This is a genomic window from Endozoicomonas sp. ALB115, from assembly GCF_049310245.1.
Lineage (GTDB): Bacteria > Pseudomonadota > Gammaproteobacteria > Pseudomonadales > Endozoicomonadaceae > Endozoicomonas.
In genome coordinates, this window is sequence record NZ_JBLYZG010000012.1 from 57,672 (window position 1) to 115,342 (window position 57,671).

47 protein-coding genes (2 of these 47 cut by a window edge) are annotated in these 57,671 nt (G+C 49.6%); 31 read left to right on the forward strand and 16 right to left on the reverse strand.

All coding sequences use genetic code 11. The features are described from left to right. The 3 genes from ACO6VE_RS07930 to ACO6VE_RS07940 form a co-directional block, all read right to left on the reverse strand. On the reverse strand, positions 1 to 678 hold the 5' end (the start) of the coding sequence (locus ACO6VE_RS07930; RefSeq protein WP_422446029.1) for a hypothetical protein. Its footprint begins 828 nt before the window's first position; only the first 678 of its 1,506 coding nucleotides appear in the window; its start codon is at positions 676 to 678; its stop codon lies beyond the left edge, outside the window. A gap of 122 nt (positions 679 to 800) precedes the next feature. Then, the gene (locus ACO6VE_RS07935) at positions 801 to 1,511 is read right to left on the reverse strand and encodes a hypothetical protein (RefSeq protein ID WP_422446027.1); all 711 of its coding nucleotides are present in this window, start codon (positions 1,509 to 1,511) and stop codon (positions 801 to 803) included. 237 nt (positions 1,512 to 1,748) lie between these two features. Then, a complete protein-coding gene (locus ACO6VE_RS07940) occupies positions 1,749 to 2,882 on the reverse strand; it encodes a glycerate kinase (RefSeq protein ID WP_422446025.1) in 1,134 nt (377 codons plus the stop codon). Positions 2,883 to 3,159: 277 nt separating this feature from the next. Here ACO6VE_RS07940 and ACO6VE_RS07945 point away from each other — a divergent pair, with 277 nt between their 5' ends. Continuing rightward, positions 3,160 to 3,909 (forward strand): SDR family NAD(P)-dependent oxidoreductase, encoded by a 750-nt coding sequence (locus ACO6VE_RS07945; protein WP_422446023.1) that lies wholly within the window; start codon positions 3,160 to 3,162, stop codon positions 3,907 to 3,909. Between the two features lie 24 nt (positions 3,910 to 3,933). Then, entirely contained in the window at positions 3,934 to 5,418 is a 1,485-nt protein-coding gene (locus ACO6VE_RS07950) for a cryptochrome/photolyase family protein (protein ID WP_422446021.1), read from the forward strand. Positions 5,419 to 6,521: 1,103 nt separating this feature from the next. Here the strand turns inward: ACO6VE_RS07950 and ACO6VE_RS07955 are convergent. Together ACO6VE_RS07955 and ACO6VE_RS07960 are read right to left on the reverse strand one after the other, a co-directional pair. Further along, a complete protein-coding gene (locus ACO6VE_RS07955; RefSeq protein WP_422460718.1) occupies positions 6,522 to 7,364 on the reverse strand; it encodes a hypothetical protein in 843 nt (280 codons plus the stop codon). A 137-nt stretch (positions 7,365 to 7,501) separates the two neighbouring features. Continuing rightward, complete coding sequence (locus ACO6VE_RS07960; RefSeq protein ID WP_422460720.1) at positions 7,502 to 7,729, reverse strand: hypothetical protein; 228 nt, start codon at positions 7,727 to 7,729, stop codon at positions 7,502 to 7,504. Positions 7,730 to 7,873: 144 nt separating this feature from the next. Between ACO6VE_RS07960 and ACO6VE_RS07965 the strand changes: the two genes are divergently transcribed. Beyond that, entirely contained in the window at positions 7,874 to 9,352 is a 1,479-nt protein-coding gene (locus ACO6VE_RS07965) for an ankyrin repeat domain-containing protein (protein ID WP_422446012.1), read from the forward strand. Between the two features lie 124 nt (positions 9,353 to 9,476). On the opposite strand, the gene ACO6VE_RS07970 is transcribed toward ACO6VE_RS07965, so the two are convergent. The 3 genes from ACO6VE_RS07970 to ACO6VE_RS07980 form a co-directional block, all read right to left on the reverse strand. Next, on the reverse strand, positions 9,477 to 11,873 hold the full coding sequence (locus tag ACO6VE_RS07970; protein ID WP_422446010.1) for a hypothetical protein: 2,397 nt from the start codon (positions 11,871 to 11,873) through the stop codon (positions 9,477 to 9,479). A 158-nt stretch (positions 11,874 to 12,031) separates the two neighbouring features. Beyond that, positions 12,032 to 13,366, reverse strand: coding sequence for an RNA ligase (ATP) (locus ACO6VE_RS07975; protein WP_422446008.1), 1,335 nt, complete (start codon positions 13,364 to 13,366; stop codon positions 12,032 to 12,034). Positions 13,367 to 13,476: 110 nt separating this feature from the next. After that, on the reverse strand, positions 13,477 to 14,550 hold the full coding sequence (locus ACO6VE_RS07980; RefSeq protein ID WP_422446006.1) for a DUF3080 family protein: 1,074 nt from the start codon (positions 14,548 to 14,550) through the stop codon (positions 13,477 to 13,479). Positions 14,551 to 14,679: 129 nt separating this feature from the next. Here ACO6VE_RS07980 and pdxB point away from each other — a divergent pair, with 129 nt between their 5' ends. Next, positions 14,680 to 15,840, forward strand: a complete 1,161-nt coding sequence (pdxB, locus tag ACO6VE_RS07985) for a 4-phosphoerythronate dehydrogenase PdxB (protein WP_422446004.1) — start codon at positions 14,680 to 14,682, stop codon at positions 15,838 to 15,840. Positions 15,841 to 16,024: 184 nt separating this feature from the next. On the opposite strand, the gene ACO6VE_RS07990 is transcribed toward pdxB, so the two are convergent. Beyond that, positions 16,025 to 16,390 (reverse strand): YacL family protein, encoded by a 366-nt coding sequence (locus tag ACO6VE_RS07990; RefSeq protein ID WP_422460722.1) that lies wholly within the window; start codon positions 16,388 to 16,390, stop codon positions 16,025 to 16,027. Between the two features lie 431 nt (positions 16,391 to 16,821). Here ACO6VE_RS07990 and nirB point away from each other — a divergent pair, with 431 nt between their 5' ends. The 6 genes from nirB (at position 16,822) to ACO6VE_RS08020 (ending at position 25,257) form a co-directional block, all read left to right on the forward strand. Continuing rightward, the gene (nirB, locus tag ACO6VE_RS07995) at positions 16,822 to 19,359 is read left to right on the forward strand and encodes a nitrite reductase large subunit NirB (protein WP_422446000.1); all 2,538 of its coding nucleotides are present in this window, start codon (positions 16,822 to 16,824) and stop codon (positions 19,357 to 19,359) included. Next, complete coding sequence (gene nirD, locus ACO6VE_RS08000) at positions 19,359 to 19,715, forward strand: nitrite reductase small subunit NirD (RefSeq protein ID WP_422445998.1); 357 nt, start codon at positions 19,359 to 19,361, stop codon at positions 19,713 to 19,715. Before nirB ends, nirD begins: the two co-directional genes overlap by 1 nt. Beyond that, positions 19,715 to 20,971 (forward strand): NAD(P)/FAD-dependent oxidoreductase, encoded by a 1,257-nt coding sequence (locus ACO6VE_RS08005; RefSeq protein ID WP_422460724.1) that lies wholly within the window; start codon positions 19,715 to 19,717, stop codon positions 20,969 to 20,971. Before nirD ends, ACO6VE_RS08005 begins: the two co-directional genes overlap by 1 nt. Before the next feature lie 23 nt (positions 20,972 to 20,994). Beyond that, positions 20,995 to 23,697 carry a molybdopterin-dependent oxidoreductase gene (locus tag ACO6VE_RS08010; protein ID WP_422460726.1) on the forward strand — a complete coding sequence of 901 codons (2,703 nt, stop codon included), beginning with the start codon at positions 20,995 to 20,997 and terminating at the stop codon, positions 23,695 to 23,697. A gap of 145 nt (positions 23,698 to 23,842) precedes the next feature. Beyond that, the gene (locus tag ACO6VE_RS08015; RefSeq protein ID WP_422445992.1) at positions 23,843 to 24,346 is read left to right on the forward strand and encodes a hypothetical protein; all 504 of its coding nucleotides are present in this window, start codon (positions 23,843 to 23,845) and stop codon (positions 24,344 to 24,346) included. Positions 24,347 to 24,540: 194 nt separating this feature from the next. Beyond that, positions 24,541 to 25,257 (forward strand): hypothetical protein, encoded by a 717-nt coding sequence (locus tag ACO6VE_RS08020; protein ID WP_422445990.1) that lies wholly within the window; start codon positions 24,541 to 24,543, stop codon positions 25,255 to 25,257. On the opposite strand, the gene ACO6VE_RS08025 is transcribed toward ACO6VE_RS08020, so the two are convergent. Both ACO6VE_RS08025 and ddpX (ACO6VE_RS08030) read right to left on the reverse strand, forming a co-directional pair. Then, entirely contained in the window at positions 25,254 to 26,150 is an 897-nt protein-coding gene (locus ACO6VE_RS08025) for a cation transporter (protein ID WP_422445988.1), read from the reverse strand. The two genes, ACO6VE_RS08020 and ACO6VE_RS08025, sit on opposite strands and share 4 nt — an antisense overlap. Positions 26,151 to 26,378: 228 nt before the next feature. Continuing rightward, positions 26,379 to 26,954: a D-alanyl-D-alanine dipeptidase gene (gene ddpX, locus ACO6VE_RS08030; protein WP_422445986.1), complete on the reverse strand. Its 576-nt coding sequence runs from the start codon at positions 26,952 to 26,954 to the stop codon at positions 26,379 to 26,381. Positions 26,955 to 27,171: 217 nt separating this feature from the next. Here ddpX (ACO6VE_RS08030) and ACO6VE_RS08035 point away from each other — a divergent pair, with 217 nt between their 5' ends. Both ACO6VE_RS08035 and ACO6VE_RS08040 read left to right on the forward strand, forming a co-directional pair. After that, positions 27,172 to 28,116, forward strand: coding sequence for a hypothetical protein (locus tag ACO6VE_RS08035; RefSeq protein ID WP_422445984.1), 945 nt, complete (start codon positions 27,172 to 27,174; stop codon positions 28,114 to 28,116). Between the two features lie 128 nt (positions 28,117 to 28,244). Beyond that, complete coding sequence (locus ACO6VE_RS08040) at positions 28,245 to 29,552, forward strand: protein kinase domain-containing protein (protein ID WP_422445982.1); 1,308 nt, start codon at positions 28,245 to 28,247, stop codon at positions 29,550 to 29,552. Positions 29,553 to 29,599: 47 nt separating this feature from the next. Here ACO6VE_RS08040 and ddpX (ACO6VE_RS08045) read toward each other — a convergent pair whose 3' ends face one another. Both ddpX (ACO6VE_RS08045) and gltA read right to left on the reverse strand, forming a co-directional pair. Then, on the reverse strand, positions 29,600 to 30,166 hold the full coding sequence (ddpX, locus tag ACO6VE_RS08045; RefSeq protein ID WP_422445980.1) for a D-alanyl-D-alanine dipeptidase: 567 nt from the start codon (positions 30,164 to 30,166) through the stop codon (positions 29,600 to 29,602). Positions 30,167 to 30,362: 196 nt separating this feature from the next. After that, the gene (gltA, locus tag ACO6VE_RS08050; RefSeq protein WP_269674837.1) at positions 30,363 to 31,655 is read right to left on the reverse strand and encodes a citrate synthase; all 1,293 of its coding nucleotides are present in this window, start codon (positions 31,653 to 31,655) and stop codon (positions 30,363 to 30,365) included. Between the two features lie 464 nt (positions 31,656 to 32,119). Here gltA and sdhC point away from each other — a divergent pair, with 464 nt between their 5' ends. The 9 genes from sdhC (at position 32,120) to sucD (ending at position 43,647) form a co-directional block, all read left to right on the forward strand. After that, complete coding sequence (gene sdhC, locus ACO6VE_RS08055) at positions 32,120 to 32,494, forward strand: succinate dehydrogenase, cytochrome b556 subunit (RefSeq protein ID WP_422460728.1); 375 nt, start codon at positions 32,120 to 32,122, stop codon at positions 32,492 to 32,494. Next, positions 32,488 to 32,856 carry a succinate dehydrogenase, hydrophobic membrane anchor protein gene (gene sdhD / locus ACO6VE_RS08060; RefSeq protein WP_269674836.1) on the forward strand — a complete coding sequence of 123 codons (369 nt, stop codon included), beginning with the start codon at positions 32,488 to 32,490 and terminating at the stop codon, positions 32,854 to 32,856. The genes sdhC and sdhD overlap by 7 nt, the downstream gene beginning before the upstream one ends. Before the next feature lie 3 nt (positions 32,857 to 32,859). Continuing rightward, entirely contained in the window at positions 32,860 to 34,632 is a 1,773-nt protein-coding gene (gene sdhA, locus ACO6VE_RS08065) for a succinate dehydrogenase flavoprotein subunit (RefSeq protein WP_101746868.1), read from the forward strand. 13 nt (positions 34,633 to 34,645) lie between these two features. Then, positions 34,646 to 35,350 carry a succinate dehydrogenase iron-sulfur subunit gene (locus tag ACO6VE_RS08070; protein WP_101746869.1) on the forward strand — a complete coding sequence of 235 codons (705 nt, stop codon included), beginning with the start codon at positions 34,646 to 34,648 and terminating at the stop codon, positions 35,348 to 35,350. Between the two features lie 376 nt (positions 35,351 to 35,726). Next, positions 35,727 to 38,561, forward strand: a complete 2,835-nt coding sequence (locus ACO6VE_RS08075) for a 2-oxoglutarate dehydrogenase E1 component (RefSeq protein ID WP_422445975.1) — start codon at positions 35,727 to 35,729, stop codon at positions 38,559 to 38,561. A 138-nt stretch (positions 38,562 to 38,699) separates the two neighbouring features. Next, positions 38,700 to 39,944, forward strand: a complete 1,245-nt coding sequence (odhB, locus tag ACO6VE_RS08080) for a 2-oxoglutarate dehydrogenase complex dihydrolipoyllysine-residue succinyltransferase (protein WP_422460730.1) — start codon at positions 38,700 to 38,702, stop codon at positions 39,942 to 39,944. A gap of 103 nt (positions 39,945 to 40,047) precedes the next feature. Continuing rightward, positions 40,048 to 41,487, forward strand: coding sequence for a dihydrolipoyl dehydrogenase (gene lpdA / locus ACO6VE_RS08085; protein WP_422445971.1), 1,440 nt, complete (start codon positions 40,048 to 40,050; stop codon positions 41,485 to 41,487). A 121-nt stretch (positions 41,488 to 41,608) separates the two neighbouring features. Continuing rightward, a complete protein-coding gene (gene sucC / locus ACO6VE_RS08090; RefSeq protein WP_163370820.1) occupies positions 41,609 to 42,775 on the forward strand; it encodes an ADP-forming succinate--CoA ligase subunit beta in 1,167 nt (388 codons plus the stop codon). Continuing rightward, positions 42,775 to 43,647, forward strand: coding sequence for a succinate--CoA ligase subunit alpha (gene sucD / locus ACO6VE_RS08095; protein WP_422445969.1), 873 nt, complete (start codon positions 42,775 to 42,777; stop codon positions 43,645 to 43,647). The genes sucC and sucD overlap by 1 nt, the downstream gene beginning before the upstream one ends. A 79-nt stretch (positions 43,648 to 43,726) precedes the next feature. On the opposite strand, the gene ACO6VE_RS08100 is transcribed toward sucD, so the two are convergent. Continuing rightward, the gene (locus ACO6VE_RS08100; RefSeq protein ID WP_422460732.1) at positions 43,727 to 44,890 is read right to left on the reverse strand and encodes an iron-containing alcohol dehydrogenase; all 1,164 of its coding nucleotides are present in this window, start codon (positions 44,888 to 44,890) and stop codon (positions 43,727 to 43,729) included. Positions 44,891 to 45,055: 165 nt separating this feature from the next. On the opposite strand from ACO6VE_RS08100, the gene ACO6VE_RS08105 reads away from it, so the two are divergent. Both ACO6VE_RS08105 and ACO6VE_RS08110 read left to right on the forward strand, forming a co-directional pair. Further along, positions 45,056 to 45,931: an AraC family transcriptional regulator N-terminal domain-containing protein gene (locus ACO6VE_RS08105; protein ID WP_422445965.1), complete on the forward strand. Its 876-nt coding sequence runs from the start codon at positions 45,056 to 45,058 to the stop codon at positions 45,929 to 45,931. Positions 45,932 to 46,234: 303 nt separating this feature from the next. Further along, entirely contained in the window at positions 46,235 to 47,113 is an 879-nt protein-coding gene (locus ACO6VE_RS08110) for a prenyltransferase (RefSeq protein ID WP_422445963.1), read from the forward strand. A gap of 102 nt (positions 47,114 to 47,215) precedes the next feature. On the opposite strand, the gene gspD is transcribed toward ACO6VE_RS08110, so the two are convergent. Both gspD and ACO6VE_RS08120 read right to left on the reverse strand, forming a co-directional pair. Continuing rightward, a complete protein-coding gene (gene gspD, locus ACO6VE_RS08115) occupies positions 47,216 to 49,312 on the reverse strand; it encodes a type II secretion system secretin GspD (protein WP_422460734.1) in 2,097 nt (698 codons plus the stop codon). A gap of 38 nt (positions 49,313 to 49,350) precedes the next feature. After that, entirely contained in the window at positions 49,351 to 49,998 is a 648-nt protein-coding gene (locus tag ACO6VE_RS08120; protein WP_422460736.1) for a type II secretion system protein N, read from the reverse strand. 144 nt (positions 49,999 to 50,142) lie between these two features. On the opposite strand from ACO6VE_RS08120, the gene gspE reads away from it, so the two are divergent. The 8 genes from gspE to gspL form a co-directional block, all read left to right on the forward strand. Further along, complete coding sequence (gspE, locus tag ACO6VE_RS08125) at positions 50,143 to 51,678, forward strand: type II secretion system ATPase GspE (protein WP_422460738.1); 1,536 nt, start codon at positions 50,143 to 50,145, stop codon at positions 51,676 to 51,678. Between the two features lie 31 nt (positions 51,679 to 51,709). Then, positions 51,710 to 52,930 carry a type II secretion system inner membrane protein GspF gene (gene gspF, locus ACO6VE_RS08130; protein WP_422445957.1) on the forward strand — a complete coding sequence of 407 codons (1,221 nt, stop codon included), beginning with the start codon at positions 51,710 to 51,712 and terminating at the stop codon, positions 52,928 to 52,930. A gap of 81 nt (positions 52,931 to 53,011) precedes the next feature. Next, on the forward strand, positions 53,012 to 53,482 hold the full coding sequence (gene gspG, locus ACO6VE_RS08135) for a type II secretion system major pseudopilin GspG (RefSeq protein ID WP_422445955.1): 471 nt from the start codon (positions 53,012 to 53,014) through the stop codon (positions 53,480 to 53,482). A gap of 190 nt (positions 53,483 to 53,672) precedes the next feature. Further along, a complete protein-coding gene (gspH, locus tag ACO6VE_RS08140) occupies positions 53,673 to 54,176 on the forward strand; it encodes a type II secretion system minor pseudopilin GspH (RefSeq protein WP_422445953.1) in 504 nt (167 codons plus the stop codon). A gap of 11 nt (positions 54,177 to 54,187) precedes the next feature. Next, positions 54,188 to 54,622, forward strand: a complete 435-nt coding sequence (gene gspI / locus ACO6VE_RS08145; RefSeq protein ID WP_422445951.1) for a type II secretion system minor pseudopilin GspI — start codon at positions 54,188 to 54,190, stop codon at positions 54,620 to 54,622. Beyond that, positions 54,622 to 55,404, forward strand: coding sequence for a type II secretion system minor pseudopilin GspJ (gspJ, locus tag ACO6VE_RS08150; protein ID WP_422445949.1), 783 nt, complete (start codon positions 54,622 to 54,624; stop codon positions 55,402 to 55,404). The genes gspI and gspJ overlap by 1 nt, the downstream gene beginning before the upstream one ends. Then, on the forward strand, positions 55,394 to 56,488 hold the full coding sequence (gspK, locus tag ACO6VE_RS08155; RefSeq protein WP_422445947.1) for a type II secretion system minor pseudopilin GspK: 1,095 nt from the start codon (positions 55,394 to 55,396) through the stop codon (positions 56,486 to 56,488). The genes gspJ and gspK overlap by 11 nt, the downstream gene beginning before the upstream one ends. Continuing rightward, on the forward strand, positions 56,485 to 57,671 hold the 5' portion of the coding sequence (gene gspL, locus ACO6VE_RS08160) for a type II secretion system protein GspL (protein WP_422445946.1). 220 nt of this gene lie beyond the right edge of the window; only the first 1,187 of its 1,407 coding nucleotides appear in the window; it begins with the start codon at positions 56,485 to 56,487; its stop codon lies off the right edge, out of view. Before gspK ends, gspL begins: the two co-directional genes overlap by 4 nt.

Below are 57,671 nucleotides of genomic sequence, written 5' to 3' on the forward strand. Positions count from 1 at the left end.
GAGTATTTCAGGAATTGGTTTTCGTTTATGTCTTTCAGGTCGACATTTTACAACGGCAAAATCTCTCCATTTGAACAGATCTTTTCTATGAAAGTCCGGAGACATTGCATTTGATAACTCAACCCAAAGCGCCAAAAGGTAATAGCCATTGCGATCAGCTGAAATATTTGGTCCGTCTTTCATTCCCAGGGAAATATCTCGTAGAAACTTGAAGTGATCTCCGTCACTGTTCCTTTTTAAAAAATCCAGGAGTTTTTCTTTCTTTGGCCTGAATTTCCAGGCGCTTTCCTCAATGAAATCGTGATACTTAAACGCTTTTCCAATCATTTCATAGGCAGCTTCCACCCTGGTATTATCAGACTGACATATTTTCCTCAGAATGGGAGGAGTGAAAAATTTTTTGACCAGCCTGGGGGTTCTCTGATCCACGGTATTTTTTGTTAAACCAGTAAAACAGAAACGCTTGCCATCAAGAATGTAAATGGTTTGGTCATCATCTTCACACGGAGGAATTTTTTTGGAGCCAAAGTGGACATCAACATCCCGAAAGCCAAAGCTCCTGGCCTTTTTCAGTACGTCCTCAGCACTGGAGGTAGTCTTGGTAACAAAGTCCTCAAAAGTTCTGGGTTTGGAATATGTGTGATCAGTAGCAAATGCTTTGTCAGCACTCAGATCCATAATTTTATTCTCTTTAAATAGTCCGGAAAATCTAGCTCTCGACTTTGTGGTTGACAAGGAATCAGAAATGGTTGGAAAGTGGTTTCGCAGTGTGCAGGTTAATTCAGGCAATAGCAGAAGGATTAACCTTCTACCAGGTGGGTAAATGCTGCTAAAGCTTCCGGATCTCCACGTTTGATTTTATTCGCAATGACATAATGGAAAAAGTAATGGAAGTGTTCGTGATCCTGGGCCGCAAACAGGCATTCATCGCCCGGTAGTACCGGTGTGTTTTCGACCTTTTTATCATCGGCTACCATGGCCATGACCCGGCCATCGTTGTATAAACGCCAGCTGGTTACATGAACCAGTACAATCGTTTTAAACTGGTCTTCGGTCAGAATGGCATGGGTGCCGATGGTGTCGGGGATTTCCTGAATAATGACAGCTTCATCAGACTCTATGGGTGGGTAGTAATTGGCCGCGTTTTCCAGTTCCGCAACCTTGTGATCCGGTACGTCAAAAAATGCATGGTCGTGTATCTTGTCAAAGTAACCTTCCCAGTGGCCATTTAATGGGTCATTGAGCTCACGGGCAGGTACCACCTTATTCAGCCAGGGAATGAGGGCATCAACCGTGCCGTCTTTCATCATTGCCCAGCAGAGAATTTTCATGCTGAACAGCTTGCCCGGATTGGCATCATTGCTGTAGAGCATTTCCATACCGTCCAGTTCAGGAGCAATGCGCACAATCTGATGAAGGTTAACCTCGTCCAGAGGCTTGCGGGTGAACATATCGATGACATTGCCACTGTTATCATCGGGCTGAGTTTTATCTTCAGGTTCTTTGGCCATGAACAATCCCGGGTAAAGCTGAGTCTGGTAAAAATGAAGGAGTTCATAGCCCATATCGGCATGGTCGTATCATCCTGCACTATTGGTTGCAGTGGGGGAGCACAAACAGGAAGGTATGAATCCTGACGCTGATTAACAGACGCTTTGCACCACAAAGGCACAAAGAAGACTGGTAAGAGCAAAGATCAAACAAAAAAAATGCTTTTACTTTGTGTCTTTGTGGTTAAAACAAAAATATTACCGCAGGAGTATTAAGGCACTGGCCAGGTTTCTGGCTGCCCGGATCAGGTTCTCCTCACCTTTGGCCAGGGCCTCGGACAGTGGGACTGCACCGTGAACAATCGGGAACAACGCATCAATGCCACAGTCGTAGACCGCGTCAACATCGGAACCCACAGAGCCAGCCAGAGCAATCACCGGAAGATTGAACTGTTTGGCAATCCGGGCAACCCCCACGGGTGTTTTTCCCTGCGCGGTTTGTCCATCAATCCGGCCCTCTCCGGTAATCACCAGATCAGCGCCGATCAGTTTTTCTGCCAGGCCGACGGCATCCATGACGATGTCAATACCCGGTTTCAGTTCAGCATCCAGAAACGCCAGCAGGGCAGCACCCATGCCTCCGGCAGCGCCTGCTCCCGGCTGTTGCCCAACATCTTTGCCAAGGTCCCGTTGCAGAACGCTGGCATAGTGTGTCAATGCCTGGTCCAGTTGTTCGACCATCTCAGGAGTCGCCCCTTTCTGGGGACCAAACACTGCTGAGGCACCATTGGCTCCGGTAAGTGGATTGTCCACATCGCAGGCCGCAATAAACTCGATGGTCTGGAGTCGTCTATCCATCGCACCGGTATCAATGCGACACAGACGTGACAGCGCTGCACCACCCCGGGGCAGCTCCCGGCCATCAGCATCCAGCAGTTTTACCCCCAGTGCCTGCATCATACCTGAGCCACCGTCGTTAGTGGCACTGCCGCCAATACCGACGATGATGCGTTTAATGCCCTGGTCCAGGGCGCTGAGAATCAACTCTCCGGTCCCCCGGGTGGTACTGAGCATCGGGTTGCGTTGATCCCTGGGTACCAGCTCAATACCTGAAGCCCCGGCCATTTCAATGACAGCGGTTTCAGCATCACCCAGCAGGCCGAAGCAGGCCTGAACGGTCTCTCCCATTGGGCCGGTTACCGCAACATCCACCAGTGTGCCACCGGTAGCGTCCACCAGTGACTGCAGCGTACCTTCGCCACCGTCGGCAACCGGAACCTTGATGCACTCGGCATCCGGCAGGACCTGCTGCAAACCGGTTGCAATGGCCTGTGCTACTTTGGCTGCGGTAAGACACTCCTTAAAGGAATCGGGTGCAATAACAATTTTCATGGTCTGTTCCCCCAGTATTGAAGAGTGCCGTAAATCAGTGTGGCGGCCCCGGAAAAGCAGCAAAAACAGTGCCTGTCCACTTAGTTAGAAAATATGATTTCATTTGGTTAACTACTTATTCAGGGGGATAATCATAGTCCGTTGGACGATCTGTTGAGTTACAGGTTCCGTAGAGAAGTTTTTATAGAAATAATCGGTTAAACGCAACGCCATTCAGCCTGTCTGCCTGAGGCTGTCTTCTAAATAAGGTTTTCTAGCCAGATATATGGAGTGCTCCATGACAGAATTGAAACTGGACTCATTTGCCGAGGGCTTGCATGTTGCTGTCATCGGAGCCTCCGGTGCCATCGGCAAAGCCATGGTCCATTGGCTGGAGCAGGTACCAACAGTCACCAGAATTTATGCCTTTTCACGCAGTGAACCTGAGTTTGGCCAGGTGAATAAAACCGTTTTTCACCCCATGGATCTTCTGGATGAAAACAGCATTGCCAAGGGTGCGGAGCAAATTTCGGAGCCGTTGGACCTGGTGTTAGTCACCACCGGTATCCTCCATGAGGGGGAAGGCCTGAAGCCGGAAAAATCCATCAAGGATTTCCAGCCCGATCACTTTGCCAGAATCTTCGCCGTCAATACCACCGGACCCGCCATGGTTGCCAAATATTTTCTTCCCAAGCTGGCCAGAAACCGTAAGAATGTGTTTGCCGTGTTATCCGGCAGAGTGGGCAGCATTTCTGATAATCAATTAGGCGGCTGGTATGCCTACCGGGCATCAAAGGCAGCGCTGAATATGATTATCAAGAGCCTGGCCATCGAAATTGCCAGAAAAAACAAAGCATCGATTATTGCTGCATTGCATCCGGGCACAGTGGATAGTCATTTGTCCATGCCGTTTCAGTCCGGCGTGCCTGAGGGTAAACTCTTTTCAGCGGACTACTCGGCAGAACGGCTTTTGCATGTGATTGATCAGTTGACACCAGGGGGCAGTGGTCACATGTTTGCCTGGGATGGCGAAAAGCTGCCTTTTTGATGGTGCAAAACCTAAGGAGACAAGATGGTTATTATTCACTGGTTTCGTCAGGATCTCAGGTTGTCTGATAACCCCTCTCTGTTCGAGGCGGCTGGCAATGGCCAGGTGCTTCCGGTATTTATTCTGGATGATCACTCTGCCGGTCAATGGGCTCCCGGCAGGGCCAGCCGCTGGTGGCTGCACCACTCACTGGCAGCATTAAACGACGCTCTGAAAGGCCGACTGCTGGTGCTTCAGGGCGACGCGGCAAAAGTGCTTCCGGAGGTGGCGGCGGAATATAAGGTGGATGCCGTTTATTGGAATCGCTGCTATGAGCCCTGGCGGATCCAGCGGGATCAGCAAATAAAGAAAGCCCTGCGAAATGACGGGCTGGAAGTCAAAAGCTTCAATGGTTCCCTGCTCTGGGAACCATGGACCGTGCTGAAAAAGGATCGAACGCCCTACCGGGTATTTACGCCTTACTATCGCAAAGGGTGCCTGGTAGCTGAACCGCCCAGGGAGCCATTGCCGGTACCGAAAAAAATCCGGTGTGTTGATACCACCTCGAAAAGCGACATCAATGACCTTGAGCTATTGCCAGCCGGAGGTTTTGTCCCCGCCCATAATCCTGAGTCTGCCGGTGAGGCAAAACAGGTGCGCTGGGACCATAATCTGTATGCCTACTGGTGTGAGCAGGGCAGAGGGGTTGGTGAGACAGCGGCAAAAAACAAACTCCAGGATTTTCTGGGCGAGGGGCTGAATGGGTATAAAGTAGGGCGTGATTTCCCTGCCAGGCGCAGCATTTCACAACTGTCTGCCCATCTTCATTTTGGTGAGGTATCCCCCAATCAGGTCTGGTACGCGTCGGCGGCTGCTGCAACCGACAGTAATGTGGAGACGGACCTTGACTGTTTTCACTCAGAACTGGGCTGGCGTGAGTTTTCTTACTATTTGCTGTACCACTTCCCAACACTGCCGGAGCAAAATTTCCAGCCAAAGTTTGACGGCTTTCCCTGGCAGGATGATCCCGAAAAACTCAGGCGGTGGCAGAAGGGACTGACCGGTATCCCCATTGTCGATGCCGGGATGCGCGAACTTCGGCAAACCGGGTTTATGCACAACCGGGTGAGAATGATCGTCGGCTCATTTCTGGTCAAAAATCTGCTACAGCCTTGGCGGCATGGGGAAGCCTGGTTCTGGGACTGCCTGGTGGACGCTGATCTGTCCAGCAACTCGGCAAGCTGGCAATGGGTGGCGGGTTCAGGTGCGGATGCGGCACCCTATTTCCGGGTTTTTAATCCGGTTACCCAGGGGCAGAAGTTTGATCCTGATGGCGAGTATATACGTCGATATGTACCTGAGCTTTCCGGGGTACCGAATAAGTATCTGTTTGCGCCCTGGGAAGCCGACGACAATGTCCTTTATCAGTCAGGTGTTATCCTGGGGGAAAATTACCCATCGCCTGTGGTTGATTTGAAAAAGTCCCGGGCTAAAGCGTTAGAGGCGTGGCAGGCCATTCGCACTCAATAAGCTGGCCTTGATATAGAAGCATCTTCATTTTGAATAGCTTCTAACTCGTATGAACGCGTTTGTGTCTTTCCAGATTTGCCTTTCTGATAAATCCTTTATTGCAAATCTCACATTCATACGGCCTCTCCCCTGTATGAGTGCGTTTGTGTCTTGTCAAACATCCCTTTCTGATAAATCCTTTATTGCATATCTCACATTTATGCGGCTTCTCCCCTGTATGAGTGAGTTTGTGTCTTGTCAAACATCCCTTTCTGATAAATCCTTTTTTGCAAATCTCACATTCATGCGGCTTCTCCCCTGTATGAGTGAGTTTGTGCATTTCCAGATTACTCTTCTGGATAAAGCGTTTATCGCAATTCTTACATTCAAACGGTCTCTCTCCCGTATGAATGCGTCGATGTCTTTTCAGAACAGACTGATAATAAAATCTGCTATCACAACCCTCAAACTCACATTTCAATGGTCTGTGACCCAGATGAGTGAGTTGGTGTCTTTTCAGATGCTCATTGCGGGTAAATGTTTTACCGCAACCATCGAACAAACATCGATGAGTCTTGCGCTTTTTTGATGGCAGGGCTGCTTTACTGGACTGCAGGAACTGCTGTTCATTAGTTTGTGAGTTTTGACCGTAAAACCCAGTCGGGTGATAAAATCCGACACGTTGACTTGCCTGACCTGGCCCTGAAGGCTGTTGACCCTGTCCGCCAGCAACCTGGTTTTCAGGGGTGGTTAATTTGCACATTCTCTCCCTGAGGTCTTGAGCCACAGACCTTTCCTCCCCATGCTTTGGTTTTATGCCCAAGCCAAGAGGCTGGCCTTGAACTCTTACCTCTCTGTGAGAGGACGTTGTGCCCGATACTGGTTGCTCAGAACTGGCCCTGGTCAATAAATATGAGGCTATGGCCTCAATTTTTGCACCTGAAGCATTTAAATGTGCTGAATTCATGTGTTTATCATTTGTATGATAATCCTCCCGGGAGGCCGATCAATTTACTGTCGAGTAGGGTAGTCTATTCTCGGTCAGCAACCCGGCTTTGACATATTTGTAGGTTTATGGTTCCCGTTCCCAATCGTTCATTTGATTATATTCAGATACCTGTTAGTTACAGATTATCAACGGTGTTAAATAAGTTTCTTAATTGTGCATCAAGTTCATTAAAGTGACCAATGTCCGCCTTTGGCGCTTTTCCATCGGGTTCTGGTACATATTTGAGATTGCAAATTTCCCTGAAGTAAGGGGCATCAAATTCAAAACGACTTTCCAGTTGATGACCGCAGAGTTGCCATTTGTCCTTGTCAGCAGATTTGGTAGCAATCATCTGGTTAATTTTATATCGTATAAGCTTAATGGGTTTAATTGAGTCATGAAGCTTATATTTTTCAGGACGAGTAGTATGGATCAATGATTCAAGCGGTTGCTTAAATTCTTTTATAATTTTGATAAACCCAGCATTGTTTGGTTGAGAATCTGGCGGAATATCAAAGAATTTATCACTAAAACCTAAATCCAGAGTTTTGTTAACTTCCTTTAAAATGATAATATCCTTGTCAATGTTTTTCCTTTTGATTTTTGTAGGATTAACCTTAAGATTGCTGGAAATAATATTTTTGGCAATAAATATATAGTAGGCCTTTTGTTTTAACTCTTCTAAAAGATTCAAGTAAAGCTCCAGGCAGTTTGTAAATGAGGTGTGCAAATTCTCAAGCACATCATCTTCTAGCTTTTCAGTTGAAACCGTATCAGTTGAAACCGTGCGTGAATCCAGGGTTTTGTTGGGAGCTTGACTCTGTTCGGAGTTGTCTGATCTACAGGACAGGTAATTAAAGGCAGACGAAATAGCCTTTACGACCCTGCCGAAGCAATAGCCGATCAGTTTAAACGGAGCTTTAATCGCCTCAATCAATATATTACCGGCGGAAGCTGCAATTTCAGAAATACTTTTCATAGTTTGTTTTCCCTAAGTTATTTTCCATTGTCAAAGACTGAAATTTCAATAAATTTCATGCAATGCACCGATAGAGATGCAATAGTTATTCTTTTTGGACATCGTTCTGATAAGAAAGTTCCATGCAAGTTGATTCATCAGAGATTATCAATGGTGTCAAATAAGTCGCTTAATCGCGCTTCGAGATAGATAAATTGACCGCTGTCCGCCTCTGGAGCTCTCTCACCGGGTTCTGGTACATATTTGAGAGCACAAAGTTCCCTGATGTAAGGCTCATCGAAGGCAAATTGCTCCTTCAGTCTTTCTCCACAGCGTTGCCATTTATCCTTGTCGGCACAGGTTGTTTTCCCTTGGCTATTTTTCATATGGTTAGATACTTAAGTGGGTATCTGATGCAATAACTATCTATATAGCTTCATATTTTGAATCAGGGAACTTTTGGATAACTTTTCGACTCATAATATAAGATAAATGAATAACTAAAATAATTAACAAGTAAGGATAAACTGATGCTTCCAACCATAAAAGTAAATGTAACCGTAGAAATTGCGTATCCTTCAGCCTCTGGTTTGAAAAATGGATTGAAACTGAATCAACCCGATCACACGGGTTATTTCCCGGGACGTGGAAAAACCAGCGTTGGCAGCTGGGGTAAAAAACTGCCAGTTATGGGAAAGTGTCCCTCTTGTGATTATTCAGGGGGGGTTAAACTTGCTGATCGAACCACGGCTGAAAAAAGAAATATGACCTCCCTGCTCACAAATGTGATGCAGCAGACAAGTCCAGGAAAAGAAACGATCAGTAATAAAGTGCTGCTGAAAAGGATATTGCTCGCAGGAGATCCCTGCTCAGAAATTCAACTCAACACAAGTCTCGGTTTCTGGCAGAACTTCAAGCAGAATGGATTGGTAAAAAAAGCAGTGAGTGATTTCTTCAAAAATTCAACCCATGATTGTTTTCCTGATGGCTCAGTTTGCGGTTCACTGCTACAAGCCGAACGGCTGCTGGATACGTTTGTCAAAACGAAATCTGCTCGAAGGTTGTATAGAAAAGCCGTTGCGAATAATCTGGTGTGCCTTGAAAGTCTTTTGAGAAAGGCGGGTGTTGATATCAATTATCAAAGCCTTAAAAGTGGTAACACACCAATAATGGCCGCAGCCCGGGCAAAACACTGGGAAATGGTTAGTTTATTGCTCGATAAAGAAACCTGCGTGGATACACACAACAAATCTGATTATCATTTATTGGAAATAATTTTTTGTGCCAGGGATAAGAAAAAGATTACCGATAAGCAGCAATATGAACTTACTTTACAAGTGCTTAAGCGTCAGCCTAATGCCAGGATTAAGGTTGCACAAGGCAAGGAGGAAATGCTACTTGCCCTTTATGCCTTTAAATATGCAATCTCGGAAAAGAATTGGCTATTATGCGATGCTTTACTGGAAAAAAACGAATGTCTGGTCACCGAATTACAACAAGAACCGATAAGATCCAAGATTATCATGGATGTAGTGACGGGCTATTATGATCGGCCAATAACAACGAAGTATCTGGCTAATTTGACAAATAGTAAAGGGCAGCCATTGTTAAATCTCAACTGTAAGACAGCTCGTGGCGAAACGCTCCTGATGCTGGCATTAAAAAAAGGCAAAACCCAAACTGTGTTATCCCTTCTTAAGACCCCGGGTGCTTTGCAAAATATTAATGATACCGTCTATTTTCAATCAAAAAATCCTAATTGGTGGTCAGCATATACTTATGCTCATTACTACAGTAACTACTATCAAAACGGCTTTCTCCTCGATGAGCTAGAGCGTCGTGGAGCATTGCCGAGACGTGCTGATTTTTTGAAAAAAAGACCATCAGATAATAACCATGGTCATTCCTACAGTTTCGGTGCCTTTGTCCTTGATGATGGTGATTGTGATGGCGGTGGCGGCGGCGGTGGCAGCTGTGATGGCGGTGGCGGTGGCGATGGAGGTTGTTAGTTTTTTTTCGATAAAACTGTGATGATACTCAGGTTATTTTGAACTGGTGATTTAGACCGTGAGTCATAAAAACTCAGGTGCCAGATCTTTTACGGAGAGAGACCTGACGCCTGATTTCATTTGGTTAACTACTCAGGCTGGTATCACTTGCGCCTACTAATTCAGACAACTCCAGGCCTGTATCAGGGTTTGCGGTGGAAAAACGCTGGCTTATGGTTTCTTTGATCCGGGTAAGCGGGTAGATGGCCAACGCTTTACCTTTTAACCCTTGCCAGTAGCCCTGGTACCACTGGTACAGGGCATAAAGGGTCACACCACCGGCAATCATCCCCCCTGCCACAATGCCGCTGGTCAGGGCTGTTGGAAATTCAACGTCAACTTCCTCGCTGTTATTATGAAGGGCTGAAGCCGTGCTGTTGACGATCCCGTTACCGGCCGCAGCAGATAGTGACGACCCATTTTGCCGGGAGGGTATTTCTGTTGACGACAAGTGTTTAATGGTGGCTGGTATCCGGTCACTGGTGGCCACACTTGAGCTGTCGGCTCTTTCGGTTGCGGGGCAACTGGCATTATCGCAGGCAAGATTTACCGTAGTGCTGATACCATCAGCAAAACTGGTTAACTCAGTATTGCAGGCAACTGTGCCGGAAAAGTTGCGATGAGGATCACCAGCTGCTAAGCCGGCGCGATACCCTTTGATGACACTGCCGCAGACCCGGGTATCGCTGATACTGCCAAAGTTATCCTGGCGACCGGCAGCAACACCGACCGCTGCACTTCCTGTATAACGGTTCGTGTCTTTTTCCCAGGCAAATAGTCCACAGTCAACGGCGGTTGTTTGGTGTACTGTGGTGTCAGCATCGTTAAACGCCGCAGCAATTGCAACGGAACTTTTGTCCGTTTCAGCATCGATTATCGTCTCTCTGGCAGTTGTGTTATGAATGCTACAGCCTTCGGCAACAGCCGCAGCAACGGCCGCATGGCCTCCCGCCGAATCTTCTCGAAAGCTGCTCTGGGACAACTCCAGATCAGAGTCGATGTCCAGGGTATGTTTGATGGTGCTATTGTGACAATCTGCGGTAACGATACCAACATGTGCCGGTAAGAAAGAGTTAACGGTTGCCTGCAGGTGGTTGTCGCGGGTGGTAGTATCCAGAATTGTGCAATGACGGGCATCAGCAACCACCATTGCGATGCGTCCATCAATTATTATGGAATGATAATGAATTTTGTTTTGATTGTGGGCCTGCGTATCTTCAATACGGGCAAAATCGGCCCTGCCGGCAACACCACCGATATTGGCCGCGAAAATGCCCGGAGAGCTTTCAATGCGGTTATGAATCAACGTTGAGTTTTTAACGACCACATTGTTATGTTCGTTACCAACTATTTTCCCTGCGATCAGGCCGATGTTGATATTGGTCTCGGCCCGGGACCTGTTCAAGGTACGTCTGCCGCTGCCAATTCCTGAGAGGAATACCTTGCAGTTTTCAACCTGGTTGCTGTCGATGGTGGCTCTATCCAGTGCTTGCCCGGCCAGCATGCCGACGTCAATCCCACTGCCCTGAATAGCAATGTTGACGTTGTTGATCTGGTTGTCCCTGAGTACGGCGCTGTCGTTCATCTTGCCTGCCAGCATCCCCAGCTGTCTGTGTTGTTGTACCCAGGGTTTTACAGCTGTAACCCTGATCTTTGAATTTTCTACGACGATGTTTTCCTGCCTTGAGCCCCCTGACATGGTACAGGCAACCAGTGCTGCACTGCCTGTGTCGTTAGTCCCGGGCAGTCCTGCACGGTCAATATGGCCATTAGTAATTGTGAGATTGCGGACTGTTCCATTGCCCTCCAGGCTGTTAAACAGGCAGCCCTTCAGGTTGCTGATGGTATTGCCGTTACCGTTGTACTCACCGGTGAAGTGCGGGATAGGCGAGTGGTTGCCAGCATCAATATCAGTGGTCTGTGCGTAGGTACCATTGGCTGGACAACAGGGATCCTTTCCGACTTTGGCCAGGACTGCGGCTCCATCAACAGGAATCGGTTTGCCCCTGCTGCCCGTGGGGGCGGTTGAGGCTGCCGTGGTGGGTGCTGAACTTGTGTCAGGACTGCTGGCCCGCTTTGTTGGTTTGTTACTGCCAGTGGTGTTGACTGTGGCCGAACCATGAGTGCTGGCAGGATTGCTCCCCTCTGAAGAAGCCCCGTCACAACCGGGCAGGCTGGCCAGCGCCATACAGGCCATGACGAGTTGATTAATGGTATTCAGATAGCTATTGGCCGGTATGGTTTTCTGGACCAGGCGCAGGGCCAGCTCTCTGGGTTGAATATTCAGTTGTATCCATGGGGTATCCGGCTGATCAGACCCTTGATGGGGGTCAAAGCCCGGATGGATGGATTTAGCTATCGACTTACTGATATTCCAGTAGCGTGACCAGCCAGAAGCCTGCTCCGGGTCGATGTTGCTATCAGTGCCAGCCGAATCAGACGTTGGCGTCAGGGTTATGCAGGAAGTGAGTATAGGGGGCATTGCAGGGATTCCGGGTTGAAAAGATTCTGATTACACATGTAGATAAAAATGAGAATAATTGTTTTTTATTTTTGTAATTCCGGGATTGTTCAGCGTTTTTGCTGCTGATGTCCCGGGACTGCTGTAGAGCAGAAACGGGAAATCAGTGAAACGATGTATTAATGTGCTGCTTTGACGGGATTGTCTTTTAACAGATAATTGTTGGAAACCACTTTAAAAGAGATTCTTTCCTCCGGATCGTTGCCGTCGAATACATAGACCAGACCTTCTCGTTTTTTCTGATTGTTTAACTTTGATTTTCCGTTAGCATCCACCAATACCTTATCAATAGTTGCAGCCAGCTCCTTGTTATTGGACACAACAGGGCAGGTGGGTAAACCTATTTCCTGGCATATTTTTTCCATTTCTGCCTTTTTTATATATGACTGTTTGTCAATATCATAAATATTAAACACAAAAAGCTGGAGTTCCTCGAGTTCGTATGGATTAGCTTCTATTTTGTGACCGACGACTTCAGCCTGGATCGCTATATTTTTTCCCAGGCTCCTGAGCTTTGATTCAATGTCATTCTTACTGGCTACCTTACCCAGTGGGTGAACTCTATCTGTTTTCAGTTCGTAGTTCTTTGAGCAAATACCGAAATCGTTATTTCTCAAATAAAATGTTGAACTTGTTCCGTTCAGTTTCTCTGAGACATAGAATTTTTTATCTTTGAAGGAATCAAAAATAGAATGCAGGTTTTGTATTCTTTCTTCATCGGTCTTTGGAATAAAAAAGGGAAAGTAACCTTTGATAAAGTCACGGTCCGATAAGCTTCCCGGTCGCTCATATTTTTTTATATCGAGTTTTGCGGTTACATCATCCCCCAAATTGACAGTTACATCATTTCCTAATGATGAAAGCGGCAGCACCAGGCCTTGTGACAGCTGACCACGGAGTTTGATGGTTTTCAGGCGAAAACCTTCACTGCCATCAGGTAAGACTGTATGGGAGGATTTTCTGAGAAACTCGTACTCATCCCTGACCGGCAAGACGCTATCAATTTCGCAAAAAATAACCGATTGGCCTGGTTTAAATTCGGATTTTTCAACAACCACTTTCCAGCCATCGACCGTAGCAACTTCAATTTTATCAGCATTTTTAATAGGCTGTATTTCTGAAATGGTTCTAATGGTTGCTAACTTTCTTACATCATCAGGGATGCCCGTATTGGCCAATGGCTGGGGAGCGTCAGACTGACTTGCCGCAATCGAACGATCAGTGATAGACGTTGAATCTTTTGCAATGTCTTGTGCAAAACCCGGGGGCTCCGTGTTGAGCGGCGGCAATTGTGGTAAAAATTCACCTTTCTGACCAGAATCAGCTACGGTCTTGCCAGAAAAAGTCGAATTGTTTGCAGAAGCAGTGTTATCAATACTCGATTGCACGGAATCACTGCCGGAAACAGTAAAGTTTGCAGCACCTCTGCTGAGGCTATCGGAGGGCAAGGACACTGGCTAATACTCCTGATAATTAATTGATCGGGATTTGCGACATAATCTGACCATTTGTTTTAATAAAAGTTTCCTTTCCATGCCGTTGGGATCAATTTCAGACAGCTTTGCTAATTAATTTGTAACGCTGGTGCTTTGCCACATTGATCCAGAAATTCAGCCCAGATGGTCGTATGGTGCTTAATGCTCTGTTCCAGCTGATACCAGGGGCTGTGAATGTTTGACGCTTGCGTGATCAGGCTGAGATAGTGTTGAATGTCATCCCGGGGTGCAGCTGGCAAGAGGGAGAGCAGACGCTTGAAGTCATTCCGGATAATGGTTCCTTCCTGATCAACCCTGGCAAGATAGGGCTGAATCTTTTCCCGATAAAACAGTCGAAAGACATTGTGCAGCCTTTCTACTTCCGCAGGGTCAGCAGCGGGGCAAACAGGCCCTTTTTCCAGACGAAGCTGCAGTATATTGGCAGCATGGTTTAGGGTCTGACTTAACAGGGCAGCGGAGTAGATGAGTTCTCCCAGGTACCGGCTGGTGGTAACCTGTTGCAAGTGACGTTCCAGATCAGTGGCGGTATAGGGGGGCTCAAGTAATTGATCGGGCAGTAATCGGGTGAGGTAGTTAAGTGCTTCGCGGGTTCCCCGGAAACTCGCCTGATCGTCAATGGCGAGCAACCTGCCCTGACTGTGCAACTGTTTGCTGAATTCAGTATTGGCAAATACCAGGTTCCACTCAATGGCTGGAAACGTTGCCAGTTTTTCGCTGAGTATCTCTTGAAGTTTGGCAATGACTTCCCGGTTGTCATTGGTTTTTTGTAAAGAGCCGATGCATTGGGGAATCAATGATAACAGGGTTTTCTCATAGAAATAGTGTTGCGAGGGGAGCATCTGCTTGCCCAGGCTGCTGTTTCTGTAGGCCACAGCCTGACTGAGGGCAGGGCATTTGAGCAAATCCAGTGCTTCCAGAGCTTTTATACGGAGATCGGGTGCCGGATAAGCGCGCTGTCTTAACGGGGGCAGCGTGGGGATAGCGATCTCTGGTTCAGGGATATCGACACCGGTAACCCGGCTGAGTCGATGGGGGTATTCCTCAAGAAAATACTCAGGCGAGGAGTGGTCTGAGCATCCGGATAACATCAGGGCAAAGACAAATAACAGGGTTGGAAACCGGTCTACCGTTATCTTGATCACTGGACCCTCAGGCAGGGATGCTGTTTTTGAGGCTTTCATGTTGGTATAACATAGCCAGTTTATTATTTTTAGCTTTTTTTAAGGGTCAGCGCTGGCTGTTAATGACAACAATTTTATGAAACATCGTGTATGAAAATAGTGGCTGATGAAAATATTCCCTTGCTGATGGAGTGCTTTGGGGCGATGGGGGAGGTGGTTGCTCTGCCTGGCCGGAACATTTCACCGGAGGATGTGCAGGATGCGGATGCTTTGCTGGTTCGGTCCGTGACTAAAGTGAGTCGGCAGCTGGTGGAAAACAGTTCACTGAAGTTCGTCGGTACTGCCACCGCAGGTTTTGATCATATCGACCGGGAGTATCTGGCCAGCCGGGGAATTGCTTTCAGTCATGCGCCGGGTTGCAATGCCACGGCAGTGGTTGAATACGTTCTGGCGGCTTTGGATATTCTGGCAGAACGAGACGGTTTTGAACTGCGTGATCGAACAGTCGGCATTATCGGCAAGGGGCAGGTGGGTGGTCGTCTGTATCAGATGATGGAGCGGCTTGGGGTAGAAGTGTGTGCCTGCGACCCCTGGCTGGCATTGGCAGAAGGCAACAGTGGTCGCTATGTCAGTGTTGATCAACTGATTGCATGTTCGGATGTCATTTGTCTGCATACCCCGCTGATAATGGATGGCCCATATCCAACCCACTATCTGATCGGTGAGCAGCAACTCAAGGCAATGAAGCAGGGAACGGTGTTAATTAATGCAGGGCGGGGGCCTGTGATTGATAATGCCGCTTTAAAGCAGTGTCTGGGCGAGCGTGACGATCTGACCGTTGTGCTGGATGTCTGGGAGTATGAACCCGATGCTGACCCGGAATTGATGACTCGGGTCGATATTGCGACCCCCCATATTGCCGGATACAGCCTGGACGGAAAGATTCGCGGTACGGAAATGATTTACAAGGCACTGTGCCGGCACTTTGGGCTTCCTGCCAGGGTGCGTCTGCCTGCGATTACGCCATTGCCGGTACTGAAACAGATGAAGTTCAGTGAGGGAATGACCTTTTCAACCACCTGTTCCAGGGCGATCCGTTCTGTTTACGACATTCGTCGTGATGATGCCACGATGCGCAAGGGGCTGATAAGGGCTGAAGAATCTCAACGCAAGCTGACGTTTGATTTGCTGCGTAAGGATTACCCGGAACGTCGGGAGTTCAGTACACTGCGAGTGGAGTTGAAAGACTGTGCACCGGAATTAGTGCATATCTTTCAGGCATTGCAGTTCAGGATTGGTGATGAACTCTGAATGGAGTTCATTCTACTCTCCTAGGAGGCTGACCGAGAATAGCGCCCGTAGCGAGGATGGCAGAAAATTGAGGATAAAAAGTCGGAAATTTTTAGTAAATAGTGGTTCTATTTGCTAAAAAATTCCGACTTTTTAGACCAATTTGCTGCCACCGCAGTAGGGCAGTCTATTCTCGGTCAGCCTCCTAGATATTCAGAAAGTCCTGCCAGCAAACCAGGAGAGTTTTAAAGTCATCCAGGCCACAGTGGCTGATGGATTCATGGTCGTAATAGTCCAGGTCTTCCATCTCTTCACAGTCCATTTCGGTATCCAGCAGGGCGGCCCGAACTTCGGCGTGATCCCGGGTCAGATGAAGGCGATAATCTGTGCCATCATCAAAATATTCCCAGCGCTGTCCTTTCTCCAGACTTTCAACCACCAGTAACAGGTGCTCCAGTTGTTGCCTGTTACTGCCCAGCTCTTCGGTCAGCCAGATGCCCATGGCTTCATGGTCCATGGAGAACTGAGCTTCCGGACGACCGGAAAAGTTGCGCTGGAAATGATAGTCCATAGTGGTGTGATATCAGAGAAACCAATAAAAGCGGGAAAGCTATTTTAGAAGGCTGCGCAGGTTTGCCAATAAGTAGTTCAATCAAAATTAATCAATAATCAGGTTTCATCGACCTGAATTCTCTGAAACTTTAAAAGCCTCCTATGCGCCAGGTCAACTGGCAAGCGGGTGTGAGTACTGAAGCGTTCTTTTGCAGTGATGCCTCAAAGCAGTGTGATGCACCAGAATTATTCCCTGAATGTCGTTCACTTACATTTTTGGTCTTATTTTGGTGCATGGATTATCGATGGCCGGAAACCTGAAGGCATTTTGCCACCGGCAACAAGCTGCCGCTCCGGCAAATCCTGTTGTGACAGCGCTTTGCGTGTTTTGGCATATCCCCTGCATGTGGGGAGGAAGAATTTGGTTTATTAAAAGGGGAATTAGCCGAAATGAGCGGGAAACAAACCCTGGTAGTGGTCGGTAATGGCATGGTCGGTCACAGCTTTATGGAAAAACTGGTGGCTGCTGGTGGATTAGAGCAATACCAGGTGGTTGTTTTTGGTGAAGAGCCCCGCCCTGCATACGACCGTGTTCATCTGTCCGAATTTTTCAGTGGTCGCAGTGCAGAAGATCTGTCCATGGTGCCTGACGGTTTTTATCAGAAACACGGCATTGACTTGATTCTGGATGAAGCAGTTATTGCCATTAACCGTGATACCCGGGAATTAACCACCAATAAAGAGAGACGTATTCATTACCACAAACTGGTGCTGGCTACCGGTTCTTATCCTTTTGTGCCGCCGGTACCGGGACATGAGCGGGACAACTGTTTTGTCTATCGCACCATTGAGGATTTGCAGGCCATTGCCAAAGCGGCTGGCAGCAGCAAGGTTGGCACCGTGGTTGGTGGCGGGCTGTTGGGGCTGGAAGCCGCCAAAGCGTTAAAGGATCTTGGCCTTGAAACCCATGTTGTTGAGTTTGCGCCCCGCTTGATGGCGGTCCAGGTGGATGATGGCGGCGGTGCCATGCTGCGACAGAAAATTGAAGCGTTGGGTGTGCAAATCCATACCGGCAAGAATACACGGCTGATTACCGATGGTGAGGGGACTGTCCATCAAATGCAGTTTGCTGATGGTGAGGTTTTAAACACCGATATTGTGCTGTTCTCGGCGGGTATTCGCCCTCGGGATGAACTGGCAAAACAGGCCGGGCTGGTGAGGGGTGAACGAGGGGGGATCGTTATCAATAACGACTGTCTGACCTCGGATGAATCGATTTACGCCATCGGTGAGTGTGCATTGTGGGATAACCGGATATTTGGCCTGGTCGCTCCCGGTTACCAAATGGCCCAGGTGGCGGTTGATCATATAACCGGTAAAGACAGCAGCCAGTTTACCGGCGCAGATATGAGTACCAAGCTCAAATTGATGGGGGTGGATGTTGCCAGTATTGGTGATGCCCATGGCAATACGAAAGGCTCCCTCAGCTATCAGTTTATCGATGAGGAAAAACAGGTTTATAAAAAACTGGTGGTTTCCAAAACCAAAAAGCGGGTATTGGGCGCGGTGCTGGTGGGTGATGCAGACGACTATGGCACGTTACTGCAAATGATGTTGAATGGCATTGTGCCACCGGCCAATCCGGCTGAGTTGATTTTACCTCAAAGCGATGGCAGTGCCAGTGCCGGACTGGGTGTTGCGGCACTGCCGGAGACTGCCCAGATCTGTTCTTGCTTTAATGTCAGTAAGGGGGATCTGGTCGATGCAGTGGCCGCAGGTTGCCAGGATATTGCTGCACTCAAAGGGGCAACCAATGCTGGAACCGGCTGCGGTGGTTGTGCCCAGCTGGTAAAACAGGTGCTTGACCATGAACTGACGCAACTGGGAGTCGAAGTCAAAAAAGACATCTGTGAACACTTTCCCCATTCACGACAGGAGTTGTATCACCTGGTCAGGGTGGGTGAGTTGACAACGTTCTCTCAGGTGATCGAAAAGCATGGTCGCGGGATGGGCTGTGATATCTGCAAACCAACCATTGGTTCTATTCTGGCTTCCTGCTGGAACGATTACATTCTGAAGAGTGACCATGCCCCGCTGCAGGACACCAACGATTATTTTCTGGGGAATATCCAGAAAGACGGCACTTACTCCATTGTTCCACGGGTTCCCGGTGGTGAAATTACCCCTCAGAAGCTGATTGTTATTGGCGAGGTGGCCAGAGACTTTAACCTTTACACCAAAATCACCGGCGGGCAGAGAATTGATCTGTTTGGTGCCCGGGTGAATGAGTTGCCCGCTATCTGGCAGCGGTTGGTGGACGCCGGGTTTGAAACCGGACATGCCTATGGAAAATCCCTGAGAACAGTTAAATCCTGTGTCGGCAGTACCTGGTGTCGTTATGGTGTTCTGGACAGTACCAGTATGGCCATTGCCATTGAGCACCGTTATCGCGGGGTGCGTTCACCCCATAAAATCAAAATGGCTGTTTCGGGATGCACCCGGGAATGCGCTGAAGCCCAGAGTAAGGATGTTGGCGTTATTGCCACCGAGAAAGGCTGGAATCTTTATGTTGGTGGTAATGGCGGTATGAAACCCAGGCATGCTGACTTGTTTGCCACCGAACTCGATGATGAAACCCTGGTGAAATATATTGACCGTTTCATGATGTTTTATATTCGCACCGCTGACCGGCTCCAGAGAACCTCGGTCTGGCTGGATAATCTGGAAGGTGGTCTGGATTATCTCAAGTCAGTGATTATAGACGACAGCCTTGGCATTAATCAGGCGCTGGAAGATGAAATGACCCATCTGGTGGGCACCTATCAGTGTGAGTGGAAAACGACACTGGAGAGTCCTGAAAAACTCAAGCGTTTCAGCCATTTTATTAACAGTGACCAGCCGGACAGCCATGTTGTTTTTGTCGATGAAAGGCATCAGATACGACCAGCAACAAAGCAGGAAAAAATACAGCTGAAGGAGGTTATCTAATGAGCCAGTGGACGACAATCTGCCAGGATGAACAACTTTCTGCAAACCTGGGCATCTGCGCCCTGGTGGGTGCTTATCAGGTGGCGGTATTCCGGGTAAAGGATCAGGTGTTTGCCCTGGATAACTTTGATCCATTCAGTGGTGTCAATGTGATCTCCCGGGGCATTGTGGGGGATCTGCAGGGGCATCTTGTTGTGGCGTCGCCTATTTACAAACAGCACTTTGATTTAACCACCGGACAATGTCTGGAAGATGACACCGTCAGCCTCAATGTATTCCCGGTGCGAGTCCATGAAGGTGCCATACAGGTGCAGCCTGCACCGCTGGTAAGACCAGTTGCTGAGCAGGTTGCCTGATGTGCCATTATCAACAGCCGGATGGTCGGCAAAAACTGGTGATTATTGGCAATGGTATGGGCTCGGTCCGCTTTCTTGAACATCTATTTAACGGTGGTCAGTGCCCTTTTCATGTGACCGTACTCTCGGAAGAGGGCTGCCCGGGGTATAACCGGATTCAGCTGTCCAAATTGTTGGCGGGCAGTGTCGATCTGGATGGGATTCAGCTGAAAAGTGCCGCCTGGTATCAGCAGCAGGGTATCGAGCTACTGATGGGCGAGAGCTACAAAGCGATCCGGATTGATCGCTCATTAAAACGGGTCGTCACCCACGGTGGTGATACGTTTGACTATGACCGTCTTGTTCTTGCCACTGGCTCTTTGCCCAATCAGATTCCGGTGCCGGGAGCTGATCTTCAGGGCGTTCTGGCCTTTCGCAGTCTGGCCGATGTCAACCTGATGCTGGAAGCGGGTCAGGGGCAGGCCGTGGTGATTGGCGGTGGTTTGCTGGGGCTGGAGTGTGGCAGTGGTCTGGCCAAACGGGGCATGTCGGTGACCATCGTCGATAATATGCCCATTCCCATGGCCCGACAGCTGGATCAACATGCCGGTGGGCTATTGCGCAAAGAACTTGAGGGCAGAGGCATTGCTTTTCGCAGCAGTGCTACGCTGCAATCCTACCAGGGCGTTGATGGTCGGGTTTGTGGTGTGCAGATTGATGGGGAATATCTGCCTGCATCGCTGGTGGTGGTGACTGCCGGTGTCCGGCCTAACATACAACTGATGCAGGAGGCAGGCCTGACATGCGACCGTGGGGTTCTGGTCAATGAGCGGCTACAGACGTCTGATCCGGATATCTTTACTGTGGGTGAATGTGCGCAGATGCAACTGACTGGCGGGCAGGAAGCGCAGTCATTGTTGTTTGGTCTGGTTGCTCCGGTGTATCGGCATGCGGAAATTGTTGCTGCATCGCTGCTGGGGGACCATGATCAAACGTTTACGCCAGTCCCCATTCCCACCAATTTGAAAGTTGATGGTATCAACCTGTTTTCCAGTGGTGAGTTCATTCCGTCTGACTCGGATCAAGTGATGACACTGGATGCTTCAGACGCTGGAATCTATCGCAAACTGGTACTTCAGAATAATCGCATCAAAGGTGTGCTCCTGTATGGTGATGTAACTGATGGCCTTTGGTACCAGGAGTTGATGGAGTCAGGCACTGATATCTCATCCATCCGGCAACAACTTATTTTCGGGCAGCGTTTTCTGGCTGCATGACGGTTCTGATTCAGGCAAACATCATGGCAGTAAATCAATTGGCAAAGGCTATCAATACAACATGTGCCTACTGTGGTGTGGGTTGCGGTATTTCCGCCAGGGTGGTTGATCCTGAGCTGCACCTGGTGGAGATTACCGGGCGGGAAGATCATCCAGCCAATTATGGTCGGCTCTGTTCCAAGGGCAGCGCTCTGGGGGAAACGGTATCACTGGACGGGCGTCTTCTTTACCCAAAAGTTCATGGTCGTCAGGTAGTCTGGTCTGAAGCCCTGGATCAAGTGGCCTCACGGCTACAGGAAACCATTGAACAGTATGGGCCGGACTCTGTGGCCATTTATGGGTCGGGTCAGCTGCTGACAGAAGACTACTATGTCGCCAATAAACTGATGAAAGGGTTTATCGGCAGTGCCAATATGGATACCAACTCACGGCTCTGCATGGCTTCCACCGTGGCTGGCCAGAAGCGTGCATTTGGTTCGGATACCGTACCGAATACTTATCAGGATCTGGAGCTGGCTAATCTGCTGGTGCTGGTGGGCTCCAATACGGCCTGGTGTCACCCGGTGTTATTTCAGCGTATCCGGGCGATGAAAGAGCAGCGGCCGGACATGAAAGTGGTGGTGATTGACCCGAGACGCACAGAAACCTGTGATCTTGCTGATCTGCATCTGGCGATAAAACCGGGGGCGGATGTATTGCTGTTTAATGGTCTGCTTGCCTGGCTTGCCGATCAGGGTGCTTTGGATCAGGACTATATTGATCAACACTGTCAGGGCTTCGATCAGGCGCTGGAAGTGGCCAGGGCCAGTGTTGGTGATATACAACAGCTGGCGGATGCCTGTGGTGTAGAGCAAAACGAACTTATCCAGTTTTATCACTGGTTTTGTACCACCGATAAAACCGTGACGGCCTGGTCGCAAGGGGTGAACCAGTCAGCAGCCGGGACGGATAAAGTGAATGCCATGATCAACTGTCATCTGGCTACCGGTCGTATCGGTCGTCCCGGCAGTGGTCCATTGTCACTCACCGGGCAGCCCAATGCCATGGGTGGCAGGGAAGTGGGTGGGCTGGCCAATCAGCTGGCTGCGCACATGGAGTTTACGCCTGATGATATCGCCAGGGTCGGGCGTTTCTGGCAGGCAGCCAATATGGCGCAGTCTCCGGGCAAGACGGCGGTTGACCTGTTCAAGTCAATGGATCGGGGTGAAATACGTTTTGTCTGGATCATGGGGACTAACCCGGTTGTCAGTTTGCCGGAGAGTAACCGGGTGATAAAGGCTCTGACAAAGTGTCCGACAGTGGTCGTTTCAGACTGCATTGAGCACACGGATACGGCTGCATTTGCCGATATTTTATTGCCAGCAGCGCCCTGGAGTGAAAAGGATGGCACGGTGACCAACTCTGAGCGGCGAATTTCCAGACAGCGTGCGTTATTTCCCACGGCCGGAGAAGCCAGGCCGGACTGGTGGATGATCAGTGAAGTGGCAGGCCGTCTGGGGTTTGCCGAGGCGTTTAACTATTCCGGCAGTGCTGATATTTTCCGTGAGCATGCGGCACTGTCAGGCTATGAAAATAACCGGGAAGGAAAAGTCCGGGATTTTACCATTGCTCCCCTGGCCGATATCACTGACTCAGAATATGACGCTTTGGAACCGTTTCAATGGCCATTATCAGCGGTTCAGGGTGATGGTTCCGGGGCGCTGTCTGACACACAGCCGGTAATATCAACAACAGCAAGCAAGGCACGATTTTTTAAGGATGGCGGCTTCTTCACCGGGAATGGCCGGGCCAATTTTATTGCCACTGATGTTCTGCGCCCTCTGAATGCTCCCGGAAAGTCTTATCCACTGTTGCTGAATACCGGGCGGGTGCGTGATCACTGGCACACAATGACCCGAACCGGGCTTTCAGCCCGGTTGAATCAACATACCGATGAGCCGTTTCTGGCCATACATCCGAAAGATGCTGAAAGTTACCAGTTGCGTGATCAGGCGTTGTGTCAGATTTCATCGGAATTTGGCAAAGCGGCGGTGCGAGTGCAGGTTTCTGAAGCTCAACGGCCTGGTGAAGTGTTTATGCCCATGCACTGGACACGCCAGCACAGTGAGACGGGCTTTTCCGGGGTGCTGGTGAATCCGGTGCTTGATCCTGTGTCCAAACAGCCGGACCTGAAGTATACGCCGGTGGCTGTTGAACCTTACCACACTGAGCGGTATGGCGTACTTATTACTCGGGAGAGAGTAGCTTTTGGCGACATGGATTATATGACTGAGGTCCGTATTGAAAATGGCTATCGCTATGAAATGGCGGGTAGCAACCTGGATCAGTTATCACTGTTCTCAAGGCTCAAGAGCTATCAAAAGGTTGAGTTTACCGACAATACCGCTGGTGAGCGTCGGGTGGCCTGGTTTAGTGATGCACAGCTTCAGGCTATTTGGGTATCAAGTCAGGCGATATCTTCCTGTGATCGGCAGTGGTTACAGTCCTGGTTTTGTCAGACGGCCTCAATTGAGGAAGCCTGGTGGGTTCTGTCCGGCCAGCCTCCCCGGGGAGAAGACGCCGGCAGGCAGGTTTGTGCCTGCTTTGGGGTTGGTGAGAAGACCATCTGCCGGGCCATTGCTGAACATGGGTTGACCGACCCTGTGCAAGTGGGCAGTCATTTGCAGGCGGGAACCAACTGTGGGTCCTGTATTCCTGAAATCAGAGGATTAATCAAGAGAGGTTGACATTAGCCTTTGAATTCCGGACATAGGTACAACAACAAAACAAGTAACAGGGCAAGGAACTAAAAGAACTTTGGTTAGTCTCATAGCAATAGGGATAATCCGCAATAGGATTGCGCTATTGAGAGGACTCAAGAGGTTTATAATTATGAGTAACCCTTTAAATAACTCAGCATCACTATACATTGGGAGTGCATCGCCACGTCCACCGGGACCGGGCCGACCTGATGGCGCGGCAAGAGGAGCAGACCCCGGATTCCCCGATAGAGCCCAAGATGGTATTCCCCGAAATTTTCGCGGCAGAGGTATTACCATCGCCGAGCAACACCCATCATCGGTACATCAAGGGGAATTGAAAATCATTAATGAGGGACGTAGTTACATTGGTACTCATTTACCAACCGGCCCTATGGCGTTTATTCCACCAGATCGCGTAATCCGTGAAATTAACAACCCTGCTTGGCTGACCAATTCTCCCAGTGCCGTTTATACACCAGAATCTGGAGGAATAATTGGACCTTCCCGTAACCCTGACGCCCCCGGCTTCAGTTCTGAGATTCAGGTGCCGGATCACTGGGTGAATCCGGGGAATACGCAACCGTTTGCGCCTCCTTCCGATGGCCCCAAATTACCAAAACCCAGAACTCTCTAGAAAAGTTACAAGCCCGACCATGCTCAATTCTAAGAGCTGTCGGTGTTTCCCGGCAATAATTAACACCTATTGCATTTTCTAAGTATCTGTTGGTTTATGACTTGTCAGACAGTGATAGAATAAATGGTACGGGCTAGAAACAAATAAAAATACGGATATTCTTGTGCCTGAATGGGCATGGAAAAACTATAAAAATGAAAATTTACTCGGAAACAATCCAGGATATAAAAGTACTTGTCGAACAGAATGAAATCAGAGACAAGCAGGATATTGCACAATATTTGGACCGCTGTTCAGAGCTTGATCCTGTGGCAGAGGGTGTTTATGCCACGGTTTATAACCTGCCCGATGAACCGGATAAGGTGGTCAAGGTGTGTCCTGACAAAAAAGATGGCTATTACCTTTTTGCCCGATGGTGTATGACACCGGAAAACCAGAGCAACCCACACCTGCCTGTTATTCATCGTGAAGATGTCATTACCTTACCCTGCGGGATGGTGGTTCGGGTTTACGTGGTGGAGCGTCTGTCAGACTTTATGGATGATGGGTCGCGGGCAACAGAACCCCGGCACTTTCATGACTATGACTTTGGCCTTTTATGGGGTTCCTGTAAGGCGGTCATGCAGTCTTTTGGTGTGGATAACAGTGAGTTTCCTAAGGAAATCAAAACACTGGAAGTGTTTGTTGAGAAGATAAAAATATCCAGTTCTGATTTGGTGCAACGAGCAGGCAACAATATCTCCGATGTGGTTGATGACGGTATCATTGAATCCCATGAAGACTTTCTGCAAACACTCTTTGATGTATTGACCCAACTGTCAACGGTGGGCTCAATGGACCTTCATGGCGGTAACTTTATGCTTCGTGGTGATACTGTTGTGATTACTGACCCAATTGCCCACAGGTATTAAGTGCTGTTCTGAAAACTGAAGCTGAACTGAAGACGATAATATTGACATATTGAGCTGATAGCGTGTTCTGCTTTAGCCCTGATACTCTCAAACTCCTCTTTATTTGGCAAAGTATCGTTATGGATGGTTATCTCTACATTGACCCATAACCATCTGCCGAGCCAGATCATGCTGATATTGATTTGCTGGCCGTCCCATTGTTCTGCGATGACTTTTTTTGTCGATTCTAACAGCTCTGGTGTTACCACATCTTTTAACAGCAATTGTTTAAAGTTTTTGTGCAGTGTCTTGAGGGGGAGCCCGACCAGAAACAGCAGTAGCCCTATGGTGAGTATGGAGTCAATAAAAGGGGTAATCGGGTGACTATTTCCTAACCGGTAAGCTATGGCAAACGCTGCCGTGGCCGCTGCACTGACGGCAGAGTCAACCAGCCACTCCTGGCATTCAAAATAGATCAGCGGGGAGGGTTTAGAGCGATTAAGCAGAAAAAAAAGTGTGGCTGTAGCTCCCCCGATGATCGTTGAAAAAATCTCGTAAGCCAAGGCAAGGTCAAACTCCGGTATATACCCACCGGTGATGAGTTTGCAGATAGAAAAAGACAGTAAGGCAAGGCAAAGTCCCAGTAAAATAATGCCTTCAAAAAAAAGCATTAATGGCTCAAGGGTTGGGTAACCATAAGGGCTTTCAGGGGATGGCGGCAGCTTGACGATCTGGGATATCCTGACGTTTGCCATCATCGTCAAGGTGCAAAGCAGGGAATAACAACCGTCCAGCAGTACAGCGTTTGAGCGGCTGTAGAAGGCTACGAGAATACCTGTCACTCCAAAAAAAAGCTCCAGCACAACAGAATAGCGCAGGATGTTGAGCTCATTTAGCTGTAGCCAGTGATACATATTGTGCTCATCATAGGTCTTTCAGGAGCGTTAGAACCTGCTCTTTACCATCGTTGTCGATGACTAAGCTATGAGACATTGCACTGTCTCGAATGAAGGCATTCATTCCCGGATTTTTAATTGGGTAATTACCAGGGTTCGCTTAAAGGTCATCATGGCAAATCAGGTATGATTTATAGCAAATCACAGAGCCACGTGTGCTTTATTCTGTGCTGAAAAAGCAGGGAGTCATATTATCCCTTCAGGTGTCTCAGCTTCAGGGATTAAGGGATAACTCTCCACGTTGGGTAGCTGGTAGTGCCACCACACGGTTGCCAAGGGCTTAAAACCGGCAATATTCATCACGCCTGCCAGCATAAGTCGGTTGCGCTGTGCTTCTTCTGAAACCAGAGCGTTGCCATGATGGGCCAGCGGACGAAAGTCATCAAATTGGCTGCCCATGTCAAGCTCTCTGCCAAAACGGTCGGTGATGGTGAGATCTACCGCAACGCCTCTGCAATGTGGGCAGGGATCGGATTCCGGGTTGCCAACATAGTCAGGGTTCGGCATGTGGTGAAACAGGATGTGCTGTGCCGACAATGGACGAAAGGCATCCCAGATTTTGAGCCGGAGATTCAGTGGTCTGAGCAGCTCGGTCGCTTTCAGCAGGCAAGTCAGTGCGTCAATATGCAGAAAGCATTGGCTGCTTTGGTAAATGGGCTTGCCGGTAAAGTTGTTGCTACTGGCATAGGTAATATCAAGTGTAACGGGGTGGTGCTTTTCGCTAAGTAGAACCAGATTGCCATTACTATTTATTGTCGTCACTGGAGTCTCCATACCAGGGCAAATAGCAAGCATAGTCACTATTTCACAGGTTTCCTGTATTTTTAGCGGGATATGGGGATCTGTTCATGCTGAGTCTGTTGAAGGGCGAGAACTTCTGCCCCACATCATTTTGCCACTACCTGAAAACCAAACATCTGAACTATCAGTAAACAAATCGGTCTTGTATGCAAAACCCTTTATTCAGGTCAGCATGTTTATGGAAAGTCTTCATCAGTCAATTCCCAGGTGTACGCCACTGACTCGTTGCGAGCAGAACTTTGATTTGCAATTGGGGCCACAGTGCAAGGTTTATGCCCTGGCCGTTGTGCATCATGTTTTATGTGCCTGCGGCCAGCTACTGCCCTACAAAAATGGTGATGCGAGTGCATTAAGCGCGCGTAAAATTGCCAAGTCCTGCGGTTCAGCCGTTGGTGAGATTACCTCGCCCGAGCTGTTCCAGAAAGTGGCCTGCGGGATGGGAATGGCCACCAGTTTACATGAATATAAAGACCCGGTTGAGATGGTGTCGCTGCTCGACCATGCCTTTCGAGCAGGACGTCATGTCATCGTTTTTGTCCAGATGGACCAGGATACCATCAGTCACCCGGCCTCATCCGACTGCCACAGTCAGTGGCTTGAGCACGCCATTGTGGTTGTCGGTTGGGGTTCAGACACTCTGACAACGCTTAAAGCCGAGGTTGATGTCAGTAAAGTGGAGTACAAAACCCTCAGCGTGACCTGTTTTAACCGATCCGGTGGTATAGAAGACATCAGCCTGTCCGAGATCTACAACAGCTCCTGTCAGGTGGCGGAACAGAGAAAGTGTGAGCGTTTCTACAAACATTTGACTCTCAAGCACCATTTACCAGATCGTACTATCAAGGACTCCTGGCTTGGCATCTGCAATTCATTTCGCAAAGGTAGGGGTTCTTGCTACTGGCACGATTTTGATTCCAGTTACCATCTTTACCTCAAGCTTCATCGCGAAAAGTATCCGGATTTGTACATATCCTACGACTCGGATGCCTTATTCGACAGGGCTGCATCGGGGCTTATTCCTGAAATTGTTACCCGCGAATCATTTTCGGACAACGGCAGTTTCCGAAAGAAACTGGTCGTTGTCTCCTTGAAGACGACAGATGATACCCATCGTGCGTTCTGACTCCCGTGATGGGCATCTGATAACTTTGATGCTTGGTCGGGCTTGTGGCGCGTGTTATTAAACTTGTATCGATTATCAGCTGCGCTGGTCGAAAAAACTGAAGATATACAAGACCAGCAGGTGGCTTTATGGACGGAGTATCCGGGAATGGGAGCGATCGGCCTGTGGATGGTCAGGATCAGAAACTACCAGGACAGTCAGTTGTGAGCGTGGTGGATAATGCTGAAAAGGCGTTACCTGAGTCTGAGCTCCATCATCATGAAACGGGTTTACGGGCACGAAGCGTATCCGGAACGGATCTCTCTGTGGGCTGGTCTAGCGCAGATGAAGACGCCTCCAGCGGGGACGAGGACAGTGCTGACAGTGTCAACGGTGATGAAGGTTTTGCTGATGTTGAGATTCCCGGCCTCAACAGTAGTCTGGATTCTTTTTCCCGGGCAGATGAAGACGACGATAACGATATCATCTTCAGAGATGACAACTCATCCGGGATTGGAAGTGCGCCAACGACTCCCGGCGAGAAACCAGAAGACCCCTGGTCGGTGCCTGCCAGCGCTGAAGAAAAGTTACCCAGGCCGGTCTCCTTGGGGGAAAATCCAGATAAGTCCAACGCTACTGCCAGTGAAATCAGCTGTAATAGTAATGCTGAATCTTCAGCCTGCGAGACGCTTGTGGTCAGATACTCACCCCGTGCCCCGGCAAAGAAGCCATGGATAATCCGAAGCCGCAGTATTGATGCCAGTGATGAAGAGGCTAAGGCGGTTTATGAGGCCGATCATCATGAGGCTCTGTTGCTCAGGTCGCTGAGCAGTGATTTTATTATCGGTTTTATTGGCTTTAACGGAATCATTGATACGAAGGACTACACCACGGAGCTGGTGCTCCAGGATGGCGGACTCAATATGGCCCGGGCGATCACTCAGGTGCTGCCGGATGAACGCGTCCCGACCATCGTTTCCTGGCTGTATGATCTGGCTCGTGGTCTGACGGTGCTGAAGCAGAACCGCATTTTGCACCGGGATATCAAACCGGACAATCTGCTGGTTGATATGATTGCGAACCGTCTGCGGATCGCCGATTTTGGTAATGCCCACCGGGTGGTTGAGGACCGCTTTCCCTGCGATGCCTCCGGTTCTGCCCGATATTCTGCGCCAGAAGTGAGAGAGTGCAAGCGACAGAATTACAGTGCTGATATTTACTCCGCTGGCATCTCATTTGTTGAGATTATGATGGATGCAGACTTGTTAACCATGCATACCTGGCAGGAATTTTGCCGAGAGAAGTTACCGGTAACACTTGCTGAACCTCATTGTCAGCATCGGTCAGCTCCCGAGCTGACGGCATTGGTCAACGGGATGATTGAAAAAAAAGCCAATCGGCGACCCTGGGCGGAAACGATTGTGCACACACTGCAGGGGCATGGTTTGCAACCATAAGTCGTTAACCAAATGAAATCGTATTTTCTGGCTAAGTGAGGAAGCGGTTACGTCAGTGTCGATGGTTTCTGCTCCGGTTTAATAATGGGGTAGCTTGCAGCCTCCGGCAGTTGATAGTGCCACCATTCAGTATCTAAAGGGTCAAAGCCAGCAAGATTCATGACGCCTGCCAGAAGCAGACGGTTGCGCTGCGCCTCAGCAGAAATCTGTTTATTGCCATGGTGTGCCAGGGGGCGAAAGTCATCAAATAGGGTTCCCATCTCAAGCTCATGACCAAAATGGTCAATAATAGTGAGGTCAATTGCTATCCCACGGCAGTGGCTGCACAGGCCGCTCTCCGGGTCGGAAACGTAATCAGGATCAGGAAAAAGCAGGAATAATTCTGCCTGAGCCGTTATTGGCCTGAAAGCATCCCATACTTTCAATTTCAAATTCAGTGGACGTAACAGCTCTGAAGCTCGTTTGATTCCCTGCGCGGCCAGTGGGTGAAGATAGCAGTCGTGGCTTTTATAAATCGGATGTCCGGTAAAATTCTTGCTGGTCGCATACGCCATTTCGATATCAATGCCAAACTGTTCTGCGGTAATGAGTTTCAGTTCTGTGGGCGCTTTCATGAAGACGATCTCACGTTTAATAACAGGAGAATTGGCTGTGACCAGATAGAAAGAATATGTTGAACTCAGTGTTTCAAGTGCTGGCTTTAAACCGCAGGAGTTATTATTTATCTGAGTTTAGACGATGGGCAGAAAGGGAGTACTAAGCCCGGTATCGCTTTTGCGAGAGATACCGGGATAGAAAAGCAGCTGAGGATTAACTGCGATCAGTTACAGCTATGTAGTCACGTTTTGTCTCACCGGTGTATAGCTGACGAGGACGCCCAATACGGTAATCACCGCTGATCATCTCATGCCAGTGGGCAATCCAGCCCGGAGTTCGACCGGTAGCAAAGATTACCGTGAACATTTCGGTTGGAATACCCAGTGCCTTGAGAATAATCCCGGAGTAGAAGTCCACATTGGGGTAGAGCTTCTTCTTGATAAAGTACTCATCCTCCAGGGCGATTTTCTCCAGACGCTTGGCAATCCGGAACAGAGGGTCATCTTCAAGGCCCAGTTCCGTCAGCACTTCATCGCAGGTTTGCTTCATGACTTTGGCGCGAGGGTCAAAGTTCTTGTAAACACGGTGGCCAAAGCCCATCAGGCGGAATGGGTCGTCTTTGTCTTTTGCTTTGGCAATGTACTCATCGATATTGGCTTCATCCCCAATCTCGTTCAGCATCACCAGCACCGCTTCATTGGCACCGCCATGAGCAGGGCCCCAGAGGGCAGCGATACCGGCGGCGATACAGGCAAATGGGTTGGCTCCGGAAGAGCCTGCAAGACGAACGGTGGAGGTGGAGGCATTCTGCTCATGGTCCGCATGGAGCAGGAAAATGCGATCCATTGCCTTGGCCAGAACAGGCTTGACTTCATACTCTTCACAGGGTGTGGCAAACATCATGTGGAGGAAGTTGCCACCGTAGCTCAGGTCATTGCGTGGGTAAACAAACGGCTGGCCAATGGAGTATTTGTAGGCCATGGCAGCAAGCGTAGGCATTTTGGAAATCAGGCGATAGGCACAGATTTCGCGATGCACTTCATTGGTGATGTCCAGTGAGTCGTGATAGAACGCCGACAGGGCTCCGACAACACCACACATAACCGCCATTGGGTGAGCATCACGACGGAATCCGGAAAACAGATCGCTCATCTGTTCATGGAGCATGGTGTGACGCATGATGGTGTTTTCGAACTTTTCTTTTTCCTGGCGATTGGGGAGGTCTCCATAAAGCAGCAGGTAACAGGTTTCCAGATAATCAGACTGCTCGGCCAGCTGTTCTATTGGATAGCCACGATGCAGGAGGATACCTTTGTCGCCATCGATGTAAGTAATTTTCGACTCACAGGATGCAGTGGAAACGAAGCCCGGATCGTAGGTGAACAGACCGTTGGAAGTCAGCCCCCTGACATCAACAACATCAGGCCCGAGAGAGCCTGAATAAATGGGTAACTCCAGTGTCTGGTCCGTGCCGTCAATGGAGAGTAGAGCTTTCTTGTCAGCCATTTATGGCCTCCTGTCATGCCGTTTGGTCTCGTTATAGTTACTTTAGATGGATACTTTTTACAAAATGAAGCCGGAAAAAATCACAAATAAAGCCGGGAGACTGTTTAAAAAATATTCAAATTAGTTGTAAGTAGCTCCCTTTTACGGTTTGACCACTATAGAGACATAAATTTTTTTGTCAAACGAACTGATTATGAATGTAATCCGTAACAAATCTATGAAAAACGGCTTGGTCTTTTAGGGGTAATTGCCTAACAAGGTGAGCAATTGTAATTACCTGTTAGAGTGTATATACTCCGATCCCGAAGCCGTTAGGGTTGGTTCTTCGGTCCACCGGCTTTAAATTGAGGGGAAATCGTATATTTCGCATTTAGCGTTTCTCCACTTGCTTGTCGTAGGGTCCAGAGAACCTGGATGTTCTTGCTGATTCTGCTGTGTACGCTACCGAGCGTTGGGGCAAAAGAGTGAATAGCAAAAGACCTGTCAATCTCGATATAACAACAATCAAATTACCCCTGCCTGCATACACTTCGATATTGCACCGCATATCGGGTGTTATCCTGTTTATTGGTTTGGGTTTTATTCTTTATGGACTGGAATTGTCGCTTGCTTCCGAGGAGTCATTTGACGCCCTCAAGGCCTTGCTGTCAGCTCCCCTGGCAAAATTCATAATCTGGGGCATTCTGTCTGCCCTGATTTATCATTTGATTGCCGGAGTGAAACATCTGTTGATGGATATGGATGTGGGTGATGGCAAGGAGTCTGGAAGTCTCGGATCTATTGTGACTCTGGTTCTTTCAACAGTGCTGATTATCCTTGCGGGGGTTTGGGTATGGTAACCAATATTACCAATTTGTCCCGCAGTGGGCTTTATGACTGGATGCTGCAAAGGCTGACGGCAGTGGTTCTTGGTGTCTATTCAGTGTTTCTACTGGGCTACCTGGTTATCAATCCGGATCTGCAGTATGACCAGTGGGGTGAGCTCTTTGATGAAACCTGGATGCGGATTTTTACCCTGCTGGCGTTGATCTCTATCCTGGCTCATGCCTGGATCGGTATGTGGACGATCACCACTGACTATTTTAATGATCGCGCTTTTGGCAGTAAGTCTGTCCTTATCCGTTTTCCTTTGCAGGTTGTGTGCTTTATTGCTCTGTTCAGTTATGTGATCTGGGGCGTGCAAATTCTTTGGGGGCTTTAACCGATGTCAGCACTTCGTACCCTGACCTATGATGCCATCGTTATAGGTGGTGGGGGAGCAGGCATGCGTGCCGCGCTCCAGCTTACCCAGGCCGGAATTAAAACGGCCTGCGTCAGTAAAGTATTTCCTACCCGTTCTCACACGGTATCTGCCCAGGGCGGTATCACCTGTGCTATTGCCAGTGCCGATCCTAAAGATGACTGGCGCTGGCATATGTTCGATACCGTGAAAGGCTCCGACTATATTGGTGACCAGGACGCCATTGAGTATATGTGTTCGGTGGGTCCGCAGGCGGTTTTCGAACTGGAGCATATGGGCTTGCCATTCTCCCGGACTGAAGAGGGACGAATTTACCAGCGTCCGTTCGGAGGTCAGTCCAAAGATTTTGGTAAGGGTGGTCAGGCTGCCAGAACCTGTGCAGCAGCAGACCGTACTGGTCACGCACTGCTGCACACCTTGTATCAGGCTAACCTGAAGGGCGGCACAACCTTCCTTAACGAGTGGTATGCCGTTGATCTGGTGAAGAATCAGAAAGGTCAGGTTGCCGGTGTTATCGCCATTGATATTGAAAGTGGCGAAACCGTTTATATCAAAGCAAAAGCCACAGTCATGGCCACCGGTGGTGCAGGTCGTATTTACGCTTCCACTACCAATGCCCTGATCAATACCGGTGACGGTATCGGTATGGCTTTGCGTGCCGGATATCCGATGCAGGATATGGAGATGTGGCAGTTCCATCCTACAGGCATTCATGGTGCAGGCGTACTGGTGACAGAGGGTTGCCGTGGCGAAGGTGGTTACCTGATTAACAGTGAGGGCGAACGCTTTATGGAGCGTTATGCGCCAAACGCCAAAGACCTTGCTGGCCGGGATGTCGTTGCCCGTTCTATGGTGATCGAGATTCTTGAAGGGCGTGGTTGTGGTCCCAATAAGGATCACGTTCTGCTGAAGCTGGATCATCTCGGTGAAGAGACTCTGAACCTGCGTCTGCCCGGTATCTGTGAACTGTCTAAAACCTTTGCACATGCCGATCCTGTGAAAGTGCCGGTACCTGTGGTGCCCACCTGCCATTATATGATGGGTGGGATTCCCACCAATGTTGGCGGTCAGGCTCTGCGTCAGGATGGGGCCGGTAATGATGAAGTGATTGAAGGCCTTTATGCCTGTGGTGAGGCGGCCTGTGTTTCTGTTCATGGTGCCAACCGTCTGGGTGGTAACTCTCTGCTGGATCTGGTGGTCTTTGGTCGCGCTGCTGGCCTGCAGATTGAGAAAAACCTGAAAGATGGCTTTGACTCTGTGGACGCCTCAGACAGTGATGTGGAAGCAGCCTTGTCACGACTCGATCGCCTGAACAAATCAAGCAGTGGTGAAAGCGTTGCCAAAGTGCGTGCTGACTTGCAGAACACCATGCAGCTCTATTTTGGTGTGTTCCGTGAAGGTGAGAGCATGCAGAAAGGTCTAAAGCTGCTGGATGAGCTGGGTGAGCGGCTGGCCAATCTGCATCTGGAGGACAAGAGTCAGGCATTCAACACCGCCAGGGTTGAAGCACTTGAGTTGGAAAACCTGTATCAGGTGGCTTATGCAACAGCTGTTTCCGCCGAGGTCAGAACAGAGTCCCGTGGTGCTCATGCCCGTAATGATTACCAGGAGCGGGATGATGAAAACTGGCTGGCGCACTCGCTTTACTCACCGATTGATCAATCAGTAAGTAAGCGTGCTGTTAACTTTGCTCCGGCAACCATGGAGGCATTTCCTCCCAAGGCAAGAAGCTACTGAGGGAGAGAGGCTTATGAAGGTAAGTATCTATCGCTATAACCCGGAAGCCGACAAAAAGCCCTACATGATGGACTTTGATGTCGATATCCCGGAAGGCCGGGACCTGATGGTTCTGGACGTTCTGAATCTGATTAAAGAGCAGGATCCAACGCTGGTTTACCGACGTTCCTGTCGAGAGGGTGTTTGTGGCTCCGATGGCTTGAGTATTGGCGGTACCAATGGTCTGGCCTGCATTACCCCTTTGTCAGAAGCTGTCAGGGGAAATAAACTGGTTATTCGTCCGCTGCCCGGGTTGCCAGTAATCAGGGACCTGGTGGTTGATATGAGTCTGTTCTACAAACAGTACGAAAAGATCAAGCCATACCTGATTAACGATACGCCAGCGCCAGCCATTGAACGGCTCCAGTCCCCTGAAGACAGGGAGAAACTGGATGGGCTTTATGAGTGTATTCTTTGCGCCTGCTGCTCAACAGCCTGTCCTTCCTTCTGGTGGAACCCTGATAAATTTGTTGGTCCTTCCGGCCTGTTGCAAGCTTATCGTTTCCTTGCCGATAGCAGGGATACAGCGACAGAGGAGCGTCTGGCAGATCTTGATGACCCATTCAGTGTTTTCCGTTGCCGGGGTATCATGAACTGCGTCAATGTCTGCCCCAAAGGCTTGAACCCGACACGGGCTATTGGTCATATCAGGCAGATGTTGTTTAAGAGTGCAACATAGTTGCGGGTCATTCCAGCCTGTCTTTGCTGGTTGGTGGTAAAAAGGTAACCCTGTAAATTCTTTTTCCGGGGTACTCAAGAACCATAAAGCTGAAAAGTCAGCTATGCTCTGTCAGGAGAGTGCAGGCGACCTCTGACAATACAAAGCCTGTAATTGAATATATTTTTAAACTAAATAAATTGTGCTGCTGCCATCCGGAATTATGGGGCCGCAATAGCTTGAACCAGCAGGGGCGGTCGGAAAACATCCGACCCTATCTGAGGGGGATCGTTCACTGACTGGCTATCGACATCATCAGTGACCTCTGTTTTTCAGCCAGTCAGGCTTGTCAAAGCAGATTTCCCGGGATAAGCCCCAGACTCACGGGGTAATGATCATGCAAGAAGGTGTAATGCAGCGGATGTGGAGTTCTTCCCACATTGCAGGGGGAAATGCTGCATACGTCGAGGATATGTACGAACGCTATCTGCGCGATCCCAACAGCGTAGAAGTACAGTGGCGTGACTATTTTGAAAAGTTGCCCCCGGTAAGTGGTGGTGGAGCGGATGTTCCACATTCTACCATCCAGGAAAATTTCATCCTTATGGCGCGTCAGCGTCAGACTACCCGCCCGATTCAGACATCATCGGTTTCCAGTGATCACGAACGCAAGCAGGTTCAGGTTTTGCGTTTGATCAGCGCTTTTCGGATTCGCGGTCATCAGCAGGCTGTTATTGATCCTCTCGGTGTGATGAAACGGGAAGAGTTTCCTGATCTATCCCTGGCATACCACGGTCTCAGCGAAGCGGATCTGGATACCGAGTTTCATACTTCAACGTTGTTTATTGGCAAGGAACACGCTTCTCTCCGGGAAATATACGATGCCTTAAAAGCCACCTATTGCCAGTCAATTGGTGTTGAATATATGCACATTCCCCAGACAGAAGAACGCCGCTGGTTTCAGAGTCGTATGGAAAGTGTTCGCAGCCGCCCGGAAGTAGGAGTAGAAGCCAAGCTGCACTTGCTGGAACGATTGACTGCAGCGGAAGGTCTGGAAAAATACCTGGGGACCAAGTTTCCCGGAACCAAACGGTTTGGCCTGGAAGGTGGTGAGTCTCTGATCCCCATGCTGGATGAGATTATTCAGCGCTCCGGCTCCTATGGTTCGAAGGAGCTGGTGATCGGCATGGCTCACCGTGGCCGCTTGAACGTACTGGTCAATATTCTGGGTAAGAAGCCCGGAGATCTGTTTGACGAATTTGAAGGCAAGAAGCTGGTTGAACGCGGCTCTGGTGATGTGAAATACCATCAGGGCTTCTCTTCCAATGTGATGACGCCGGGTGGTGAGGTGCATCTTGCCCTGATGTTTAACCCATCGCATCTGGAAATTGTTACCCCGGTGGTTGAGGGTTCAGTCAGAGCCCGTCAGGACCGTCGAAAAGATTCAGTGGGCAACAAAGTAGTGCCAATTGCCATTCACGGTGATGCCGCTTTTGCGGGGCAGGGGGTTGTGATGGAAACCCTGCAAATGTCCCAGACCCGTGCCTATAAAACCGGTGGCACCATCCATATCATCATTAACAACCAGGTTGGCTTTACCACCAGTTTCCGTGAAGATGCCCGTTCCACAGAATACTGTACCGATGTTGCCAAGATTGTCGGGGCACCGATCCTTCATGTTAACGGTGATGACCCTGAGGCGGTTCAGTTTGCTACCAAACTGGCCCTTGATTACCGCATGGAGTTCCATAAAGACATTGTTGTAGACCTGGTCTGTTACCGTCGTCGCGGGCACAATGAGGCGGATGAGCCGTCCGCCACTCAGCCGATGATGTACAGCAAGATTAAATCCCACACGACCACCAGGGATCTTTATGCCAAGGTTCTGCTGGGTGAAGGTGTGATCAGTGAGGCGGCTGATAAAGAGCTGGTAGAGAGTTTCCGTAATGCCCTCGACAACGGTGAGCATGTGGTCAAGGCCCTGGTAAAAGAGCCTAATAAAGAGCTCTTTGTGGATTGGGCACCCTATCTTGGTCACGAATGGACTGCCCGCCATGATACCCGTGTCGCCGTGGGAACACTGCAATCATTAGGCCAGAAGCTGTGTGAAATTCCCGAAGGTTTTGTGTTGCAGCGTCAGGTCAGCAAGATCGTTGAGGATCGTCGTAAAATGGCGGCAGGAGCCCTGCCGATTAACTGGGGGTGTGCTGAACTGCTGGCCTATGCGTCACTGCTGATGGAAGGCAGTGAAGTTCGAATTACCGGGCAGGACGTTGGTCGGGGAACATTTTCTCACCGCCATGCGGTATTCCATAACCAGAAAGATGGCTCGACGTTGGTGAACCTGACCAAACTTTCCCCGGAGCAGCCACGATTCCAGATCTGGGACTCATTCCTGTCCGAGGAAGCGGTTCTGGCTTTTGAGTACGGCTACGCAGCAACAACGCCCAATGCACTGGTTATCTGGGAAGCTCAGTTTGGTGATTTTGCCAACGGTGCCCAGGTGGTTATTGACCAGTTTATTTCCAGTGGCGAGCACAAGTGGGGGCGCCTGTCAGGCCTCACCATGCTGCTCCCTCATGGTTATGAAGGTCAGGGGCCGGAGCACTCATCGGCCAGACTTGAGCGATTCCTGCAGCTGTGTGCGGAACACAACATTCAGGTCTGCGTTCCGACAACGCCAGCACAGGTGTTCCATATGTTGAGACGGCAGATGCTGCGTCCGCTGCGTAAACCGTTGGTGGCATTTACCCCCAAGAGTCTGCTCCGTCACAAACAGGCCACCTCCTCTCTGGAAGAGCTGGCAGAGGGCAGTTTCCAGACGATTATCCCCGAGGTTGACGGTCATGAGCCATCAGTGATCACCCGGATGATTATGTGCTCAGGCAAGGTCTACTATGATCTGCTGGAAAAGAAGAGAACGGAAGGGCTGACTGATACGGTGATTATCCGCATTGAACAGCTTTACCCATTCCCTCAGGATGATCTGGATGAACTCATTGTCAGTTATCCAAACCTGAAAGATGTGGTCTGGTGTCAGGAAGAGCCAATGAACCAGGGGGCGTGGTACTGTAGTCAGCATCACATGCGTCGCTCAGTTGCCGTTCATCCGAATAAAACAATGAGTCTCAAGTACGCAGGGCGCGAAGCATCAGCCGCTCCGGCATGTGGCTATATGTCAATACATGCCCAGGAACAGCAGCAATTGGTAAATGATGCTTTCAGCATTTGAATAATGATAATTTACTGCTCATGCTGAGCAGTAATATTGGTTAAACGGCCAGCAGGTACTATTTATCGATCTGGCCAGAGCGTTTAACACAGTTTCTGTGAATAACGCTTAAAGGGGCGAAGACGCAAAGGATCAATAATGGCCACAGAAATTAAAGCACCTACCTTTCCTGAATCCGTTGCTGATGGCACCGTTGCAACCTGGCACAAGCAGCCCGGTGAACAATGCCATCGGGATGAACTGCTGGTTGATATTGAAACCGATAAAGTGGTTCTTGAAGTTGTTGCACCGGCAGATGGTGTTTTGAGTGAAATTATCAAGCCTGAAGGTGAAGTTGTTCTCAGCAGTGAAGTGGTTGGAATTTTCCAGGAGGGGGCTTCTGCTGGCACCGCCCCGGCTGCCGCTGAAGCTTCAGCTACTCCTGCAGCTTCACCGGAAGCCATTAAGGAAGAGCCCATTCTCAATCCTGCAGCACGCCGGATGGCTGATGAGAAAGGCCTTGATCCAGCAGCTATTCCCGGTACCGGTAAAGGTGGCCGTGTAACCAAGGAAGATGTGGTTCGTCATGTTGAAGCTGGTGCTCAGGTGTCACCAGCCCCGACAGTTGATGCCACTCCGGCAGTGTCCACGGCTGCTGCACCAGCACCTCAGGTCGAGGCAACCGCACCGGTGTTTGCCGGTGAGCGTGTAGAGAAACGGGTACCCATGACCCGCCTGCGAGCCAAGGTTGCCGAGCGTCTGGTTCAGGCCCAGCAGAATGCGGCCATGTTGACTACTTTCAACGAGATCAACATGAAACCGGTTATGGAGCTTCGTGCCCAGTACAAAGATACCTTTGAGAAGCGTCATGGCGTACGACTTGGTTTTATGTCTTTCTTTGTCAAGGCCTGTGTTGAAGCGCTCCGCCGTCATCCAGTGGTCAACGCCTCTATTGATGGCAATGATATTGTCTACCATGGCTACCAGGATATTGGTGTTGCCGTTTCCAGTGATCGCGGGCTGGTAGTACCAGTGCTTCGTAACACCGAAGATATGAGCCTTGCTGATATTGAGGCAAAAATCCGTGAGTTCGGTAAAAAGGCAATGGATGGCAAGCTCGGCATCGATGAAATGACCGGTGGAACGTTCACCATTTCCAATGGCGGTGTATTCGGTTCACTGTTGTCAACGCCCATCCTGAATCCACCACAGTCGGCCATCCTGGGAATGCATAAAATTCAGGAACGTCCCATGGCGGTTAACGGCAAGGTTGAAATTTTACCCATGATGTACCTTGCCCTGTCCTATGACCACCGTCTGCTGGATGGCAAGGACGCAGTTACCTTTCTTGTGACCATCAAGGAACTGCTGGAAGATCCGGCCAGAATGCTTCTGGACGTTTGATTCCGGATTGTACCGGGCAGCCTTATTTTTTCTATTAAGCGGTGCTGCCCATTATTGACTTGACCCGTATACCTTGTTTTATAAACCGTTTTGGAAATAACTTATGGCAAATCAGTTCGACGTGGTAGTTATTGGCGCAGGCCCTGCCGGTTACGTCTGTGCTATTCGTGCAGCCCAGCTGGGGCTGAAAACTGCCTGTATCGAGAAGTGGTCCGATGACAAGGGTAAGGCCAAACTGGGCGGTACCTGCCTGAATGTTGGCTGTATCCCTTCCAAGGCCCTTCTGGATAGCTCCCACAAATTTATTGAAGCCAAGGAAGATTTTGTCAGGCACGGCATTAAGCACAGCGGTGTAGATATCGATGTCCCTGCAATGCTTGCCCGCAAGGACAATATTGTGAACCAGCTGACTACCGGTGTTACCGGTCTGTTCAAGGCAAATGGTGTGACCTTGCTGGAAGGTGCCGGTAAAGTGCTGTCTGGCAAGCAGGTTGAATTAACCAGGGCTGACGGTTCTGTCGAAGTGGTTGATGCTGCCAACGTGGTGATTGCCACTGGCTCCCGTCCCATTGAAATTCCCCCCACACCGCTGACTGAAGGCCTTATTGTTGACTCTACCGGTGCTCTTGAGTTTCAGGAAGTCCCGAAGCGTCTCGGGGTTATTGGTGCCGGTGTTATTGGTCTGGAACTGGGGTCTGTCTGGGGAAGGCTGGGCGCTGAAGTGGTTGTCCTTGAAGCCCAGGATAAATTCCTGGCCCTGGCTGACCAGCAAATCGCCAAAGAAACCCAGAAGATTTTCAAAAAGCAGGGACTGGACATTCGCCTGGGTGCACGGGTGACCGGTTCTGAAGTCAAGGGTAGCGAAGTTGAAGTAACCTATCAGGATGCCAATGGTGATGAACAGAAGCTGACCTTTGATAAACTGATTGTTGCTGTCGGTCGTCGCCCCTATACAGAAAACCTGCTGGCTACTGACTCCGGTGTCAATCTGGATGAACGCGGTTTTATTTTTGTTGATGATAACTGTGCCACTGACGTTCCCGGCGTTTATGCGGTTGGGGACGTGGTCCGGGGTCCGATGCTCGCTCATAAGGGCAGTGAAGAAGGCATTATGGTGGCGGAAATCATTGCTGGTCAGAAAGCACAGATGAACTATGACCTGATTCCTTCGGTGATTTATACTCACCCTGAAGTGGCATGGGTTGGTAAAACCGAAGAAGAAGTCAAGGCCAGTGGTGACGAGTACAAAGTGGGTACCTTCCCGTTTGCCGCCAGTGGTCGTGCGCTGGCTGCCAATGATACCCATGGCATGGTCAAGGTGATTGCCGACAAGGTAACGGACCGTATTCTTGGCGTTCATGTTGTGGGCCCAAGCGCAGCTGAGCTGGTGCAACAGGGGGTTATTGCCATGGAGTTCGCTGCCAGCAGTGAAGATCTTGCGCTGACCATTTTCTCACACCCAACCCTGAGTGAAGCACTGCACGAAGCAGTTCTGGCGGTTGATGGCCACGCTATCCATATTGCCAATCGCAAACGTCGTTAAACGTATCTTAAGGGGAGCGGTCAGGGTCGACTTGCTCCTTTCTTCATAGACAATATCCAGGGATATGGTTTGACGAGAAACTTAAAAACAACGCTCAAATAAGAAAGAGGGCCGCGTCAGAATGAATCTTCATGAATATCAGGGCAAACAACTCTTTGCCAAATATGGACTGCCCGTCTCTCAGGGCGTCGCTGCGGATACGCCAGAGCAGGCTGCTGCTGCTGCCGATGAAATCGGTGGTAATCAGTGGGTGGTTAAGGCCCAGGTGCACGCCGGTGGTCGTGGTAAGGCGGGTGGTGTGAAGCTGGTCTCCAGCAAAGACGAAATCCGCGCGTTCGCCGAGCAGTGGTTAGGTAAAAACCTGGTCACTTATCAGACCGATGAAAATGGCCAGCCGGTCAGCAAGATACTGGTTGAAAGCTGCACTGATATTGATCAAGAGCTTTATCTTGGCGCTGTTGTTGATCGCGCAACCCGTCGCATCGTGTTTATGGCCTCCACTGAAGGTGGGGTTGAAATTGAGAAGGTGGCGGAAGAAACACCGGAAAAAATCCTTAAGGCGACCATTGATCCCCTGACCGGTGCCCAACCTTATCAGGCCCGTGAGCTGGCTTTCAAACTGGGTCTGGAAGGAAAGCAGATCAAGCAGTTTACCCAGATTTTCCTTGGTCTGGCGAAACTCTTCCAGGAATGCGACCTTGCCCTGCTGGAGATCAACCCGCTGGTAATCACCAAAGAAGGTGACCTGCACTGCCTGGATGCGAAAATCAACATTGATAGCAACGCCCTGTACCGTCAGCCACAGTTAAAAGCCATGCATGATCCTTCCCAGGAAGATGCCCGTGAAGCCCATGCCGCTGAGTGGGAGCTTAACTACGTCGCACTGGATGGCAACATTGGCTGCATGGTGAATGGTGCAGGCCTTGCTATGGGGACCATGGATATCGTTAAGCTGCATGGCGGTGCGCCTGCCAACTTCCTGGATGTTGGTGGTGGTGCAACCAAAGAGCGTGTCACCGAAGCCTTCAAGATCATTCTCTCTGATGACAGTGTGAAAGCCGTTCTGGTCAATATCTTTGGTGGTATTGTCCGCTGTGATCTGATTGCTGAAGGTATTATCGGTGCGGTTAAAGAAGTCGGCGTTGAAGTTCCTGTCGTGGTTCGCCTGGAGGGCAACAATGCCGACCTGGGTGCGCAGACCCTTGCCAACAGTGGACTTGATATCATCGCGGCCAACAGTTTGACCGAGGCTGCCCAACAGGTAGTTAAGGCAGCGGGGAACCAGTAATGAGCATTTTAATTAATAAAGACACCAAAGTTATCTGCCAGGGGTTCACCGGTGCCCAGGGGACTTTTCACTCCGAACAGGCCATTGCTTACGGCACTCGCATGGTGGGTGGCGTAACACCGGGCAAAGGTGGTCAGACTCATCTGGACCTGCCCGTCTTCAATACGGTGGCTGAAGCGGTTGATCAGACCGGTGCAGAAGCGTCGGTTATCTATGTTCCTGCGCCTTTCTGTAAGGACTCCATTCTTGAAGCTGCTTATGCTGGCATCAAGTTGATTGTCTGCATCACTGAAGGTATTCCTACGCTGGATATGCTGGAATGCAAGGTCAAGTGTGATGAATTGGGTGTTCGTCTTATCGGTCCCAACTGCCCGGGTGTTATCACGCCAGGTGAGTGCAAGATCGGTATTATGCCGGGCCATATCCATCTGCCGGGCAAGGTGGGTATTGTTTCCCGTTCCGGCACGCTGACCTATGAAGCGGTCAAACAGACCACCGATTATGGCTTTGGTCAGTCTACCTGTGTTGGTATTGGTGGTGACCCTATTCCCGGTTCCAACTTTATCGATATTCTGGAACTGTTCCAGAATGATGACAAGACTGAAGCTATCGTGATGATTGGTGAAATCGGTGGTTCTGCTGAAGAAGAAGCGGCTGCTTATATCAAGGAGCATGTCACCAAACCTGTCGTCTCTTACATTGCCGGTGTCACAGCGCCTCCGGGCAAGCGGATGGGCCATGCCGGTGCGATTATTGCCGGTGGTAAGGGGACTGCCGATGAGAAGTTTGCGGCACTTGAATCTGCAGGTGTCAAGACGGTTCGCAGTCTGGCGGATATCGGTGAAGCTCTGAAAGAAGTGACCGGTTGGTAAAACAACCGGTTCAGGTAACAAAAAAAAAGGCCGGATTTATATCCGGCCTTTTTTGTGATGGAAAATACTGGATCAGAGGTCAGGCTGCGTAAGCATCTTCAAGGATTTCACGGGAGGTATTGAGATCCTGGTCACCGGTCTCTGACAGAGCCGTCATGCCATGGGCTTCCAGAGCCTTGATCACGTTCTCAATCTGGTTGTGCTCAACACCATACTGTGACAGTCGTGTTTTTACACCCAGGGATTCAAAGAAATCGCGGGTTTTCTCAATAGCGAGATCAACCTTTTCATCGTCACTACCTTCTCTGATATCCCAAACGCGTTCTGCATACTGCACCAGTTTTGTTCGCTTCTTATCTTTGCGCAGCTTCCACAGGGATGGCAGAACCACTGCCAGACTCTGGGCGTGGTCCAGGCCAAACAGGTCAGTCAGCTCGTGGCCAATCATGTGGGTGCCCCAGTCCTGGGGAACGCCAACACCAATATAGCCATTCAGGGCCGAAGTGGCACTCCACATCAGGTTGGCACGGGCATCGTAGTTGTCTGGCTCAGCCAGCGTTACCGGGCCCACTTCAATCAGCGTTTTCAGAATACCTTCCGCCATACGATCCTGAATCCGGGCGTCAACAGGGTAGGTAACATACTGTTCAAGTACATGAACGAAGGCATCCACTACGCCATTGGCGATTTGCACCGGCGGCAGGGTGAAGGTCAGTGATGGGTCCAGAATGGAAAACTGAGGGTAGAGCAGTGGACTCATAACCGGCAGTTTGCCAATGTCGTGAGAAATAACGGCACCCATGTTCATCTCAGAACCTGTGGCCGGTAAGGTGGCAACCGTACCCAGTGGAATGGCAGTGGTGATCGGCGCACCGGCAAAACCTGCCTTGAGCAGATCCACTTCGTCACCTTCATAAGGTGCTGCCGCAGCAACAAACTTGGTGCCATCCATGACAGAGCCGCCACCAACCGCCAGCAGGAAGTCAATGTTTTCAGCACGGACGATCTCAACTGCTTTCATCAGGGTGTTAAAGGTTGGGTTTGGCTCGATACCGCTGAACTCAAAAACTTCACGGTTACCTAATCCGGCCAGCACCTTTTCCAGGGTACCGAATTTCTTCACACTGCCACCGCCGTAAAGGACCAGTACTTTGGCATTAGCCGGTACCAGTTGATCCAGTTCCTGCAGACGGTCCTGGCCAAACACAATGTGGGTTGGATTCTGATAATTAAAATTCATCATTGCGATTCTTCCTCATTAAATTTCCTAGCCAGCGTAGATTATCCTTTCTGTGCAGGAATAGAATAACCATAACTTGCAAAGTCATGCCTAAAACGATCAGTAGTGGTTTTTTTATGTATTGGGTGAAGCTATGCTGTGCCTAAATTACCGATCAGAAGATAAGACATGACGCCATTAGCCCAGACCCTCTCTCCTTTGGCCAAAGAAGAGGGCTATAACAAAACCCATATTCCCGGCGTTGGCGTTTTTAAAGCCAGCGAATCCAGAGAACGTGAGCCACTGTGCTATAGCCAAGGTATTATCATTGTAGCCCAGAGTGCAAAACGGATTTACCTGGAGCAGCAGGCTTATGAATATAATCCGGATAACTATCTGGTACTGACTTTGCCTATTCCTGCGGAATGCGAAACCATTGTTGCTGAAGATAAGCCATTATTATCCATGCTGGTCGATATCGATATCAGCCTGTTGCATCCGCTGGTGCGATTGTTCGACCACCATCAACAGGCGACAGACACCATGGAAGATCTGTTAGAGGCACGAAGCAGTTTATATGTCAGCCCGGTGACGGATGTTTTCTCAGCAACGGTGTTAAGGCTGGCTCAGTGCCTTCACTCGCCGCTGGAGAGTGAAGCCTTAGGCAAAGGGCTGGTGCAAGAGTTGCTTTTTCATGTTCTTAACGGGGAGCAGGCTGCGCCATTATTTGCCCTGGCCAGACACAATACGCATATCGCCCGTCTGGAGCGGGCAATGAAGTATATGCACGAGCATTATGATCAGTCCCTTGATGTTGGGCACCTGGCCTCTATGGCTAATATGAGTCCATCAACCTTCCATCGTAATTTCCGGTATATGACATCATCGTCGCCTATTCAGTACCTGAAGAAACTGCGCCTGAGTCGGGCCAGAGAGTTGTTACAGGATCACGGGGTCAGAGTAAAGCAGGCAGCTGCAGAGGTTGGCTATGAGAGCCCAACGCAATTCAGCAGGGAATTTAAACGTTACTTCGGGTTAACGCCTCAGGCATGTGCGGCAGCCTGATTTTGTCAGGCGGTGGCAGGGTTGATTAAGTAGTTAACCAAATGAAATCATATATTTCTGACTAAGTTGTCAGTCACTCTGCGGCGTTGCAACTCCGGTCACATAGCTACGGCTATGCTCCCTACGTTGCGCCTTGCATAGCAACTGCCCACTTAGCCAGAAATATACGATTCCATTTGGCCAACTACTTATTAGCCATTGTCTGAAGTTACTTTCAATTTCATTGCTGCCTTTTTCTGGTGTTCTTATAGCCATCGTCGTGAAATTTCCTTATCCTCGCGCTTTTTTCTCAGGAGCCTGCCAGTGGATGCCCTTGATCTGAATCCGGACAAATATCGACTTGCCAGAGCTCTACGTCCTTTCTCATATTCTGTTGCCCTGGTAACCTGCGGCCTTGGCGTGGTAATGGCTTATCAGCAGGGTGTTGGCGACTGGCGCAGAGCACTGCTGGTTATGTTGGCTGGCGTATTGCTTCAGGCTGCCAGCAATCTTGCCAATGACCATGCTGATCTGGTGTTGTGGAAAAAACGTTCTGGAGAGTTGGCAAGGCAGGTGGTTAAGCAGATTCATCGAAACTTTATCCTGGCGGGGTTTTGTGCCCTGATTGCCTGCATGATGGGACTATTGTTGGTAATCGATGTTGGCTGGCCGTTATTGTTGCTTGGTGTCTTTGGTGTCGTCGGCGGTTATTTTTATACCGGTGAACCCATTGTCTATAAACATCGCGGCTGGGGGGTGCCGGCAGTATTTCTGTTTACTGGTGTACTGATGGTCAGTGGTGCCTTTTATGCCGTTGGAGGGTACTGGAATAATGAAGTGGTCTGGATGTCGATTCCGGTGAGTTTGCTGGCTTCTGCGTTGTTGCTGTCCAATGAGATCCGGGATTACCTGGATGATATCAGTCACAATATTCGCACGTTAACCGTTCGTATGGGACTGGTTCCAGCGAAATGCCTTTATGCCGTGCTGTTACTGGCAGGGTTTCCTCTCAGTTTTCTGTTGTATTATTCGGGCGAGTTGGATAACCCGCTTTATCTGCTGATAGCGCTGCCTTTTGCCATTGCGCCGCTCAGATTGCTTGCCAACCATTCTGGTGATGCTGAGATGGTTCGTTTGCCTCCTCTGACAGGACGTTTTTTTATCGTCTTTGGCCTGGGATTTATGCTTTCAATTGTATTTTAAGTGAGAGGGCGTAAAGGGGCTCTGAAATACAATAAACCCTATGCCGTTTATCGGGTATCTTAAAACCCCGCTTGAGTCTCGGCACAATACAGGCCATTACCGTCAGTCCTTGTTTCTCAGATCATAGGTTTTTGCATCAAATAACTCTTCGGGTTGGTTCGGAAGGTTAATAGCCTGTCTGCCGTTGCTATTACCGATAAGCTTCAGTTTGGTGAATCGATCCCGGGTCGCTTTTACCAGTGTTTCCGAGTTACGCATAATGGTGGGGCGGATAAACAACATCAGGTTCTTTTTTTCATCGCCGCTCTGGTTATAACGGAAGAGGTTGCCCAAAATTGGGATGCTCCCAAGCAGTGGTACTTTTTTCCTGCTTTTGGATTTGATGTCTTCAATCAGTCCACCAATAACGACGGTTTGTCCATCATCCACCAGTACCGAGGTCTTCAGGGAGCGGGTGTTGAACAGCAGGTCATTGCTATCGGAGCCAAGCAACTGTTTGGTGGTGCCCACATCCAGTGAAGAAACCTCTTGCTCCAGCATCAGTCTCAGGCTGTTGCCTTCGTTGATATGGGGGGTGATCTTGAGTTTTAGCCCCACATCCTTGCGTTCAGTGGTGGTAAAAGGGTTATTACTATTGCCACTGGATGACGTCTGGTATGAGCCGGTTTTGATGGGAATGTTTTTGCCGATAATCAGCTCTGCCTCTTCATTATCCAGGGTCAGCATGCTGGGGGTAGAGAGGATATTGTTATTGGACTTTGCGCTTAAGGCGCTGACCAGAACGCCGAAGTTATCAGCGCGCAGCGCCAGGGATCCGAGGGCAATACCGGTGTTATCCAGAATATGTCCGGTTATGCTGCTTTTAATACTGTTACCTGAATCGGAGCTGGTTGATGTACCACGAATCGTGTTAGTCCCATCAATGCCCCATTGAACACCCAGCGCATCGTTAATCCCACCAGACACTTCAACAATAACGGCCTCCAATAACACCTGGGCCCTCGGCACATCAAGCTGGCGGACAATTTTTTCCATCTCCTGAAGGGTTTCCGGGTCGGCAATCATCACCAGGGCATTCTGGGTTTCATCCGCTTTGACAAACGCCGTCGTGGCTGCGGACTTGCTTTTGGCCCCAGACTTGGTGGTGGCCTGGGAAGAGGACTGGTTTGATGAGCCGGGGGAGACTGAGCTTGATGCAACCGATGACGATGGCGTTGCAGCGGTTCTCTTTCCCTGGCTGTCCTGAATAATGCCTGAGGCTTCCGACAGAATTTCCGCAATGTTTTTGGCATCGGCAAAACTCAGGAACATGACTTTGGTGGTCGATTTTCGAATACCTTCCTTATCAAGGGTGTCAGCCAGTTTTCTGACCCGTGCCCGTTTGCTGGCATTGCCTTTAACCACCAGACGATTGCTTCGCTCATCGGCGATCACCTGGAGCCCGCTGGGGAGCTGTCCCTTGCCGGTGACCAGGGTATCCGAGATTATTTTTGAGACATCTCCCACCCAGGCGTGTTTCAGCTGGATGACTTCATAGTCGTTATTGCCGGCATCATCCAGCTCCCGTATCAGTTTGGTGATGCGCTCTACATTATCGGCAAGGTCACTGATGATGACCGCATTACTGGAAGCAGATGCCGCAGCATGGCCATACTGGGCAATCAGGGGGCGAATAATCGGGATGACTTCGACAGCGGATACGCTGTGCAGATCGACAACCCTGGTGGTCATCACGCCATCAATGGGCTTCGGAGTGTCTCCGGGGCTGCTGGTTTTTGCCGTGGCTGTGGGGACAACATTAATAATATGGCCATCGGCCTTGGGAATGACGGTATAACCATTAGCGGAGAGGACTTCCAGGAAAACATCGTAGACCTCATCCCGGCTCAATGGCTTGCTGGAAATGACGGTAACGGTATTGCCTCCTTTAATCCGGGGATCGATAACAAATGTCTCTCCGGTTATTTTGGCCACCTGAGTGATAAATTCACGGATATCGGCATTCTGCTGATTCAGTGTCCAGAGCTTATCATTGGGCACCGGTACAGCGTTATTGGCAGCAGGCTGTAAACCGGTATTTACCTTGCTGGCAAACAGTGGGGTGACAGCCATCATCAGCACCAGAGGAATGGCTCTGATTAACTTTCTGTTATGAGAGTGTGGTAAACGTGGTAACAAGAGTAGCGCTCTGGTGTTCATGATGTGACCATTAACTCAGCAGTTTGTCATTGTTGTCATTACAGTTCCTGACTGGCGTCCTGCAGTTTCTCCCTGAGGTCCTGCATTCGCTGTTCAAGAGACATATCATCCGGATAATCATGGTTGCCCGGACGCTGCTCCATTGACTCGGGGGTGTCTTCCGCCACAGGCCTGAATTCCTGAAAGGCTCTGGAATCCCTGGCTGTTTCCGGAAAGTATAGTTTTTCAAGCTGGTTACCCCGTTGAATGACAATGTGATCGGAATAAACCTGATTCAGAATGGCACCTCCGGGAAGAGCGTCACCAATTTCATATAACTTGTCCTGGTTGGCTATTTGAATAATTGCACTTGCGTACTTTTTGTTTTCAATACCTGAGAGTGCCCCTCTGAGAATCAGATTCATTTTTGTTATGGGGATCTCTTTATTGTTTTGAGTTATTTCCTGATTGTCACTAAAACCAAAAATCAACTCAAAGTCTTCATGTTTGATGGTTGAGGCGTTTTTTAAAACGATAGTTTTATTATTATCACTATTTTGCAAGGGTTCGCTGCTGACGATTTGATAAAAGTGAAATGCTTGAAAACTGAGGCTAAGGATCATAACGATGAAAATAATCAGAATGATAAGGTTCCGATTATTTTTATGCCCCCATTGCAGAAATGTGGTGAAAACCACTGGTTTCATGGTCATATCTTCTGAAGTTAACGAATAGGCTATTCTTTACTCTAAATAAAAGCATAAGAGTTTTGTTTTTTAAAGAAATAAGTTTTTTCAAAAAGGAAAGGCCTAACCGCCTCCCGGGTGCTTCCTTTTTGATTTAAGGAGTTCATGATATTGGCTACACCTCTGACCACTGACTATGACACCGAAGATGATGCTGAAAGCGAAGCCAGCGTTTTACCAAGACTGCCTTTTAGTTTTGCCAAAAGGCATGGCGTTGTGCTCATTGAGAATGATAGTGGGATAGCCACACTCTATTTTCATAACACACCACCGGCTGAGCTGATTGCTGAAATCAGTCGCTTTTCCGGTGTTTTTCCTGCCTATGAGCAGGTCGATGCCGAAAAACTGTCAGAGGTGCTGGCTCACTGCTATCACAATGACAGTTCAGAAGCATTGCAGGATGCCGCCGGCATCAGTGATCACCCGGACCTGACCAGTCTGGCGGATGCCGTTCCGATCACGGAAGACCTGCTTGAGCAAAGTGACGATGCCCCGGTTATCCGTTTAATTAATGCGCTGCTCACTGAGGCGATCAAGGAAGGTGCTTCCGATGTGCATATTGAAACCTTTGAGTCGGCACTCGTGGTTCGGCTGCGGGTGGATGGTGTATTAAGGGAAGTACTGTCACTTAAAAGGACCATTGCCTCTTTGCTGGTTTCCCGCATCAAGGTGATGGCCCGGCTGGATATTGCCGAGAAACGGGTACCCCAGGATGGCCGGATTTCGCTGAGGGTGGCCGGTAAGGAAGTGGATGTCCGGGTGTCCACGCTGCCTTCCAGTAATGGTGAGCGGGTCGTACTCCGGCTTCTGGACAAAGCAGCAGGCCGTCTTGAACTCAGGCACCTCGGTATGACCGAGCGGAACCGTTCACTGATCGAAGGACTGCTGCAAAAACCTTATGGCATTATTCTGGTGACAGGGCCAACAGGATCCGGCAAGACAACGTCTCTATATGCCAGCCTTACCCTTCTGAATGACCAGACCCGAAATATTCTCACCGTTGAAGACCCCATTGAGTATCACCTGGAAGGGATTGGCCAGACCCAGGTAAACACAAAAGTCGATATGACTTTTGCCCGGGGATTGAGAGCTATTCTGCGACAGGACCCCGATGTGGTGATGGTCGGAGAGATCCGTGACCGGGAAACCGCTGAAATAGCGGTACAGGCCAGTTTGACCGGGCATCTGGTACTTTCCACGCTTCATACCAATACGGCGGTCGGTGCCCTGACCCGTCTTCAGGATATGGGCATTGAACCTTTTCTGATGTCGTCCAGTCTACTTGGGGTGATTGCCCAACGTCTGGTCAGGGTGCTCTGCAGTGACTGTAAATTGCCATACAGCCCTGATGATGCCGAATGCCAGCAGTTAGGCATTGATGCTTCTGATGGGGTAACGCTGTATCACGCCCAAGGGTGTAAGTGCTGTAATTTCAGTGGCTATCGCGGGCGTACCGGCATTTATGAAGTTTTTGTTATTAATGAGCAGGTCCGGCGAATGATCCATGGGCTCAAAGGGGAGCAGGAGATTACGGACTGTGTTCGTGAGTCCAGTCCCGGCATCCGTGAAGATGGCAGCAGAAAAGTGCTGGAAGGGGTTACAACACTTGAAGAGGTACTTCGGGTTACCCAGAAAGACTGATTATGGCTGCTGAAGAAAAAGGCTCAGGATTATGGCCGCGTTTGAATATATAGCCCTGGACCATCAGGGTAAACAGCATAAAGGTACCCTGGAAGCGGACAGTGGGCGTCAGGTTCGCCAGATGCTGCGGGATAAACAGTGGACACCGCTGTCAGTTAATACGCTTGCCGATCGCAAACAGCAGGGAGAGGAAGGCCGAAGCTTCTTTCTGCGCCGGGGCATTTCAGCCGTTGAGTTGGCTACAGTAACCCGGCAGCTGGCTACGCTGATCCAGGCGGCAATGCCTATTGAGGAGGCGCTCAATGGTGTGGCAGCCCAGCAGGAAAAAAGACGAATAAAAAATATGTTGCTGGCTGTTCGTTCACGGGTGCTTGAAGGCTATACCCTGGCCAAAAGCCTGGAAGCCTTCCCGGAAGTCTTCCCCCAGATGTATCGGGCAACGGTTGCGGCAGGGGAGCATGCCGGTTATCTCGACCGTGTTCTCAATCGTCTGGCCGACTACACTGAGGCCAGAATGCGTTCTGGCCAGAAAATACAGCAGGCACTGGTCTATCCGGTCATACTGATGTTGGCGTCCATTGGGATTGTCAGTTTCCTGCTGGGATTTGTCGTGCCGGATGTTATTAAGGTCTTTCTGGATTCCGGTCAGGAGCTGCCATTAATCACAGAGCTATTGATTAATGCCAGTGAGGGGTTTCAGACATGGTGGCCGGTGATTTTTGGTGTGATTGTTGCGGCTATTGTGGTTGTCCGGCATTCACTGAAAAAGGCCTCCGTACGACTTTCCTGGCACCGGGTTCAGTTAACGTTGCCGTTGGTTGGGCGATTTGTCCGAACGGCCAATGCCGCCCGCTTTGCCAGTACATTGAGCATGTTAACCCGCAGTGGGGTTTCGCTGGTAGAGGCCCTGATGATTGCTGCCCAGGTGGTTAATAACGATGCCATCAAACATGCCGTTCAGGATGTTGCCCGGCGAGTCAGTGAAGGAACCAGTCTTCACAGGGCACTGGCAGAAACCGGCTACTTTCCACCCCTGATGCTCCACATGATCGCCAGTGGCGAGGCAACCGGAGAGCTGGATCAAATGCTGGAGAGAACTGCACAGAATCAGCAGATGGAGCTGGAAGGGCGCATAACCGTCATCCTTGGACTGTTTGAGCCTTTGATGCTGGTCCTGATGGGGGGAGTGGTCATGATGATTGTTCTGGCTATCCTGTTGCCGATACTCAATATGAATCAGCTGTTGAATTGAGGCCAGGAGTGAAACAGAGCTAAATCGTCCTGGATGAAAAATGCTGAACGGCCTATTCACAGAAAATCGAGGTCAACCAACATGATAAAAAACCGGCTTAGAAGAAGAGGGCCTGATGCGGCTAATTCAGTGCACGCTGAACGGGGCTTTACACTGATTGAAATTATGGTGGTGGTGGTCATTTTGGGAATTCTGGCAGCTATGGTGGTTCCCAAAATTCTTTCCCGGCCTGATCAGGCAAAGGTCACCGTTGCCCGTGCGGATATTGAAGCGATTTCTCAGGCGCTGGAGCTTTTCAGGCTTGATAATGGTTTTTATCCCACCCTGGACCAGGGGCTTGAGGCACTGACTCAGAAACCATCTTCTCCTCCAGAGCCTAGAAACTGGAATCCCGAAGGGTACCTGAAAAAAGTGCCATTGGATCCGTGGGGGAATCCCTACATGTATTTACAGCCCGGTAATCACGGCAAGTATGACCTTTATTCTTTCGGAGCGAATGGCCGTGAGGGCGGCGAAGGTCTCGATGCTGATATTGTGAACTGGGATAACTAGGAGCCTGTCGGACTTAAGACTGCCCTACTGCGGTTGCGATAAATTGGTCTAAAAATTCCTGCTTCTTCGTCAAATAGCCCCGCTATTCTCCTCAGAAGCAGAAATTTTTACCCTCAATTTCTCGCAATCCTCGCTACGGACGCTTAAGTCCGACAGGCTCCAAGGTTTTTTTGGCAAACAGGACAAGGAAATGGCATCACCTCAACAGCAAGGATTTACCCTGATCGAAATGCTGGTGGTGGTGGTCATCATTGGGGTTCTTCTGGGTATTACCCTGCTAAGCCCGATAACCGGCAGCATTCACAAGGTGGTGCAGAAAGAAGCGACACGATTGCAGGCATTATTTACCCAGGTTCGTGACAAAGCGCTGCTGGAAAATAATCACTACGGCTTCTCAATTGATAACGACGGGTATTACCGCTGGTGGGTATTACCGGCAGATACTCAGGAATGGGCTGAGTTGGCGCAATCCCCTTTTCAGCCCAGGTTGCTGCCAGACACATTAAGCCTGAGCCTTGAGTCCAGTGAGAATTTCATGCCTTTTGATGTGGATGAACAGTATCCATCCGTTGTTTTCTATTCAGACTACCAGGTAACCCCCTTCAGGCTCGGCATTGTTCCGGTTGGCAACAGCAAACAGTCACTCTATCTGCGCACAGACGGATTGTCCGATATTGAATGGGTCAGGGAGTAACGAGCGTTGCTATGAGTTATTGGGGTTTCAGGCTAAACCGGCTTTTTCTACCCAGCAGAAACCTGAATCGTGGTCAGGGTTTTACCTTGCTGGAAGTTATGGTGGCTCTGGCCGTATTTGCCCTGGCCGCTTCTATGCTGATTCTTTCTGATGGCAACAGCATTCGCCAGACCCGATACCAGAAGGAAAAAATACTGGCTTCGCAGATTGCCGACCACTATCTCAATACACTTTATGCCGAGGGGCGCTGGAGTGGTTCGGCAGTGAGGCCTCAAATTGAAAGCTATGCCGGTTTTCAGTGGTATGTCCGGGAAACATCCGCATCCACCGGGTCACCCGATTTCAGACAGGTGCAGGTCGAAGTATTTATCGGTGAGTCTGAACCAGAAAAAGGTGCTGTTCCCCTGGCAAGGTTATCTACCTGGCTGAGGAGGCCCCGGCAATAATGCTCAACAAACGTTTTTGCCTGGCTATGGGTAGACACTTGAACATTGTTCAGGTACCGGGTGGCTTTACCCTTCTCGAGTTAATGGTTGCTATCGTACTGTTCAGCATGATCAGTACGGCAGCCTATAAGCTGTTTATGTCAGTCACCCGTGCACAGGAAGCAACGCAGTTGGTGCTGGATGACATGGATAAATTACAACGGGCTGAAATCATTCTGGAAAAAGACGTGTTCCAAATAACCCGAAGACCGGTCAGGGATGAACAAGGCTTGCAGCAGCCTGCACTGAAAGCCCCGGGTCCGGGCAGGACGTTAATGGAGTTTACCCGTTCAGGATGGCAAAACTCCCTGAAGGCAGCACGAAGTACACTGCAACGTGTGGCTTATGCTGTGGAGGGTCATCAGTTAATCCGTTATTACTGGCCTGCTTTGGACAGGGCTCCGGAATCTACTCGTATTCGTCAGGTTGTGCTGTCTGGTGTGAACAGCATGAAAGTACGATTCCGCAATGATCACAAGGAATGGATAAGCAGCTGGCCTCCAAAACAGAACCTGCAGTCAGTTGCCAATGTGGGACGCGCAGATCAAGTACCGACGGCCGTGGAGCTGACCATTGTTCATGAGACGATGGGGTCCATGGTCACCGTGGTTCCGCTGATCACGTACAAACCTGATCAGGGCAATAAAGAGGGAGACCCATCCCAGGAGAACAGGAATAACGCGCCGGGTAACATACGGCCACAGCCCACAGGCCGATCCGGAGATAGTGTCGATGGTTATTGAGCCTGCTGAAAACCGCCAGCCAGTCAGGGCTTCGCCTGGTAAATTCCCATCATGCCACCAATCAGGGATTGCTCTTATTTATGTGCTGCTGATTTTTTTGCTGATCACAACGGTCGCTTCTGAGATTGTTATGAATCTCTGGCTGCACACTGAGAAGAACGCCCGATATCTGGAAAGAACCCAGGCAAAACACTATGCACTGGGCGCTGAACAGTACGTCGCATGGCTGCTGGAACAAGATTTTCAACAGGATAAAAAAAATAACCGAATGGTGGATCATGAAAATGAGCTGTGGAATGTTGAAACCATCAACTATGACGTAGAACAGGGCGTTATCGAATTACAGGTTCAGGATGAACAGAGCCGGTTTAATTTGAACTGGCTTGCTGATGAGAGTAAGCCCTCAGGTGAACCGCGGGCGGAAAGAGGTGGTTCACCGGCTGTGCAAATGTTTGAGAATCTGCTGACAGCGCAATCCATGGATCCGCAACTGGCCGACAACATAGCTCGCTGGATGAACAAAGAGCAGAAAAGTGTCTCAAGGGGAACGGAAGATCAGGTCTATCTATCCCTTGTTCCCCCAAGACGAACCGGACAAACTGAAATGACATCGGTCTCGGAATTGATATTAATTGATGGTTTTAATAACGAGGAAGTTGAAAAACTGTTGCCATATATTACGGTTATACCCAGATCATCAAAAATGAATATGAACACAGCTCTGCCAGAGGTTATCCGTTCGTTAAACAAGAATATCTCCGAAGGGGATGCCTTAATGATCATTAGCCGCCGGGGTGATGCCGGGTTATCCAATATTGAAGAATTGAATCAGCTTGTCGCTCTATCTGGAAAGGCCGGGATTTTTAATGAGAGAAATCAAAATGAGCGGGTAGTATTCGACAGTCAGTATTTCAGTGCCCGGATTAAGGCAACCTTTAGAGAGACCACCTTTTACTTAAAAACGATTTTTTACCGAAGCAGTGAGGGGCATGTGCAGGTTATCGGCAGAGAAATCGGGCCGGGTCAATATTGGGCTCCTGCTAATAAGGCCGATTTAACAGGGAACTCAGGGGCTAATAAATGAAAAAAATACTATTGGTTCGAATGCCTGCTCCAGTCAGCTCTGTTGATGCCAGTACCGTTGTCCAGTGGGGGAAGTTTACATCGGCAGGCTCTTTGACCGGAGAACTCCATCTGACAGCGATTGATCAGCTCAGAGCAGCATGGTGTGCTGACGAGCCTGAAGATCGAGAGGACGTTGACCGCCTGCCGGATGAGGTCATTCTGCTCCTGGGGGGATCGCTTTGTTTGTATAAACACCTGATGATTAATGCGGGCCAGAAAAAGCACCTGGCAACCGCACTCCCTTATCTGGTGGAGGAGCATCTGGCCCAGGATATTGAAACCATGCATATTGTTCATGGTTTTCCTGACAGGGACTTGCAGGTTTCTGTCGCCGGTATTCCCCACTCAACCCTACAGGCCATGCTGGCCCTCTTTGAGGAACATCAGTTACCCCTGACCAGCATCCTGGCTGAAATGCAGTTTCTGAAGGCTGAGCCGGGATATACCTGCCTGATAATGGACAATGATGCGGTGATGATGGCCTCACCCGGTCGTGAAGGCGTCACCCTGAATTACGAAGCGCTCCCCATCGTATTCCCGGATCATCCCGATCAGGGAGATCATCAACTCCCTGATACTCTGGCCAGCTCTCTGGATAATACGGTTGCTGAAACAGTGAATGAGCTGCCCTCAAAAGTCAGATTGATGTTCTCTGACAATACGCTGGCGGTTACCGCAACCAGAATGGATGAAACATCCGGTTTGCTTGCTGAGCGTGGCTGGCTCGTCGATAAGTTACCGCTTAAGGGCTCGGTCTTTGAGTATTTTGCCGGGCTCTATTTTACTGCAAGGCGCAACAATCAGCTGCTTGATTTCCGACAGGGGGCCTATCAGTGCCCGAGAAGAACCGGGCGATTTATCCGGCGCTGGTGGCCACTGTTGGCTGCGGCTGGCTGCTGGCTGATTCTTGAGCTTGGACTGTCAGTTACAGAAGGTGTGATTTATCAGAATAAGTCGGAATCCCTCTGGAGGGATTCCATAAAAAACTACCTCTCGGTATTCCCCAGTGACCGACAAGCCCAGCAGGCACAGGCACGACAACAGATGTCTTTTAATGTGAAGCAAATAATGGAGCACCGCTTTCGTACTCTGGATGCTCAAATCTCCGAAACCCCTTTTCTATCCATGCTTCAGGCTCTTTC

Bases quoted from the DNA above. Each gene is read 5' to 3' on its own strand.
- gspJ (WP_422445949.1), top strand. From the start codon at position 54,622: ATGCTCAACAAACGTTTTTGCCTGGCTATGGGTAGACACTTGAACATT.
- gspE (WP_422460738.1), top strand. From the start codon at position 50,143: ATGATATTGGCTACACCTCTGACCACTGACTATGACACCGAAGATGAT.
- ACO6VE_RS08005 (WP_422460724.1), top strand. From the start codon at position 19,715: ATGTGCCATTATCAACAGCCGGATGGTCGGCAAAAACTGGTGATTATT.
- ACO6VE_RS08100 (WP_422460732.1), bottom strand. From the start codon at position 44,890: ATGATGAATTTTAATTATCAGAATCCAACCCACATTGTGTTTGGCCAG.
- gspD (WP_422460734.1), bottom strand. From the start codon at position 49,312: ATGAACACCAGAGCGCTACTCTTGTTACCACGTTTACCACACTCTCAT.
- gspK (WP_422445947.1), top strand. From the start codon at position 55,394: ATGGTTATTGAGCCTGCTGAAAACCGCCAGCCAGTCAGGGCTTCGCCT.
- sdhD (WP_269674836.1), top strand. From the start codon at position 32,488: ATGGTAACCAATATTACCAATTTGTCCCGCAGTGGGCTTTATGACTGG.
- odhB (WP_422460730.1), top strand. From the start codon at position 38,700: ATGGCCACAGAAATTAAAGCACCTACCTTTCCTGAATCCGTTGCTGAT.
- ACO6VE_RS08025 (WP_422445988.1), bottom strand. From the start codon at position 26,150: ATGTATCACTGGCTACAGCTAAATGAGCTCAACATCCTGCGCTATTCT.
- nirD (WP_422445998.1), top strand. From the start codon at position 19,359: ATGAGCCAGTGGACGACAATCTGCCAGGATGAACAACTTTCTGCAAAC.
- sdhA (WP_101746868.1), top strand. From the start codon at position 32,860: ATGTCAGCACTTCGTACCCTGACCTATGATGCCATCGTTATAGGTGGT.
- lpdA (WP_422445971.1), top strand. From the start codon at position 40,048: ATGGCAAATCAGTTCGACGTGGTAGTTATTGGCGCAGGCCCTGCCGGT.
- ACO6VE_RS08120 (WP_422460736.1), bottom strand. From the start codon at position 49,998: ATGAAACCAGTGGTTTTCACCACATTTCTGCAATGGGGGCATAAAAAT.
- ACO6VE_RS08035 (WP_422445984.1), top strand. From the start codon at position 27,172: ATGGAAAGTCTTCATCAGTCAATTCCCAGGTGTACGCCACTGACTCGT.
- ACO6VE_RS08020 (WP_422445990.1), top strand. From the start codon at position 24,541: ATGAAAATTTACTCGGAAACAATCCAGGATATAAAAGTACTTGTCGAA.
- ACO6VE_RS07970 (WP_422446010.1), bottom strand. From the start codon at position 11,873: ATGCCCCCTATACTCACTTCCTGCATAACCCTGACGCCAACGTCTGAT.
- sucD (WP_422445969.1), top strand. From the start codon at position 42,775: ATGAGCATTTTAATTAATAAAGACACCAAAGTTATCTGCCAGGGGTTC.
- ACO6VE_RS07955 (WP_422460718.1), bottom strand. From the start codon at position 7,364: ATGAAAAGTATTTCTGAAATTGCAGCTTCCGCCGGTAATATATTGATT.
- gltA (WP_269674837.1), bottom strand. From the start codon at position 31,655: ATGGCTGACAAGAAAGCTCTACTCTCCATTGACGGCACGGACCAGACA.
- gspH (WP_422445953.1), top strand. From the start codon at position 53,673: ATGGCATCACCTCAACAGCAAGGATTTACCCTGATCGAAATGCTGGTG.
- gspG (WP_422445955.1), top strand. From the start codon at position 53,012: ATGATAAAAAACCGGCTTAGAAGAAGAGGGCCTGATGCGGCTAATTCA.
- ACO6VE_RS08105 (WP_422445965.1), top strand. From the start codon at position 45,056: ATGACGCCATTAGCCCAGACCCTCTCTCCTTTGGCCAAAGAAGAGGGC.
- ACO6VE_RS07945 (WP_422446023.1), top strand. From the start codon at position 3,160: ATGACAGAATTGAAACTGGACTCATTTGCCGAGGGCTTGCATGTTGCT.
- ACO6VE_RS07990 (WP_422460722.1), bottom strand. From the start codon at position 16,390: ATGGACTATCATTTCCAGCGCAACTTTTCCGGTCGTCCGGAAGCTCAG.
- ACO6VE_RS07950 (WP_422446021.1), top strand. From the start codon at position 3,934: ATGGTTATTATTCACTGGTTTCGTCAGGATCTCAGGTTGTCTGATAAC.
- ACO6VE_RS07935 (WP_422446027.1), bottom strand. From the start codon at position 1,511: ATGGCCAAAGAACCTGAAGATAAAACTCAGCCCGATGATAACAGTGGC.
- gspF (WP_422445957.1), top strand. From the start codon at position 51,710: ATGGCCGCGTTTGAATATATAGCCCTGGACCATCAGGGTAAACAGCAT.
- ACO6VE_RS08070 (WP_101746869.1), top strand. From the start codon at position 34,646: ATGAAGGTAAGTATCTATCGCTATAACCCGGAAGCCGACAAAAAGCCC.
- gspI (WP_422445951.1), top strand. From the start codon at position 54,188: ATGAGTTATTGGGGTTTCAGGCTAAACCGGCTTTTTCTACCCAGCAGA.
- ACO6VE_RS08040 (WP_422445982.1), top strand. From the start codon at position 28,245: ATGGACGGAGTATCCGGGAATGGGAGCGATCGGCCTGTGGATGGTCAG.
- pdxB (WP_422446004.1), top strand. From the start codon at position 14,680: ATGAAAATAGTGGCTGATGAAAATATTCCCTTGCTGATGGAGTGCTTT.
- ACO6VE_RS07965 (WP_422446012.1), top strand. From the start codon at position 7,874: ATGCTTCCAACCATAAAAGTAAATGTAACCGTAGAAATTGCGTATCCT.
- ACO6VE_RS08075 (WP_422445975.1), top strand. From the start codon at position 35,727: ATGCAAGAAGGTGTAATGCAGCGGATGTGGAGTTCTTCCCACATTGCA.
- ACO6VE_RS08010 (WP_422460726.1), top strand. From the start codon at position 20,995: ATGGCAGTAAATCAATTGGCAAAGGCTATCAATACAACATGTGCCTAC.
- ddpX (WP_422445980.1), bottom strand. From the start codon at position 30,166: ATGAAAGCGCCCACAGAACTGAAACTCATTACCGCAGAACAGTTTGGC.
- sucC (WP_163370820.1), top strand. From the start codon at position 41,609: ATGAATCTTCATGAATATCAGGGCAAACAACTCTTTGCCAAATATGGA.
- ACO6VE_RS07940 (WP_422446025.1), bottom strand. From the start codon at position 2,882: ATGAAAATTGTTATTGCACCCGATTCCTTTAAGGAGTGTCTTACCGCA.
- nirB (WP_422446000.1), top strand. From the start codon at position 16,822: ATGAGCGGGAAACAAACCCTGGTAGTGGTCGGTAATGGCATGGTCGGT.
- ACO6VE_RS08015 (WP_422445992.1), top strand. From the start codon at position 23,843: ATGAGTAACCCTTTAAATAACTCAGCATCACTATACATTGGGAGTGCA.
- ACO6VE_RS07960 (WP_422460720.1), bottom strand. From the start codon at position 7,729: ATGAAAAATAGCCAAGGGAAAACAACCTGTGCCGACAAGGATAAATGG.